Below are 50,837 nucleotides of genomic sequence, written 5' to 3' on the forward strand. Positions count from 1 at the left end.
ATTACATCCATTACTATAACCACGACCGAATCAAACTGAAGTTAAAAGGGCTGAGTCCTGTGCAATACAGAACCCAGCCCTTGAGCGCCTAGCTTTTATACTGTCCAACTAATTGGGGTCAGTTCAATTCGATTGAATAGCGGCTTTTTTAAATTTTTGGTTGCGGGGACAGGACTCGAACCTGTGACCTTCGGGTTATGAGCCCGACGAGCTGCCAACTGCTCCACCCCGCGACGGGTATTTGCTGCAAATGCATAACTGGTTGCGGGGATAGGACTCGAACCTATGACCTTCGGGTTATGAGCCCGACGAGCTGCCAACTGCTCCACCCCGCGACGGGTATTTGCCAGAGTGCTGCTGGTTGCGGGGACAGGACTCGAACCTGTGACCTTCGGGTTATGAGCCCGACGAGCTGCCAACTGCTCCACCCCGCGACGGGTGCGTTACTTCAAAAATAACTCTGACAATGCATTTCTGGTTGCGGGGACAGGACTCGAACCTGTGACCTTCGGGTTATGAGCCCGACGAGCTGCCAACTGCTCCACCCCGCGACAGAGGGGCGAACTATACAAGAGCTTGTCAGCTGTGTCAATACATAAGGAATACTAAAAACTAAAAACTAATAAATAAAATCTATTGAGCCCTGTAACACACAAATCACAGGGCCCTGTTAATCAATGACTTACTCAACCAAATCCTTATAGGCATACCAAGTGGCATGTCCAAGAAGAGGGAAAATCACCACCAGCCCTACTACCGTGATAAAGCCGACTGCCGTCAGCAAAACAATCAAGGCAGCCCATTGAATCATCACAACACGGTTTTCAGATGTGACCCGCAGGCTGGTCATCATTGCCGTAATGCTGTCGACTTCTCTGTCTGCCAGCATGGGGATAGAAACAGCGGTAAGACCAAATACCAAAAAAGCCAGCAGAAAACCAGCCAGAGTCCAAGCAAGTGTGAACGGTAAAAACTCACCCGTTAAAGAGCTGATATAGCTGACCAGGCTCACATCCTGTCCGCCGTAAAACACGGCAAATAAAATGGCCGAGAAGCGCTCCCAAGCAATAGCCACCATGGCCAGAGCCAGGCCAAGAAAGCCAAGCTGCCCCAAATTAGCCAGCAAATCGCGAATTGACTGCACAAAAGAAGTTGGCCTGCCCTCCTCACGCTCAGAGGTAAGCTCGTAAATGCCCGCCGCACCTAATGGGGCCAGCAATAAAAAGCCCGTAATCGAGGTAGTAAACAAATAAGGATGATTTACAGCAAGAGAGAGAACCAAAGCGCCAACAAGAGTAACAAGCACGCCATACATCAGGCTTGGCCCAGGATGGGCCCATAAATCCTGCCAGCCTTTTTGCAACCAGACTACCGGGCTGTTTGCTGCAACTTCGCGGGTTTTAGGGAGCGTGAAATGCTGATCCAGCACGTCCATATGAATACTCATGGTCTTCCTCCTGGGATGGTACAGATCTATTGTTAGGAGGAGGTTCGTATATTCGAACTTTGCTCCGTCCCTGTGGTGGCAAAAAAGCCGCTGATCACAAAAACCTGTGATCAGTCTGATTTTTAGTACACATACCAAAAGACACAGCAACGTCCAGACAGACGGCAAAAAATCAGGCGCATGTAAGAATTTAAATCTCGAAGCTGACTTGCATATATCAAAACACCTGCTAGCTTGTATTGATAAAGATTAAATTTGCGACCATCCCTGTCAGTCAAGAGGAAGGCGCTACACCCCGGGAGGTGAGTAATGCGAATACTTGCATTGGCTTTAGTGCTGCCTGCTGCCGCACAAGCAGGAAGCATGAACTTCCAGCCAGCTCAATCTGCAATCGCCCACGACATCACAAATCTGCATACCTTGCTTATGTGGGTCATTCTGGTGATTTTTGTGCTGGTGTTTGGAGTGATGTTTTACTCAATATTAAAACACCGCAAATCTCTGGGCCACGCTGCCAAACCCTTCCATGAAAACACCACGGTTGAGATTCTCTGGACCATTATTCCGGCACTTATTCTGGTTGCAATGGCTTGGCCTGCTGCACGGGTAGTTATTGCACAAAAAGACACACGGGATTCAGAAATCACCATTAAAGCCACGGGCTATCAATGGTTCTGGGGTTACAAATACCTGGATCATGGCGTGGATTTTAAAAGCCGCCTCACCACAGACCGTAAGCAAATTGATGAATACCAAGGCAAAGGCAGTGCAAAAGGCGAGCATTACCTTTTAGAAGTAGACGAGCCGCTGGTTGTGCCTGTAGGTAAAAAAGTACGCATCCTGACCACCAGCAACGATGTGATCCACTCCTGGGCGATGCCTGCATTTGGCGTAAAACAAGACGCTATTCCCGGCTTTATTCGCGACACATGGTTTAAAGCAGAGAACACCGGCACCTTTCGTGGCCAATGCTCCGAGCTTTGCGGCAAAGACCATGGTTTTATGCCCATCGTTGTAAAAGTAGTTACCGATAAAGAATTTCAGGATTGGGTAGGCAAGAAGCAAGCCGAAGCCAAAGCCGCTGCCGACGATCCTAATAAAAAATGGACCAAAGACGAGCTGATCGCGCGTGGCCGGACAGTTTATGAAGGCAATTGCGTGGCCTGTCATAAAGCAGACGGTAAAGGTGCAGGCCCTTACCCATCGCTGGCCGGATCCAAAATCGCCACTGGCCCGATTGCAGGTCACTTGGCCATTGTATTGGCTGGCAAAAACGCCATGCCTGCCTGGAATGCGCTTTCAAACACCGAAATTGCGGCAGTCATCACTTACGAGCGCAATAGTTTTGGCAACACCGCAGGCGATGCTCTCTTCCCCGCCGACGTTAAAGCCGCCAGAAAGTGAGGATAAACCCATGACTACTGCACACGACGCGCTCCATACCCCAGCCCACGATCACGCCCATGAGGAACATCATGTTTCCTTTGTGCAGCGCTGGTTTTACGCCACCAATCACAAAGACATCGGTACGCTTTATTTGTGGTTTGCCTTCAGCATGTTTATTACCGGCGGCATTATGGCGCTGTGTATCCGTGCCGAGCTTTTTCAGCCTGGACTGCAATTCTGGCAACCGGAGTTCTTTAATCAGCTGACCACCCTGCATGGCGTGATTATGGTGTTTGGCGCGATTATGCCTGCCTTTACCGGCCTTGCTAACTGGATGCTGCCGCTGATGATAGGCGCGCCGGATATGGCATTTGCCCGGATGAATAACTGGAGTTTCTGGCTATTGCCACCAGCGGCAGCGCTGCTCCTGATTTCATTCTTTGTGCCTGGTGGCGCAGCAGCGGGCGGCTGGACGCTTTATCCGCCGTTGTCGATTCAGGCGGGCATGGGGATGGATCTGGCGATTTTTGCCATCCACCTTTTAGGGCTGTCATCCATTATGGGTTCGATCAATATTGTCACCACGGTGCTGAATATGCGCGCGCCGGGAATGACGATGCTGAAAATGCCCCTGTTTGGCTGGACCATGCTAATCACGGCCTATCTATTGATTGCCGTGGCTCCGGTGCTGGCGGGTGCAGTCACCATGCTGCTCACTGACCGCCACTTTGATACGCACTTTTTCAAGGCAATTGGTGGTGGCGACCCGGTATTGTTCCAGCATATTTTCTGGTTCTTTGGCCACCCTGAGGTTTACATTATGGCGCTGCCAGCCTTTGGTATCGTCAGCCAGATCATCCCCACCTTTGCGCGTAAGCCACTATTTGGCTACGTATCCATGGTGTACGCCACCTGCTCGATCGCGATTCTGTCGTTTATGGTATGGGGCCACCACATGTTTGCCGTGGGTATGCCAGCAAGCACCCAGCTGTTTTTTATGTTTCTGACCATGCTGATTGCCGTGCCAACCGGGGTAAAAGTGTTTAACTGGATCGCCACCATGTGGCAGGGCAGCATGACTTTTGAAACGCCGATGTTGTTTTCCATTGGCTTTGTTTGCCTCTTTACCGTCGGCGGCTTTTCTGGGCTGATCCTTGCGATTGCTCCGGTCGATACGCAAATGCAAGACACCTATTATGTGGTGGCGCATTTCCACTATGTACTGGTGGCGGGCGCGTTATTCAGCCTGTTTGGTGCTACCTATTACTGGCTGCCTAAATGGACCGGCAATATGTATCACGAGGGCCGGGGCCAGTTTCACTTCTGGTGGTCTATGGTCTGGTTCAATGTGACCTTTTTCCCCATGCACTTTTTAGGCCTTGCCGGTATGCCACGCCGTATTCCGGATTACGCCCTGCAATTTACCGACTTTAATGCCATGGCTACGGTAGGCGCATTCTGCTTTGGTCTGGGGCAGATTTTCTTCTTATTTAATGTGATTCACACCATTCGTGGTGGCGTGGGCAAAGCCCCTGCCAAACCATGGGAAGGCGCTAACACACTAGAGTGGGAAGTGCCCTCACCAGCACCACACCACACATGGGAAACCCCGCCTTCTTTAGAGATTGTCGAAAAAGGCCTGAAAGCCCAGGGCCTGCTGGAGGATCATCATGAGTAAAAACCTGCGCACCGCACTGATCACCGCCAGCATCGCCTTCGCCTTTTTTGTGGGGATTATTATCCGGCGCTGGCTGATGGACGTGTAACTTTGTAAAGCGTCCGCAAGAAGCCCTTGCTGACTTTGAAACGGAACTAAATCTTGAACCACAGAGAAAAATGAGGACACAGAGGCCACAGAGAAAACATTAAATCTACGCTATGTTTTCTCAGTAAAACTCTGTGCTTTCTGTGGTTTAAGGTTTAAGGCTCATACAGATTTTCCAGCGCTCCCAAGGTAAACAATGCAAACCACCATCCAGCAAGCCAATCGCAAACTCGCTATACGGATGCTGGTGATTGCCTGCCTGATGTTTGGCTTTGGCTATGCGATGGTGCCGTTTTACGGCGCGCTTTGTAAGGCAATGGGGATAGACCGGGCGAACAGCAATTTTGCCGATGTAAATGCCGCAGTGATCCGGGTGGAATTTGATACCAATGTGGCCGATCAGTTGCCTGCCACGCTGATGGCGCTTGATCCGGTGATGGCAGCTAAGCCCGGTGGCTTAATCAAGGCCAGGTTTCGCTTAAGCAATTTATCAAATCAGCCGCTCAAAGTGCGCGCCATTCCCAGCTTTGCCCCTGCCAGAGCAGCGGGCTTGCTGCAAAAACTGGAATGCTTTTGCTTTGATGCGCTGACTTTAGCGCCCAATGAGCAGCGGGATGTCACCGTAGTGTTATTGGTCGCTAATGAATTACCCGCAGAGCTGGGTGCAGCCACGCTCTCTTACACGCTGCACCCGGAATTGAAATCATGATTGCAGCACTTAAAACGGTACTGGCCGCCTTTTTTGGCGTACGCAGCCGCAAAAATGCCGAGAGCGCCAAGCTGAAACCACAGCAGATCATTGCAGCGGGTTTGTTTTTAGCGCTGTGCCTGGCGCTGGGCGTATTTCTATTGGTGCGGGTATTGATTGCCAATACTTAGGGTGGGTTACGGCAAGAAACCGCCTCACCCACCCTACAATTGATGGAGCTGAAAATGAATGTAGAAAACGGAATTCACGACGCACACTACTATGTGCCAGCCCCGTCGCGCTGGCCCATCGTCGGCTCTGTCGCCTTATTCTGCATGGGGTTGGGCGCTGCTTTTGCCATGAATAGTGTGGCAGCCGGAGCCTGGATTTTGCTGCTGGGCTTTGCCATCTTAATCTGGATGATTTTTGGCTGGTTTGGTGATGTGGTTAAAGAATCGCAAAGCGGCAGCTATGGCCAGCAGGTCGATTACTCATTCCGCTGGGGAATGAGCTGGTTTATTTTCTCTGAAGTCATGTTCTTCGCCGCCTTTTTTGGCGCACTCTTTTACACCCGCACCATTTCTGTTCCTGAGCTGGGCTTTTTTTCTGATACCAATACCCTGCTTTGGTCAGGATTTCATGAAAGCTGGCCCGCCCTGACCGGCCCTAAAGCCGCTCCTTATACCCCCATGGCGGCAATTGGCCTGCCCGCCATCAATACCGCACTGCTCCTTACCTCGGGTGCAACCCTCACCTGGGCGCATTGGGGATTAATGGAAAACAAACGCGGCCAGCTCAAACTTGGCCTACTCTTTACCGTCCTGCTTGGCAGCTTATTTTTAACGCTACAAGCCATCGAATACCACCACGGCTGGACCGAGCTAGGCCTGAAAATGAGCTCCGGCGCTTACGGCGCCACCTTTTACATGCTCACCGGCTTTCACGGCATGCACGTACTGGTTGGCACCATCATGCTCTCTACCATGCTGGTGCGCTCCACAAAAGGCCACTTCAGCCCCGAACACCACTTCGGCTTCGAAGCCGCCGCCTGGTACTGGCACTTTGTGGACGTGGTGTGGCTGATTCTTTTTGTGTTTGTGTATTGGCTGTAAACAACACACTAGAAAACCCAAATCTTGAACCACGGAGAACACGGAGTTTCACGGAGGAAATCCTTAGTCTTTGAGTTTTGAGTTTTATCTAACTCAACAATCTCTGGTTCTTCTCGACTCGTAGCACGGGGCTTTTACCATCCCCTGAGTCCAGCCGAGCGAGGAACAAGCGGCATGGGGAAGTCGTCAATTCGTGTTTGAGCGAAGCGAGTTGAATTGACGCCATGCCGATTGTCCGCAGAGAGGGAACCACGCGAAGCGGGGCGCAGACGTTGGGGTCGCCTTCTTTTGGTTCTTTTCTTGGCGACGCAAGAAAAGAACGCCCCCACGGAGGCTACCGTTCCAAAATCAACGTGCCGAAGGCACTTAAATAAGATCTTTTTAGTTAGCACACAAAAACGGCAGGTTTCACCCGCCCTACAAAAGCAGTCCAAAAGAAAAACAAAAACACTCATGCATTGGGATGTATCCACCCCATCCCATAAGCAATCAATAACAAAACAAATAAAGCAATCGACAAGCCCACCCTCAGTGTCAGAGCACGCACTACCTGCGTGGATCGCCCGCCGCGAACCAGCTGTAAGAGTGCCCGCCCGAGGGCGATGATGATAACCAGGAGCAGGATGATGGCAACAATTTTCATGGAAAACCCTCCGTCTACTCCCATCTTAGCGCAACGTCGCCGATATGCGCTCGTCTGTTTGGCAACCCTCATCCTGATTACTTTTTGCATGGGCCTGTGGCAGCTCAGCCGCGCAAACAATAAACAATTATTGATTGAGCAACAGGCAAAACAAGAAGCACTTCCCCCTCTGCTGTGGGCCAGGGGCACTCCCCCCTTATTCCGCCCACTCAGACTGACCGGCCAATGGCTGCCACAAGCCCAGATTCTGCTTGATCACCGGATTGAAGCCGGGCAGATCGGCTATCACGTCATCACCCCTTTTCAGCTGAGTGATCACAGCATCGTACTGGTCAACCGTGGCTGGTGGCCGGATACACAGCCCCCCCAAGCCAGCCCCAGCCCCATCGTCAGCACTCAGGCATGGCCGCGTTATATCGAGCTGGCCCAAACCCTGCCAGCAGACCACATTTTTCAGAATATCAACCCGGAGCGCTTTGCCGCATGGAGCAAGCTGCCCCAGCCCATTGCCTATGCGCTGATGCAAGAAAGTAAAGATGGTTTGATTGTGCAACACAGCCAGCCCGCTATCCCGCCAGAACGGCACCTTGCCTATACCGCCACATGGTGGGGAATGTGCTTAGCAGGCATTTTTCTTTGGAGACGTTTTAAAAGGGAGACAGAACTATGAAAGGACGCACCGTACTCATCGCTTGCTTTATGTTATCCCTGCTACCTGTATTAGCTGCACAAGCCGTTTGGCAGTGGTGGAGACCAGTTGGCGGCAATAGCTTTGGCGAGCTGCTCGCCACGCCCATCGCAGCACCCGGCCCCTGGCGATTAGCCGCTGCCGATGCCGCTTGCAGCGAGGTGCACAGCAAGCTGCTCTTTGCCGCCGGGCAACTGCGGCTGGCTCAGGGCGAAGCCAGCCAGCGAATTGTGCGCGCCAGCTTTTGCCCCTCTGATAACGCCGATATCGCCTACCTGCCCAGCCACGCCCCCGATAACGGCCTTTACCTGATCGACCCCCACGGCAACGCCGTACTGCGCTACTCCAAAGAGCAACTATCTAACGACGACGGCAGACGCAAGGCACTGAAAGAAATTGGGCAGGTTTTGAAAAATAATAAAGCGATGGGTTAAAGCTGGAGGATAGATGTAGCTACAAAGGAGCAAAGAAAATAACTTTATTTATTTGCAAACAGCAAAAAAATCGAAATGACCGCGCTCTCTGCACGGGGCTTTAGAGTCCCCTTGAAACACGCCGAAGCGAGGAACAAGCGGGCGGGGTTTCGGCGAGGACTGTCTGAGCGAGCGAAGCGAGTGAGTTCCGCAGCCGCCGCTCGATTGTCCGCAGATGAGGGGCCTTCGTGTTTCGTGGGGCGGCCTTCTTTTGGTTCTTTTCTTGGCCGTTCAAGAAAAGAACGCCCCCGCGGTGGCTACCGCTCCTAAACCAACGTGCCGAAGGCACTGACTAGGAACCACTCAATGAAACCACTGCTCTGCCTTACCCTGATCTGGACTTTTTGTCTGGTGATGCTGGGTGCTTATGTGCGGCTTTCTGATGCGGGTTTGGGCTGCCCGGACTGGCCGGGCTGCTACGGGCAACTTGGCGCACCAGATGAAGCACATGAGATTGCCCGGGCCAGTGCAGACTTTGGCCGAGATATGAGTGGCGAAATAGAGCCTGCCAAAGGCTGGAAAGAAATGATCCACCGCTATTTTGCAGGTGGATTAGGGATATTGGTCTTAGCGGTTTGCTACTTGCTCTGGCAAAAACGCCCACAGCTCAGCCGCATCAGTATTCTTTTGCCACTGGCCGTGATTATTTTTCAGGCTCTGCTGGGAATGTGGACCGTTACCATGAAGCTGATGCCCGTCGTGGTCACGGCACACTTGCTGGGTGGCATGGCGCTGCTGGGCCTGCTGACCTGGCTTGCCTCTCGTGCCACTTTAGCGCCTCAGCTGCCCGGCCAGCTGCGCCCGCTCTTGATCATCAGCCTGATCACCATCGTGCTGCAAATTGCCCTCGGCGGCTGGGTATCAACTAATTATGCGGCGCTGGCCTGCAATGGTTTCCCCTTATGCCAGGGCAGCTTTGCCGCACCTCAAGGTTTAAGCGAAGCCATGCAGCCGATACGCCAGCTGGGGCAGACAGCAGCGGGTGAATCACTAACGATTCATCACTTAGCCGCTATCCACTGGCTGCACCGGCTGGGTGCTTTACTGCTGCTTATCTGTATCAGTGCGCTGATCTGGCAGCTGCGCAAAGCCAGCCCCAAGTGGGCAGGGCTGATTGCTGCGGCGCTGCTGCTGCAAATCTCGCTGGGCATCAGCAATGTCTGGCTGGATTTACCGCTGCCACTGGCTGTGGCGCATAACGGCGGAGCGGCGATTTTGCTGATGCTGGTGGTGGCTGCATTAGCACAGGTTTTTCCCGTTCATCAGCAAGCAACAAGCAGCGTCTTTAACACCGCTTCCCCTAAACACTCAGGAGCCTGACCATGCGTACTCTCGTCCTTACCCGCTCCCATGCCCAGCTGGCTGAGCTGCTGAAACTTGGCAAGCCGCGCGTCATTGCCTTGATTGTGTTCTGTGCCGTGGTTGGCATGTTGCTGGCCACGCCACAGCTGCCATCCATCACCCTGCTGCTTGCTGCCACAGCGGGAATTGGGCTGGTAGCCAGTGGCGCTGCTGCTTTTAACTGCCTGATCGAAGTAGAGCGCGATGGAAATATGCGCCGTACCCAGCAGCGCCCGCTGGTCAAAGGCTCGCTAAAACACAGCGACGCCCTGCTCTATGCCCTGATCACCACCGCAGTGGGGCTGTGGCTGTTGGCTGCGTTTGTAAATATGCTGACGATGTGGCTGACGCTGGCTACCTTCTTTGGCTATGCAGTGATTTACACCCGCTTACTGAAAGCCGCCACGCCGCAAAACATTGTGATTGGTGGTGCATCAGGCGCTATGCCACCAATCTTGGGCTGGGCCGCCGTCACCGGCAGCGTGCCGCCCGAAGCGATGATTTTATTTTTGATTATTTACACATGGACGCCGCCGCATTTCTGGGCGCTGGCGCTCTACCGCCGCGATGAATATGCAAAGGCAGGCCTGCCGATGTTGCCCATCACCCATGGGCTGGCCTTTACCAGATTATCTATTCTGCTCTACGCCGCCATCCTGGCCGCAGTCACCGCCCTGCCTGTGGCATTAGGCATGAGCAGCTGGTTGTATGGAATCAGCGTGGCCGTGCTGAATACAGGGTTTTTATCGCGGGCTTTTAAACTATGGCAGGAAGAGGATGAAGCGAAAGGTGATGTGATTGCGCGGGAATTATTCAGATATTCGATTAAATATCTGGCGTATTTATTTGCGGCTTTGTTACTGGATCATTGGGTGATTTAAGAATGGGGAGTGGGGAATTTGAAGTGCTACTCCCTACTCCCTACTCCCTACTCCCCAAAAATTAAACCGTCCAGCTCACCAGGCCACTGTAAGCCGTTGCCAGTACGATCAGGCCAAAGGCAATCCGGTAATAGGCAAAGCCTACAAAGGTATGGGTAGAAACAAACTTAATCAGCGCGCGAATAGCAATAAAAGCAAAGATAAACGAGGCAATAAAGCCCACTGCAAAGACGCCGCTGTCGCCAATATCTAATTCATGGCGGTGTTTAAGCAGGCTGTAAATCGAAGCCGCACCCAGCGTTGGAATCCCTAAAAAGAAAGAGAACTCAGTTGCGGCCTTGCGGGAAATGCCGAGGAACATGCCGCCAATAATGGTAGCGCCAGAACGGCTGGTGCCGGGAATCAGGGCTAAACACTGGCAAAGCCCCACTTTTAAGGCATCTTTCAGGCTGAGATCATCCACCGTTTCAATGACCGGGGTTTTATTAACCTGGCGTTTTTCCGCCCAAAGAATAATCAAACCACCCACAATAAACGCCATCGCCACCGGCACTGGCTGGAATAAATGCGCCTTAATCGCTTTGCTGAACAGCAGGCCTAAAATAGCCGCAGGAATAAACGCAATCACAACCGCCAGCAATAAATTACGCTCGCCACCTGGCTTAACCGCGCCGGTTAAGGTGCTCACCAGCTTGGCACGGTATTCCCACACAACCGCCAGCATAGCGCCCAGCTGAATAAAGATTTCATAAACGTCGCGCTTTTCCTTGCTCATAAAATTGAGCAAATCACCGGTTAAAATCAAATGACCCGTGCTGGAAATCGGCAAAAACTCAGTAATACCCTCAACCATGCCCATAATGAGCGACTTAAACAGCAATACGATATCCATTGATAATCTGCCAATAGCCTGAAAAGAGAAGCGCATTATATCTGCGCAATCTTATTCACTGATTAAGATCTGATGTTTATTGCAAGGATTTACATTGGAGCCTGTTGGCTTATTTTTTGCAGGGCGGGTAAAACCAATCGTGCTCTATGTGTGCCCGCTGTCTGCAAACCTTTTAAAACACCAAATCAAACCGGTAAATGCGCACGCAATCTGCTGGGCAGCCATGCCAGCAGAGGCTCAAAATCAGTCGCATCCATCAGGTTTTTTAGCGTAAGGCCCAGCTCGGTATCGCCCTCAATGCTTAAACGCCGCTGAAAAAACAGCGTGTCCGGGTCTTCCAGGCGGCGGGCCAGTACCAGGTAATCAGCAAGGCTGGCGCTGAAAGTGACATCCGCTGCACCGGTCCCTCGCTTAAAGCAGCCATTCTGAAAAGAAAGCGTCAGGCCACGGCCAATATCCAGCACTTCTAAGCGGATATTTCGCCCGGCCAGCCATGCAAAATCTTCCTCCGGCCACAGCTTGTTTTTAACCAGATTTAAACTGCTGGCCAGGGCGATAGCCACTGGGGCATCGGGAAGTTTTAATAAAACAAATTGACGTAAGTGCTTCATACACATTCCTTTATGCCCGCTTCGCCATGCCAATAACCATTCACAAGCCCCTGTGGATAAGCTGTTGAAAAGTCGTGGATAGCGTCGGGATAAGTACTTTTTTCAGCATACGCAGCAACCAGCTCAGCCGTGCAGGCGGATTGCGGACTAATGCGCAGATAATCAATGCCCATCTGCGCCATTTGTGGCAATTCGCTGTAGAGCGACTGGCAGGCGGAAGACTGAGTCTGAATGCCGTTCAGGCGCAAAAATCCTTGGCCTTCACGGGTAGAAACCAACTGCCCGTCGGCATGGTCCAGGCAGCGAAACTCACAGGCATCTTTGCTCAGGCCGTAATAACGCGCGGTAAAGCAGCGGGCCGAAAACGCCAGTGGTAAATGGCCGTGCACAAAGACTTCGGTTTCGATAGCGCTGGTTTTTTCGGCCAGAATAGCGGCGATATCGGCCTGGCTGCTTTCCAAAGAAGGCACCCAGCGCATCGCGCCCTGAGCCGCAAACCAATCCAAAGCCGCGCCGTTATAAATATTAAGATGCGGCCCGGCCACAAAGCGCATTCCCAAATCCCGCGCCACTTTAACCGCGCCTAAATCATTGGCCTCAATACAGCCCCCCGCCTCGGCCAACCTTTTTAAGCTGGAAAGATCACTGGCGGATTCCAACAACGCCTGCGATGAAATCACCACCTCTTTACCCGCAGCACGCAGCTGCTCCGCCACTTCCAGCCAATCCGCACTGCGCAACTCGTGGCGGCGCGAGCAAACCACCTCGCCCAGATAGATCACATCCACCGGCCAAGTTGCTGCCCCGGCATAAAAATCCAGCACCTGCTGCTTAGGCCAGTAATAAAGAATGGGGCCAAGAGAGAGTTTCATTGTTATTCCTGTATAAAGCGTCGGGGCTCACCCCATATGCGCTAACTGCCTTGATTTTAAAATTCAAATGAAGCAAAAACTAAGCTATGGCTACGTTATCTGCATAGGGCTTTTACCTCCCCTGAAAACGCGCCGAGCGAGGAACAAGCGGGGCGGGGTTTCGGCGAGGATGTTTGAGTGAGCCTGCGAGCGAGTCCCGCAGCCGCCGACTCGATTGTCCGCAGCGAAGGAGTTTCGCGTTTGTGGGGTCGCCTTCTTTGCTTACTTTCTTGGCGAAGCAAGAAAGTGAGTCCCACGCGGGGGACTCCCGCACCCAAATACCGTGCCGAAGGCACTTAAAAACGTATCAAAACCCCATGGGCAAAACCTATCCTCATCGCCACGGCCTGCTATAAGCCCCCAGCGTTTGCTGATGCCCTTCGGACACTTTATCCAGCGTGGCTTGCCATGCAGGTTTAACTGAATAACGCGGGTCGGCGCAGGCATCGATCGCCATGCGTAAAGTTTTAGTCACCTCGGCCACATAAGAAGGGCTGCGCTGGCGGCCTTCTACCTTGATGGCAGCCACGCCGATGCGCATCAGCTCGGGCAAAATCGACAGCGTATTCAGGCTAGTCGGCTCTTCCATGGCGTAATAGGTATCGCCATCGACTTCAAAACGGCCCTTGCACAGCGTGGGATAACCAGCAGGCTCGCCTGCCTCAAAACGATCGATCAGTACGCCATTTAGGCGCGCATCCATACGCTCGCCCTGTTTATCCCAGCGTACAAACTGCGCTGGGGAACATACGCCGTGGGTATTGGGCGACTGGCCAGTTACATAGCTGGATAAAATGCAGCGCCCTTCCGCCATCACACAGAGGCTGCCGAAACCGAATACCTCGATTTCTACCTTGGTGTTTTTAATCACGTACTCCACCTGCGGCAGAGTCAGCACGCGCGGCAATACGGCCCGGCGCACGCCAAAGCTCTCAAAGGCTAAATTGATGGCTTCAAAATTAGTCGCCGAGCCTTGCACCGATAAATGCAGATGCAAATGGGGATGAGTGCGATGGGCATAATCCAGCAGACCAAGATCAGCCAGAATCACCGCATCCGCGCCCAGATCGGCCGCTTTGTCCACCGAAGCACGCCAGTCGGCAATGCGCCCCGGCTGGGCGTAGGTATTAATCGCGATTAATATTTCACGGTTTTTAGCATGAGCGTAGCGCACGCCCTCGCTGAGCTGCGCATCGCTAAAATTGAGGCCAGCAAAATTTCTGGCATTGGTGGCATTTTTAAAACCGAGGTAAACCGCGTCGGCGCCTTGGTCAACGGCGGTTTTTAAGGCAGGCAGGCTGCCCGCTGGGCAAACAAGTTGGGGCAGGGCCATAAGCACCCCCGAAGTATAAACAGAGGCAGCTTACAGGCAGGTGACAACATGCTTTTTAAGCTAAATCAAACTAAGCCTAGAATAGCGCGCAGAAAAAAGCGTGCGTCTGCAAAAATGCAGCTACGCACGCCCCAAACACCCACACACAGAGAGTCTTTTCACAAAGCCCACACGCTTTGCGACGACTTTTTAATCATAGTGCACTGCAATATATTTTGCCTTAATCGAGATCAATTTTGCTGAAATAAGCAAAAAATTCTTAGAAAACAACGAAAAACACCGTTTACTGCGTTTTGTAGGCATTTGCTTCGCACTACGCACCGAGCATAGTGCCATAATTCCCAATTGGCAGACACTGGACTAAGGTTCATGCTGCACGCTATTCCCGCCGGGGCACAACCCCGGCAACGAAAACCAACAAACAAGGATGCTCAAAATGCAAATTGCAATGATTGGCCTCGGTAAAATGGGCAGTAATATGGCACGCCGTTTGGCTGCTGGCGGAGCCACCGTATTTGGCTTTGACGTAAGCGCCGAAACACGTAACCAACTTGCCGCAGACCACGCCAATATCCGCAGTTTTGACTCCGTAGCCAGCCTGATTGCAGAATTACCAAGCCCGCGCGTGGTATGGATGATGCTGCCAGCCGGTGAAATAAGCGAAACCATGTTTGGTGAGCTGACAGCACTGATGGCACCAGGTGATTTAATTATTGATGGCGCAAACGCCATGTATAAAGACTCACAACGCCATGCAACAGAACTGAACGCCAAAGGCTTTAAGTTTATGGATGCGGGCGTATCTGGCGGCGTATGGGGCTTAGCTAACGGCTACACCATCATGATTGGCGGCGAAAAAGACGCATTCGCGATGGCAGAGCCATTCGTTAAAATCCTGGCTCCGGCATCGGATCGCGGCTGGATTCACGCTGGCCCGGCAGGCAGCGGCCACTACGTGAAGATGGTTCACAACGGTATTGAATACGGCATGATGCAAGCTTTTGCCGAAGGCTTTGCCCTCTTGGAAGCCAAAAAAGAGCTGAATCTTGATCTGGCTGAAGTGGCTGAAACATGGCGTCATGGCTCGGTCATCCGCTCATGGCTGCTCGACTTAACTGCCGACACGCTGAAAAACGATACCAAGCTCGATGATATCAAGCCATTTGTTCCAGATTCTGGCGAAGGCCGCTGGACAGTACTGGAAGCCGTTGAGCTGGGCGTTCCTGCTCCGGTTATCGCAGCGTCGTTATTCCAGCGCTACACCACCCAGGGTAAAGGCGATTACGTCGCTAAATTGCTTTCCATGATGCGCAATGCCTTTGGCGGCCATCATGTGGCAAAGAAGTAAGTGACTTACTCAAAAAAAACCCGTCTTTTTTAAGACGGGTTTTTTTATAGATCGAGCAGCATAAAGATTTCACAAGAGTGATGACCCGTTGCCCCCATGGGCTCTGCAATTTGCCTGAAACCCATTTTTTTATAGAGCGCCAGTGCAGCAGGAAGGCAGGCTGTTGTTTCTAAATAGCACTGCCGGTATCCCGCCTGCCGCGCAAAATCACACGCCATGATCAGCAAACGCTTTCCCAGCCCCAAGCCCCTGCAATCATCCAATAGATACATCTTTTGCAATTCACACACCGATGCATCTGCCCCGGCCAGCGGCGCAATTCCTGCCCCGCCTGATAAAGCCCCCGACTCTTTTTGAATCACCCAATAAGCCGCCCCAGCCTCTTGATAACATGGGTAAAGCTGATCCAGATGGGGATCTGCCACACCATAGCCACGCTCTTCACTCAGGCCATGCTCGGCAGAAACCTGCCTGATCACCGCAGCAACTGCAGCATTATCCGTTTCTGCCATCAGCCGAATTTCATAGCCCTTTTGCGAACGGGCTGCGTTTAAAGCCTGCCGGTATAAATCCAAGCCCGCCTGCAGGCGCTGCTGCTCAGCCGAATCCAGTTGCTGTAAAACGCATTCAATTTCTGCATCATATTCAGCATGCACAGCACGTAAAACGTCCCGCCCGGCCAAGGATAAAACAGCCTGCTTGCTGCGCTTATCGCTGGCATGAGCCTGCCATTGAATCAGCCCCTCTTCTGCTAATTTTTGCAGTGTGCGGCTGATATTGGATTTATCGATACGCAAACGCTCAGCTAACTGTAAATTAGTCTGCATGGCCTGCTCCAGCTCGATCAGAATATGCGCCTCAACAGGGCTGAGATCGACCTTGCCGCATTTTTTTGAAAACACGCCCAGCTCGCGGACAATATCCCGTGATACGGCTCTTAATGATCTGGCATTCATAGCGGCTCAAATATAGTTGCGATTTACAACTATATTTCATTCTTTCAAAAAACACCACAAGCAGCTGATATTTTGCATCTCGCTTACCCCAATATATTTAAACAGCATAGCCACGTAAATTCATCACTCACCTCTCAATCAATAAGACCTCCGCCCAATGCCTAATTCAATTCGCACCGCCATTGCTGCGCTATTTATTGCAGGCTCGGCATTCAGCCATGCCAATAATCTGGTTTTAGAAGCCGGTGCGATGGACAGATCGGCCGATCCTTGCAGTAATTTTTATCAATATGCCAATGGCAACTGGCTGGCGAATCATCCTGTGCCTGCGGATCGTGCCCGCTATGGGGCTTATGATGAAGTTTTTGAGCGCAATCTCACGGCGCTTAAAAATATTATTGAAACTGCAGCTAAATCAAACAGTGCCAACCCTTCCGTACAAAAAGTAGGCGCATTTTATTTAAGCGGGATGGATGAGGCGCGTTTAGAGGCAGAAGGCGCTAAACCACTGGCAGAGCAATTAGCCCGGATCAGCGCAATTAAAACGCAGGCAGACCTTATTCAGGTATTAGCACAGCTGCATAAAGAAGGCATTAATTCGCTGTTTGATTTTAATGTAAGCCAGGATGCAAAAAATTCACTGCGCTATATTATGGATTTATCTCAGGGCGGCTTAGGTTTGCCCGATAGAGATTACTATTTAAAAACCGACAGCAAGCACCAAAAACTACGCCGGCAATATAAGGCACATTTGGTGCAAATATTTGGCCTGCTAGGCGATAGCCCGCAGGCCGCAGAAAAAAATGCCATTCGTGTGATTCGTTTAGAAACAGGCCTTGCCCGTGCATCAATGACAAAAGTTGAGCAACGTAATCCTGAAGCCACTTACCATTTGCTTAATTTAAATGGCCTGCAAAAAATCAGCCCGCACTTTGCATGGCAAGCTTATTTTGAAGCGATTGGTGTCAGCAAGCCCTCTGATATCAATGTTTCACAGCCAAAATTTTTTAGCCATATCAGTCAGGCAATGGGCTCAGTACCATCAGATGATTTAAAAACCTATTTGCGCTGGCACTTGGCGCATGCGCAGGCCAAATATCTTTCTTCTGATTTTGTAAACGCCGATTTTGCTTTTTACAGCCAGACACTGACTGGCGCAAAAGAATTAAGGCCTCGCTGGAAGCGGGTATTAAAAAGCCTGGACCAAAATCTGGGCGAAGCACTGGGTGAGCTCTATGTTGCAGAATACTTTAGCCCCGCAGCCAAAACCGAAGCGCTGGAAATGGTGGCAAACATTAAGCTGGCCATGGCAGAGCGTATTAAAAGTTCAGATTGGATGAGTGCAGTAACTAAAGAGCAGGCATTAAAAAAACTGGATAAGGTTGTGGTCAAAATTGGCTACCCGGATATCTGGCGCGATTACAGCAACCTGCAAATTACTAAAGAATCGTATGCGGCGAATATCCGCCGTGGCCATGAGTTTGAATTTAAACGGCAGCTGGCTAAACTGGGCAAAGAAATTGACAGAAATGAATGGGGAATGACACCTTCTACAGTGAATGCCTATTACAACCCAGGCATGAATGAAATGGTTTTCCCTGCGGGTATATTGCAAGCGCCACTATTTCACGTTAATGCCGACAGTGCCAGTAATTATGGCAATACCGGCGCCACTATCGGCCACGAACTCATTCATGCTTTTGACGATGAAGGCAGCCAGTTTGATGGTGATGGCAATTTAAAAAGCTGGTGGACTAAGGAAGACAGAAAGAACTTTACCCGGCGGGTTACACGAATAGAAAAATAATTTGATGAATTTAATCCGCTTGATAAGCTGCATATCAATGGCAAGCTCACTGCGGGTGAAAATATTGCCGATCTGGGTGGATTAACCATTGCCTTTCAGGCCTTAAAGAAATCTTTGGCCACCAAGCCACAGGCAGAGAAAATAGATGGCCTTAGCCAGGAGCAACGCTTCTTTATTGCCAATGCACAAAGCTTCAGAAGTAATACCCGGCCGGAAGAATTACGCCTGCAAATACTCACCGACCCGCATGCGCCAGAAAAATACCGGGTGATTGCGCCAATTGCCAATATGCCAGAATTTGCGGCGGCTTTTTCATGCGATAAATCAGCATTAAGAAGTGAAGATAAGCGGGTTAATATTTGGTAGATTAATTTCAGGATGGGCATAAAATGTGCCCATCCTGAGAAGATCCTCTAAGCTTTTAAGTTTTGCGCTACAAATCCATTCAGGCTGTTTAATTCACTTTTATTTAAAGATGGCAATTGAGAAATAATATGCGCCAGTGCAGAGTGATCATTCAGGCCAAATTCTGAAGATTGAATCAGCACCGTGCCCTGCCCACTGAAATCAATCTGCTTTTCTTCTCCTGATAAAGTAATGCTGGTCATGGCACCCACCGCCGACAATACATTAGTTACATGCTCGTAATCATAGCGATATGAAGGGCTGGGGCAATCTGCCCAGCCTAAAATGGCCTGCTCATCCACGCGGCATGGCAAATCTAAAAAATGTACCGGGCCATTACTTGAGGCGATTAACTTACCATTGCCCATCAAGGTCAGAAAACCTGGCATGGTGGATTCCTGGCAAATAATATTTTTGCTGAAACCCAGCAAATGGCTGGCTTTAATGGTCATATTGGCGTCTTCAAGATCATAGCAGGCAATATCATTGCCATTATCTCCAAGAATCAATTGCCCCTGCCCTTTTGCAACGACAAAATGATTAATATAAAGCGGGGAATTAAATGATTGCTTAACCAGGATATCCAGCAGGCTTGAGCCCAGCGCATTAAATTGCAGCTGCCCATAAAATGCAATCATTTTACCCTTACGGATAAATATCTCATCGGCCACATCCACCACAAAGGCAAAGCGATTCAGATTATCGTTTTTGGGTAAATTACCGGGATTATAAATAGTCATTATCTTTCACTCGCCTGAATATAAACCGTGCCCTGCCCCATAAACTTCACCTGATAGGATTCGCCCGAAGCCTGCCCGACAAAAGTTTTCCAATTTAAATCGGTCACAATGGCAGAAGTCAGATTTCCTTTGTGGCCGATATAGGCATTAGGATCAACAAACACCGGCTGCTCGGCAGTAACTGGCAAGGCAATCGCATTACCATCCGATAAAATCGCCATTTCGCCTGTGCCTTGCAAGGTGGTGGTAAACAACCCCTGCCCGCTCACAGCGCCACGCACCATGCTCTGCACGCCGCCCTGATTGCCCAAAAACATCGTGCCAACGGTAAGCCGTGCATCGTAGGCGAGCAGTGTTTCGCTCTCTACATACACCATCTCATTATTGACCTGAATAATGCTGACAAATAATCCATTGTGCCCGTAATAAACTTTTCCCGATCCTTTTGCCACCATCACAGCATTGCTTTCGCTCGTTACCGTGCGCATCGCCAGGTCTTGCACTCCGCCACCGGCCAGAAAAGAGCGGGCGAAATTCACCTTACCCTGATAGGCAATCATTGAGCCTTTTTTGGCAAAGACTTCTTCGTTACTCAGGGTGATTTCAATCAGTTTTTCATTGATTTGCGTGTAAGAAGGCATGGCTTAATCCTTAAATGGCAGGCTAGTTTTAACGCTCAGCAGGCTGGATATACACCACGCCCTGGCCGGTAAACTTAAATTGATAAGATTCACCCGATGCCTCGCCCACCATCGTCCGCCAGTTCACATCAAACACAAACTCTTGCGAGATATTACCCTTGTAGCCAATAAAGGCATCCGGATCCACAAACAAGGGGTAATTTGGCCCTACTTCCAGCGTAATCAGATTGCCACGCGAAATCACCGCGATATTGCCGCTGCCTTCTACCGTGGTAGTAAATAAGCCCTGGCCCGATGCTGCCCCGCGCAGGCCAGCAAATGTGGTATTGGTTTTAAGGCCCATGTCGTAAGCCAGCAGGCTGCTGCTTTCAATAAACAGCTTTTCATTTGCCAAAGGAATCACGGCAATTTCGGCCGCATTATGGGCAAAAAACACTTTGCCCGTGCCACTGGTTTGCATCAGCGACATACCTTCGTTAGTGACCTTGCGCTTAAGTGCACCAAACAAACCTTCACCGCCCAGAATGGCTTTTTCAAACTTAACCGAGCCGGTGTAAGCCACCATTGCACCGGCAATCGCCAGTACTTTTTCATTCTGCAAATCCACCTCTAACAGGCGATCCGAATTGATTCTGAAACTGCTCACTACGCCTCTCCTCATAATGCAGATGACTGGCAGATGGATACCAGCGGCTATTTATCTGACATAATACTGGATAAAAGCAGTGAATTTAGCAAGGATAATGCAGGCAGATAAACATAATATATTTTGTGTTTCTTACATAACATCCCTGCATAACCAGGCTTACAGTGTTCTCTAATTATTTGAGGCAAAAAAAAACCTGCCTGAGCAGGTTTCAATACAATCATCATTAATTTAAACCAAACTCTGCTTCGTTCAGCGCCAGCTCATGGCAAATGGCAATCACCATTTTCTTCTCGCTTGCATCAAAATCACCATCGGCAATACCAATAGCACAACAAACTCGAACCATTAATTTGCCTGCATCAGTATTGCTTTTAATTTTAGCGATTGTTTTAAGCGCTTCTGCCTTGCCAATTTCATAATCAAAATCAAATTTCAGCGCTACTTTATTAAATGAATCGATCACATCAGCCTGATCAAATACTTTTAATTCATCCGAATTATTAATATAGCCCAGTATTTTCTGCTTTTCATCTGCACTAATCTTACCGTCACTACTTGCAACTAAAGCACAGCCTGCAATCACTGCATTTAAAAAATCTTTATTTTTAAATTTAGTTACTTCATTAGCCAGCATTGTGCTGGCATCCTGACCCATCTTTTTGATCGAATCTAATAAAGCCATGGTCTGTCTCCTGCTGAGTTTAAGCAAACGATGAGGATCTAAAATAGATGATACTCATGTTTAGGTCTGCGGCAGAAGAAATAGTTCATTTATACCCAATAATGATACAAATCTGATTGGGTATAAATAATTATTCAGAAATTTAAATCAATTCAATAAAGTTGCAATGCAACAAATACATTGGCATTCTTTTATTGATTTTCTTGTTCTGCGCGTGCAGCCGCAGCACGTAATTTATCTTTTTTACTCATGCGCACACCCTTCACCCCGCCTGTATTTACTACAGCAGGCATGCTGGTCAGCCTGGCTTCAAAACCAGCCAGCACTTCGCGGTTCAGGCGGATATTCAGGCGATTTTCAATCAGACGAAAATGCGCTTCGGTGGCGGCACTGATCAGGCTGATCGCCGTGCCACTCGCGCCATTTCGGCCGGTGCGGCCAATACGGTGGGTGTAATCAACCGGTGAGCGCGGCAAATCATAATTCACTACAAACGGCAGACCATCGATATCGATACCACGGCCAGCCAGATCGGTCGCTACCACCACTTGCAGGCTGCCCGATTTAAATTCCGCCAGGACCTGATTGCGGCGGCCCTGGCTAAATTCGCCATGAAAAGGCGCAGCGTTAATACCCTTGGCGTACAGCGTATTGGCAAGCTGCTCGCTGCCATGCTTGCTGGCCACAAACACCAGCATCCGCTGGCCTGCATTTTCTTTGATCAGATGCGCGAGTACATCAGCACGGCGCCCGGCATCCACAAAAACAGCCCGCTGCAGGATATCCGGCTGCGTGGTTTCGGTGGAAGCAATCATCACCCGTGTTGGATTATTTAATATGCCTGTCGCCAGCGCGTTCACATCGTCTGGAAAAGTAGCCGAGAAAAACAGGCTTTGGCGCTTAGCCGGCAGCAGCGCCAGGATGCGGTTAATTTCGGCAGCAAAGCCCATATCCAGCAAGCGATCGGCTTCGTCCAGCACGAGAGTATTAAAAAACTCCGGCCGAACCGCGTTCTTGTCGATTAAATCCAGCAAACGGCCAGGCGTTGCCACCAGCACATCAGCACCACCGCGCAGCTGCATCATCTGCGGGTTAATCGCCACGCCACCAAATACCGTCCCCAGCTTGATAGGCCGAGTCATTTTGCCTAAAGCCGCCAGCAAGCCCTTGATCTCGTTCCCCACCTGCACTGCCAGCTCACGCGTTGGCACCAAAATCAGCGCCTTGCTGCTGTCCGTCGTCATCAGATGCAGCAGTGGCAAAACATAAGCAGCCGTTTTGCCCGAGCCGGTCTGAGCCTGCGCCAGAATATCCTCCCCCCACAGCACAGCAGGAATCACCTCCGCCTGAACCGGCGTAGGAGTGATATAGGATTTTTTGCTGGCAGCAAGTAAAACGGCGGGTGACAGACCCAGAGCGGAAAAGGACATGATGGGCCTTAGATAATATTTCTGACGGGAGCGAAGTATAAGCGAGAAGGAGGGTGCTGTCCCTGTACATGGGACTGGATGGCATATTAGCGCCAACCGCGCACAGCGTACAAGGGCCAGGGTTTGCATCCGCTTCAGTGCCTTTTATAGCACTTGCCCAAGCAGTACCAGCCTGCCTCAGCTAAAACAAAGTGAACACACTACTGGAGATTGCAGGGTGAAAATGCAAAATCTGCTGGCGATGCTTTTTGTCAGCTGGCTACTGCCTGCCACCGCAGCGGATCTAAAACTATGCCACCAGGATGTTGATGTTTATCCGTGGACATACGGTAAGAACCAAGGTTTAGATCGCTATGTTATCCAAACCGTCGCCAGCCGGCTGAAAATCACCATTGAATATCGCGCTCGTCCTTGGAAGCGCTGCCAGTATGAAGTCCGTAATGGCACTAGCGACGGCATGTTTCCAGCTTCGTTTACTCCCGAACGGCAACAATACGCGGTGTATCCTAGCCTCGCCACTGGAGAGCCAGACCCAAACTACCGCCTATCCCGTGATGAGTACCGCATTTACCGGCGCATGGGCTCAAGCCTCAACACGCAAAATCTCCGCTCAAACCTTAGCAGGTTGATCGGTATCCAAGCCGGTTTTAGCATCTATGCAGAGCTACATAATGCAGGTTATGCATTGGAAGACAGCTCAAAAGATGTGGGTGATCTGATGCGCAAACTAGATACGGGGCTTGTTGATAGTGTCATCACAGTGCAAGGCCAAGTTCAATACGCTCTGAAAAATTTGCCTGACTTGGCTAGCCGCATCGAAGTCGATCCCGTTCCCTACAAAGTGATCAATCTGTATCTCCCCTTCAGCAAAGCTTACTGCCAGAAACAAGCAGAACGCTGTCAGGCTATCTGGCAGGAAATCCGCAATGTCCGCGAAACGACGGAATACCAGAATATGCTGAAGGCTCATGGCTTCTGAGCTGAAGACATGGGGGGATATGATTCGGTACTTCAAAAACAATACGCCGCCATTAAGGCGGCGTATATCCAAGCGTCAGGCTTTTATTAAATCTGAATCTCTTCCACACGGTGGCAGGCCACCAAACGCCCTTCTACTGGCCGTAGTTGCGGTACTTCCTTGCGGCAATGGTCGGTAGCAAAGGGGCAGCGGGTGTTGAAGGCGCAGCCAGTTGGTGGATTGAGCGGAGACGGCAGCTCACCCAGCAGCTTCACTTTTGCACCACGATCTTCGGCGCGGATGGCGGGCGTGGCCGACATCAGTGCGCGGGTATAGGGGTGCAGAGGGCGATCAAACAGAACGTCTTTGCTGCCGTGCTCTACCGCGCGGCCAAAGTACATCACCATCACATCGTCGGCTACATGCTCAACCACCGACAGATTGTGGCTGATGAATACGTAGGCGATGCCCAGCTCGTCCTGCAGATCCATAAACAGATTCAGAATCTGCGCTTGGATCGATACATCCAGCGCCGAAGTCGGCTCGTCTGCCACCACCACGCTTGGGTTCAGCATCATGGCGCGCGCTACGGCAATACGCTGGCGCTGACCGCCGGAAAACATATGCGGATAGCGGTGATAATGCTCAGGCCGCAGGCCCACACGCGCCATCATGGCGCGTACTTTTTCTTCGCGCTCTGCGGCGCTTAAAGACGTATTCAGCAGCAGTGGCTCGGCCAGCATGGTGCCGATTTGTTTACGCGGGTTTAATGAGGCGTAGGGGTTCTGAAACACCATCTGCACTTTAGGGCGCAGCGCTTTCAGATCCGCCACGCTCGCGCCTACCGTATCGATACCGGCAATCTGCAGCTGCCCGCTGCTCAGATCTTCGATCAGAGTCAGCTGTCGGGCCAGGGTTGATTTACCACAGCCCGATTCACCCACCACCGCCAGCGTTTTCTTCGCTTCAAGGCTAAAGCTCACGCCATTCAAAGCTTTTACTGTGGCAGCAGGCTTCATAAAACCGCGTGAAACATGGTAGTGCCGTGCTATTTCGCTGGCGACCAGAATTGGATTATTGCTCATGCTTGTGGTCTCCCGGCTTCATCCAGTGGTGTAATGCAGCGCACCGTGCTTGTGCCAATATTCATCAGTACCGGACGATTTGTTTTACAGGATTCTTGTACATAGGGGCAGCGTGGGGAAAGCAAACATCCCACCGGCCTGTCGTACTGGCCTGGCACCACGCCAGGTAAAGTGGCCAGACGGTGCGCGCCCTTGCTGTGCTCGGGAATCGAGCTCAGCAGTGCCTGGGTATAAGGGTGGCGCGGGGTATCAAAAATAGCCGGCACAGGGCTGGTTTCAGCCACTTGCCCTGCATACATCACCACCACACGCTGCGCCACTTCGGCAATCACGGCCAGATCGTGAGTAATCAGGATCAGCGCCATATCATGCTGTTTTTGCAGGCTGACCAAGAGCTCCATAATCTGCGCCTGCACGGTAACATCAAGCGCAGTGGTTGGCTCGTCGGCAATCAGCAAGCGTGGCTTGCAGGCAATGGCCATGGCAATCATCACCCGCTGGCTCATCCCGCCGGATAATTGATGCGGATAGGCATCCAGGCGTGATTTGGCGTCAGGAATCTCTACCATTTCCAGCAGCGCAATCGCCCGCGCTTTTGCCGCAGCACCACGCAAGCCTTCATGCTCGCGCAGTGTTTCCATCAGCTGATAGCCCACGGTATAGGCCGGGTTCAGGCTGGAGAGTGCGTCCTGGAAAATCATGGCGATATCTTTGCCGATAATCTTACGTTTCTCGCCATCTTTCATATTCAGCAGGTCTTTGCCTTCAAAAGACAATTCATCTGCAGTAACGCGGCCAGGGGCGTCGATCAGGCCCATCAGGGCCAGCATGGTCACGCTTTTACCCGAGCCCGATTCGCCCACAATGCCAACGATCTCGCCACGGTTAATCGAAAAATCGACGCTTTCTACCGCCCGAAATGGCTTATCAACCGAACCAAACGCTACGGAGAGGTTTTTTATATCTAATAAACTCATCGTTTTCTCTTTATTAGAATCATTACACAAGCCAGCTGCCTGCAATCCCAGGCACACCCAAATCTTGAACCCCGGAGGACACTGAGAACACGGAGTTTCACTGAGAAAACCAAGGGAGATTTTCTCCGTGTTCTCGGTTTTGTCCTTCTCCGTGTACTCTGTGCCGAAGATTTATGGTTTTTTTTAAGCCAGCTTTTTCAGTTTTGGATCCAGCGCGTCGCGCAGGCCGTCGCCCATCAGGTTGAGTGCCAGTACGGTGATCAGAATCGTTACCCCCGGCATGGTCACTACCCACCATGCGCGCTCGATATAGTCGCGGGCGGAAGCCAGCATGGTGCCCCATTCAGGCAAAGGTGGCTGAGCACCAAGGCCCAAGAAGCCCAGTGCCGCTGCGTCCAGAATAGCGGCAGAAAAACCCATTGTGGCTTGTACGATCAGCGGGGCCATGCAATTTGGCAGCACTGTGTTAAACATCAGACGCAGCTGGCCTGCACCGGATAATCTGGAGGCGATCACATAGTCTTTAGATAATTCGCCCATGGCGGACGCCCGTGCAAGGCGCACATAAGAGGGCAGGCTCACCACGGCAATCGCCAGAATGGTATTGAGTAAGCCAGGCCCCAGTACCGCAACAATGGCTACAGCCAGCAGCAATGAAGGCAGCGCCATCATTACATCCATCGCCCGCATAATCGAAGTGCCGATAAAGTTGGGGTAAAACGCAGCGATCATGCCCAGCACAATACCCGGCAGCAGCGACATCAGCACCGAGATCAGGCCAATCATCAGGCTTAAGCGTGCGCCATGCAGGAGGCGGCTTAAGATATCCCGGCCTACCTCATCGGTGCCCAAAATAAACTGCATCGATCCGCCAGTTTGCCAGGAAGGAGGCGCCAGGAAAAACTCGCGAAACTGCTCGGTTGGCGAATGCGGTGCCAGCCATGGGGCAAGCAGTGCAGCAAGCACCAGAAGCAAAAAGAAAATAAATGAAACCAGAGCCCCTCGATTGCTGCTAAAACTTTGCCAGAATTCTTTAAGAGGGGATGGATAGCTGTAAAGCGGCTCTGCAGCGGCCAGGGTTGTAGCGTTTGTCATACTTACCTCGCGTGGCGAATACGTGGATTGATAACGCCGTACAGCACATCAACCAGCAGGTTCACAATAATAATCAGTGTGGCGATCAATAAAATACCGCCCTGCACCACCGGATAATCACGACGCGAAATCGAATCGATCAGCCATTTACCAATACCTGGCCATGAAAAAATACTCTCGGTCAGCACGGCACCGGCCAGCATGGTGCCTACTTGCAAGCCAATTACGGTCACCACGGTCATCAAGGCATTACGCAGGGCATGCACCAGCACGATGCGGGTTTTAGACAGGCCTTTGGCGCGGGCAGTACGGATATATTCTTCACGCAGTACTTCCAGCATGGATGAGCGCGTCATCCGTGCAATCACCGCCATCGGGATGGTACCCAGCACAATGGTCGGTAAAATCAGGTGCATAAAGGCCGATTTAAACGCGCCTGCTTCGCCAGAAATTAGCGTATCAATCAGCATCAGCCCTGTAACACGGGTGATGTCGAATTCCAGATCAATCCGGCCAGAAACAGGTGTCCAGCCCAGCTGCACTGAAAACAGCATAATCAGCTGCAAACCCAGCCAGAAAACCGGCATGGAATAACCGGTAAGGGCCGCGCCCATCAAGGTGTGATCAATCCAGCTGCCACGGCGGATTGCGGCAATCATGCCGATAATCAATCCAAACACCGAGGCCAGCAGCATGGCACAGATCGAAAGCTCTAATGTGGCTGGAAACAAGGCCCAAAAGTCTTTAATCACCGGCTCATGCGAGACCAGCGACTGCCCCAAATCACCTTGCAATACCTTCAGCAGATAATTCCAGTACTGCATATAAAGCGGCTGATCCAGCCCCAGACGAACGAGCGCCTGGCGATAAAATTCAGGGTCTAAACGGCGCTCACCCACCATCACCAGTACCGGGTCGCCCGGAATCATATGGATCAGGGCGAACGCTAAAACAGTGATGCCTAAGAATGTAGGAATCGTGACGCTTAAGCGGCGCAAAATAAAACTAAACATGGATATTTCCCCATACGGCTACTGCCGTTTGCATATCAACACCGCACAGAGCAAGAAACACACCCTGCAAATGCAATTTTCATAAGTTCACTACAAAACGCTTACGCAAAAACGGCCGCCCGAATCGCAGCGGCCGCTCTTCTCAGACCAGGAAAATTACTTCAGGCTCACACCCACAAAAGAGTTCAGACCAAACGGGCTGATCTTGTAGCCCAGAACTTCTTTACGCATCGGCTGATACACAGTCGAGTGAGCAATCGTTGTCCATGGCAGCTCACGCTTAAAAATATCCTGTGCTTTTTCGTACAGCTTGGTGCGCTCGCCCTGATTATTTAATGAACGTGCTTTTACAACCAGGCCATCAAACTCTTTATCGCACCACTTAGCGTAGTTATTCCCTTCAACAGAGCCGCAAGCCAGATTCACACCCAGCCAGTTATCAGGATCACCATTGTCGCCTGTCCAGCCCACCAGCATGGCATCGTGCTCACCTGCTTTACCACGCTTCAGGTATTCGCCCCACTCGTAAGTGGTGATCTTGCCCTTGATGCCGATTTTTTCCCAATCAGACTGAATCATTTCAGCCATCAGTTTTGCATTCGGGTTGTACGGGCGTTGTACTGGCATCGCCCACAGGGTGATCTCTGTACCTTCGGCAATACCGGCTTTTTTCAGCAGAGCCTTGGCTTTAACCGGATCGTATGTTTGGTCTTTCAGCTTTTTATTGTAAGACCACTGCGTTGGTGGCATTGGGTTAGTGGCAGACTGGCCGGCACCCTGGTAAACCGCTTCGATAATGGCTTTTTTGTTAATCGCCATATCCAGAGCCTGACGCACTTCCCGCTTATCCAGTGGCTTATGCTGTACGTTGTAAGCCAGATAGCCCAAGTTGAAACCGGCTTGCGATGGCACAGTCAGCTCGGCATTTGCACTCATCGCTTTCAAATCAGCCGGACGCGGGTAAACCATCACATGGCATTCACCCTTTTGCAGTTTCTGGTAACGCACAGAAGCATCTGGCGTAATTGCAAAAATCAGCTTGCTCAGTTTTACATCGCCTTTCTTCCAATATTGCTCATTGGCATCAAAGCGGATATTGCTGTCTTTTTGATAGCTTTTGAAAATAAACGGGCCAGTACCAATTGGCATGGTATTCAATTGCGAAGTCTTGCCGCTCTTTAGCAGGCTGTCGGCGTATTCAGCCGAATAGATCGAGGCAAAAGACATGGCGATATTTTGCAGGAAGGCTGCATCAACCGTTTTAAGCTTTAAACGGATGGTATAAGCATCTACTTTTTCGATACCCACGATATTGGTATCAAGGCCCATATCGGCAACGTATGGGAAATCAGATGGTGCGGCCTTATTAAATGGCAGGTTTTTATCTGTCATACGCTGAAAAGTGAATGCCACATCATCGGCATTAAAATCACGCGTTGGCTTAAAAAATGGAGTGGTGTGGAATTTAACGCCTTTACGCAGATTAAAAGTGTAAGTCAGGCCGTCTGCTGACACTTCCCATTTTTCTGCAAGACCAGGCTCAATCTGGGTAGAGCCTTGTTTGAATTGAACCAAACGATTAAAAACAGTTTCGGCAGAAGCATCGAAATCAGTACCAGAGGTATAGCGTACCGGGTCAAAACCGGCGGGGCTGCCTTCAGAGCAGAAAATCAGAGTTTTGCCTGCGGCCATCGCCGTACCAGCATTCAGTGCACACGCCGTAGCGAGAATATATCCGAGCTGTTTTAATCGCATTAGTGATTCCCCACCTTACTAAGTTAATAGAGAAAACTCATAAGAGCCTTAAAAGTGCTGTGTATCAGTAAACCTCACGTTAGGGCCAAGTCCTACTAGAGATATCCCCAACACTTTGCCGGCCTGCTTCTTTATTTTTGCGCCCACTCCGGCAGCCCTGACAGCCTGTGCCTTAGCAAAAAAACGATATAAATCATACATCAAAGCAATTAAACCCCGACCTCACCTTCAACAGGGCGATTCACATACACCATAAGCTCAGGAGAAATAATTATTTAGCATAAAATGCTTAAATTTTTAAAAACAGCGCATTTACCGCAAAGCTTGTCAGTTTAGCCGAAAGAATAAATAAGCATTTATTCTTAAAATTGAAGACAAAATAAGTGCTTCATACTGAGTTAACACAATATTTACTTACAAAAACATACAAAATATCAAAAATATTCATTTCATTTTTACAACACGCACGTAAACAATCGGCTTCACAAGCAAAAAAAAGCGATCCCGGCAGGGATCGCTTTAGATCAGGCTAATTTATTTAAACAGCATATACACGTTTACGACGCAAAGCCAAACCTAATACCCCCAGCCCCATCAATGCATAGGTTTCTGGCTCCGGCACTGGTGTAACCGTTGCCAGGACAGTATTCCTTGTAAAATTTAGCGCAGCCCCAGGGATAAAATCAGCTTGAGCAACAACGCCATACGGATCATTGCCCAAGATGCCAGCGTAGTTTTTATCCAGCACAGCAAAAGTAAAGCTGGTACCTGAGCCCAACTCATCCCGGCTATCCGTAAACTCCACATCAAACTGCAGCTGTTTGCCAAAAATCAGCCCCTGAGTAAACTGATTTAGCGAGCGGTTATCAAACTTGAGCGATGTATTTAAATCGCCCTGCACATTAAAAGTATTATCCGCATCAATCAGCCCTAGGCTGCTGCCGCGATACTGGCTGAGCAAAGCACCCACAAATGGAGAATCGCTCAGGCCATTTAAGCCAAATGCAATAAAACCATCTTTCCCGTCAATGCTGCTGGTATCCAGATTAATGTGGTACGCAGCGGCTGACGCCATACTGCTGCAAGCAAGGAAAAGCCCGGCCAGAGCCAATTTAAGAGTGTTTTTCATTATTTGAAGTCCTTAGTCGCCAGAATCTGTGCGTTAAAACGAATCGCCACGCGTGCGGGATTATTGAATTTAAGCGGCAAGACCAGTGCCGCGCCTGTGGTGATATTGGCCGTGATGACGCCATCTTCAGCACCTGCCAGGCTCACACCAGGAGGCAGGTCTTTGATTTGCACCCGAACAGGGCCACTCACCACGTTTTGCGCGGCCAGAGTCAGGCTGCCATTAAAGGTTTTGCTGGCAGCGCTATACACCAAACCCGATTTTTGCTGGGTAAAGCGATCGCTCACATCAAACCATGGCTGTGGCAGTTTGATTCTTGCGACTTCCGGCTCATGATCAGAAGCCTGATCTGCAAACTCGGCATTCACATGCACCACGTCATATTCTGTGCGGGCGGCCAAAGCCGGGGACGCCAAAATATGATCCAGCACCTGGCTGTTGCCTTCAAACACATAGGTATAACGCTCGTTTTCTGGCAGGGCCTCTACCAGATCAACCAAACCAACAGCCTTCAACCTGGCCACCGTGGTGGAGAACTGGTAATCATTGATATCACCCAGCACCACGACATTGGCATTACGATCCAGCGCATTAATCTGCCCTACAAAATCAGCCACGATTTGCGCCTGCTTATTGCGCTGAACTTCTGAAGTACGGTTTGCAGGCTGGAAGCGGCCACTTAATGGCTGATCGCCCCCTTTAGAATTAAAGTGGTTTGCAATCACAAACAGCTTCTGGCCATTAAAGGAAAACTCACCGGCCAGTGGTTTACGGCTGGCATTAAAAGCCGGATCAAGCGGCAGAATGCGGCCCGGGCTGGCTGTCAGGCATGCTTGTTCCGGGCATGCCACCACATCAACGGCCTTGGTGGATGTGCCGCCAGCGCGGTCAATAAAGCTGACGCGGGCGGGGTTAAATAAGAACACCTGACGAATATTGCCGCCTGGCTCGCCACCATCCTGGCCATCAACCGGATTAATCTGGCGATACTGATAAGCCGGGCCGCCCGCACTTTGGATGGCCGCGATCAGCTTTGCCAGTGTCTGGGATGGATCAACCGTGCCATCACTGCTTGCACCGTTATTGTCCTGAATTTCCATCAGGCCAAGAATATCGGGCGATTGCAGGTTTTGCACAATCTGAGCCGCAAGACGGGCAAACTTGGCATCCCCCTCTTTGGCATCCAGGTTTTCTACATTGAACGATGCAATGGCCAGCTCGTCGGCAGCCTGTTTGCGCGTTACTTCTGGCTGCAGATTACTGCTTACCACGGCAGCTAACTCACTAAGCACGACCGTGTAATTGGCGAAGTTATAATCAACCACGCCCACAGCCTTAGAGAACCAATCACCCACATTGACCGCAGGCACAGTTGCCGATCCCGGCACCAGTTTGATACGCTCCGGGTTGAAGTCTGTTTCTGTAACGACCACTCCGCCACGCGGCGTCCGGCCACTTGCATCTCGCCCATAGTTTGCGACTACAAATACCTCGCCACGATTAGTTGGCCCGGTAGCAATTGCACCATCAATCTGTACGCGCATCCCTTCCAGGCTTTCATAAAAATCAAGGCCATTGGCCAAATCCAGCGAAGCCGCCAGCTCTGCATCGCTGACATTCCCCTGCCACAAGCGCTGATTAGGTACATTTGCCGCTAAGATCACCGGCTCTGGCAAAGCATTGCCCGATGACACTTTGCTCACGCCACCTGCGGCCACTTTGATTTGCGTGGTTGTCAGATTATTCGTGCCACCCGTACCGCCAGGACGGAACTCACTGACCACACCCGAAACCAGTACCGCGTCGCCCACTACAACACTGGGCGCGCTGCCAACAAATACAAAGATACCTTCAGACGTCAAAGGATCATTATCAGGCTGGGTATCCTGGATATAAAAACCATTACTACGCACAAGAGTGACCACGCCTGGCACACTGCTTACCTGACGGTTTTCCATCGCAGAGCGATGAGCACGGCCTTGAATATCATGGATGCGCTGTGCGCTTGGTGTTGGTGTTGGTGTTGGTGTTGGCGTTGGCGTTGGTGAAACACCACCGCAAGTCTTAATCAGCGTTGCCGTATTGCGCGGCGCAGGCGTTGTAACAATAAAGTCAGCGCTATTATTATTGCTGTCAGTACAACCATCTTGTTTACGTAATGCTGCCGTTGTGTTGCTTAATACCGCGGTCGGGCTGGTTTCTGCATTGTTTGCCGCACCAAAGCCCACATAATCAACCACATCGGCAAAACTGCTGCACTCCGTACCACAACCCAATAAGGAATTATTTTTAACCAGAGCCACTTTGCCTGAGCTGCCACTCATGGCGAGTGTGCCAATCGCATCAGGCGTTGGTAAACTTACGCTGCCCCCCGTACCTGCAGCTTGCTGAATCAGATAGTACTGACCTGCAAGCAATACGCCATTGATGGGCGTTTTTTGCCATGTGCCGCCCGCGGCAGAAGTGTATTGCACACTCCATCCGGACAAATCTGCAGGCTGATCGCCTGCATTAAAAAGCTCAATAAAATCATTTTTTAAAGTGGCTCCACTATTACCGCCACCGCCGTACACTTGGCTAATCACCACCGCAGAATGGGCGGGAGCAGCCATGCCCCAGGCCATCAGGCACAGTGCCATCAATTTTTTCAGCTTGCAGCTTTCTTTAAGCTTATTGTTCATTGCAACCCCTGCTTATAAATATGGTTTAGCCGGTGTTTCCGGCGTGGGATCAGACCATATAGATAAACAGTGAATGCATAGTGTCAGTTAAATGACAGATTTAATACAGTAGATAACGCTAATACTCGAAAGAAAACAACGAATCCTGTTCGTTTTCCCCGCTAAACATTTCATACATGCAAAAAAAAAGCGCAAGCCATGGCCTGCGCTGATCCGAACAGACGCTATTCATCAATTACGCCTCATCCGTTACCGTCCCGGCATTAAACCGCGGGCATCGCAAAACCAAATGCAGCTTCAAAACGAGCGGCCAGCTCTTCACGACTGATGGCATGATTCTGCCCGCCCTTAGTGGCGATCTTAATAGTGCCTAATAATGAAGCAAGCCGCCCCGTAGCGGGCCAATCCCAGCCCTGGCTGATTCCATACAAAAGCCCTGCGCGATAAGCATCACCGCACCCTGTTGGATCTAAGACTTCTTTGGTGGCAACGGCAGGAATATCATGGCAAACGCCATCGGCGTAGATTCTGGAGCCATCCCCTCCCAGCGTAACAATCAAAACTTTCACTGCCATTTGCAGAGCCTCCAGGCTCAGCCCCGTGGTGTTGAGTACCATTTCCAGCTCGTAATCATTCAGCGTCAGAAAGTCTGCCAGCGAAATCATGCGTAATAGCTCATCCCTGCTAAACATCGGCAGGCCCTGGCCCGGGTCAAAAATAAAGGGGATGCCCGCCTCTGCCAATTGCTCGCAATGCTCCTGCATACCCTGCTTGCCATCAGGCGAGATAATGGCCAGGCTGACCGGCACTTGCGCATCGCTCACCCGGTTTAAGTGTGAAAAACTCATTGCACCAGGATGAAATGCATTGATCTGATTATCATCCAGATCCGTGGTTAAAAAACACTGGCCGGTAAAGGTGTTTTCAACTTCGCGAATATTGCTGCGGCGAATGCCCAGCGTATCGAGGCGCTCCGCATAGGGTGCAAAATCGCAGCCAGCGGTGGCCATAATCTGCGGGTCGCCCCCAAGCATTTTCAGGCTATAGGCGATATTGCCCGCGCACCCGCCGAATTCACGGCGCATGTCCGGCACCATAAAGGACACCGAAAGCATATGAATTTTTTCTGGAAGGATATGATTTTTAAAACGATCAGGAAAAACCATGATGGTGTCGTAAGCCATAGAACCGCAGATCAATACAGACATCGTTTCATACCTCGCCCAAGGTTAAGCTGGCAATTATAGATTGAAGAAAGTCATTAAAAAGACCATGCATTATGAATACAACATATTTATATAAAAAAATGAATATATTGAGCATAGGAAATATCCGGCCTGCAGAAACAACACCATGATATGACTGGCAGCAGGCTTATATTGTTATGACAGGCGTCTACACCCTTACAACAAAAGATGTAAGGCATTTTCATACACAAATAATCTATATTTATTCACACTGTAAAAATGGGCCAAAGTTTCACAATATCAGCATTGGTCAGCCGTCCAGACCCTTATTTGGAGAAATAGCGATGAAAAAGAAACTGATTGCCAGTGCAATGATGGTAGCTGGAGTATTAAGCGCTTCGCCCGTTTTTGCTGCAGAGAAAGTAAAACTGGAATTTTGGACGATGAATATGGCTCCAAAATTCAACCGCTATTTTACGGACCTTACCACTCAATTTAATCAGAAGAATCCAAATCTGGAGGCGGTCTGGGTTGATATGAACTGGGATCAGATCCAGCCCAAACTGATCGCGGCCATTGCAGCAGGCAACCCGCCCGCCTTAGTTAATTTTAATGTGCCATGGGTACACGATTTTGCCCGCCAGGGTAATATCCTTGCGCTGGATGAATATCTGGGCGCAGATAAAAATCTATATCAGGCCAATGCACTGAATGATGTCACTTATAAAGGGAAAATCTACGCTTTCCCTTGGTATAACTCTGTTTCTGTAATTGCATACAATAAAGAGTTATTCAGCAAAGCGGGCATTAAAGCACCACCAAAAAACTTTGATGAATTGCTGGCCCAGGCAAAAACAATTAGTGAAAAAACAAAAACACCTGCTTTTGCACCAAAATTATCAGCAGAAAGTGGCGGCAGTTTTATTAACTGGTTTTACTATGCGGGCCTGCCTGTGATTGAAAATGGCAAAGCTGTTTTCAATTCGCCAAAACACATTGCTTTATTACAAAAATTTGCTGATTTATATAAAGCAGGCGCAATGCCTAAAGATGTGTTCAAAATGGAATTCGAGCAGGAAATTGCTTCGTATAATACGCAAAGAATTGCCATGATGACCACGGCGCCGCAGGCATTAAAACGCACCCAAACCGATAGCAAGGCCATATACGCCAAAACGGACATTGCGCCCTTCCCGATTGCCGAAGGCAAAATGGCTTTTGGCGGCTGGATGATGGATTACGTGATTCCAACAGGAACAAAATCACCAGCCGACGCAGCCAAATTGGGTAAATTTGTAACCAGCGATGCAGCACAGCTGGCTTTCTCTAAAGAAACCGGCACAACATTCCCATCCACTAAGCTAGCAGCAACAGATGGCTATTTTATGTCGGGAGCGAAGAGTAGCGACCCCGTAGAAAAATCACGCGCTATTGCAGCACAATCCATCGGCAACGCTAAAACGCTAACGCTGGAACCCGGCATTTTGCCAGATGAAACCACCATGCAGCGTACATTGCAAAATGAAATACAAGCCGCTATTACCGGCCGCAAATCAGCCAAAGACGCGCTGGATACTGCGGTTAAAAAATGGAATGAGCGGCTGACAAAATAAGCACCTTAAGGCAGCGCTTTATCTGAGGCGGGATTGGGTTTACGCCCCGCTAAGGCTTCTAAAATCGCCAGTTCGTCATCACTATGATTACGAAGTGGCGATTTTTCTACGCCGCCTTTAGCATCCAGCGTCTGCGCTTTATGGTGGCTGGCCTTTACCCGAAAGCGTTTGGCCTGCTGGTGCATCGGGCTTAAATCAACTTCGCCATAGCAGAGGCAAAAGTAGGTGCTCTGCTCGCTGGCCTCAGCATAAAGCCCCGTACCACGTATCCCCGCCGTTACCGTTGGGGTAATAATCTGCTTATGCCCTTTAGAAAACACGGCCAGTAAAGCGCCGCTCAACAGGCGTAATCCACTCAGCACCGTCCCTTTTTGCTCCAGCTGCAAGGTAGTATTAGCGCGCAGCAAATACACATCGCCCTCTGCCCTCACCACCAGCTTTGAATCTGCACCGGTACGTAAATGATCCCCTGCGGCAATCGGGTCGCCCACTTTCAATGGCTGATCATTTCGCCACGCCTGCCCTTCAAGCAGCTTCACTTCTCCTAGAGCCCCCGCAGCCCACGCAGGTATAGCCGCTGTGGCAAGTAAGCTGCTCACCAACATTAAAAACTGCCTGCGCTGTATACAGATATGTTTCATTCACTTACCCCTTGAGTATGGCTTTAACCATAGTCAACCAGCCTGAATGTGATAACGTGTTTTTTTGCGCGCAAGAAAAAAGCCGCAGCTTCTTCCTGATTCAGGAAAAAGACTGCGGCCTGATGCATTACGGCTTAGCGCCGTAAGCCATGACTTAATTCAATACACTGATCCGCTCTGCATTAGGCACGGCAAGCAAAGGATTTTTCTTCAGGTAGTTTTCCAGGGCATCCACATCTTGCGGGCCGCCCAGCACGTTTTTACCATTTACAAATTCCAGGTAGCCATCACCGCCCGTAGCCATAAAGTTATTCACAGTCACGCGGTAGCTGGCTTTAGGATCGATAACCACGCCATTGAGCTTAATGCTGGCAATGTCAATCTTGCTACCATCAGGCTTGCTCTTATCCCATGTGTAGCTAAAGCCTGCTGACACCTGCATGATTTTGACTGCAGCACCATTCCATTGCTGCTCCAGCACTTTATCTATTTGCTCACCCGTCAGCGTCATCGTTACCAAGGTATTACCAAAGGGCTGCACGGTAAACAGCTGGCCGTAAGTCACCTTGCCAGCCACGTCTGGTGTTAAATCGGCACGCACGCCACCCGGGTTCATAAAGGAGATTTGCGAAGCGCCATTACTCTTATCTGCCGTTGCATCAAGCTGGGCATCGGCAATCACACGGCCCAGTGACATCTCGCCAGCTTTTGTCGCCGTTTTAGTCAGCGCACCGGCGATGGTTCCGGCAACACGATCTTTAAGCGGGGAAACCAGCTTCTGGAATTTTTCGATCAGAGAGGTTTGGGTTGCGTCTTTTGGCACATCGCGCGTTACCGCCAGATTATTGGCGCTCATCTTCGTGACATTGCGGGTTTTTGGATCAATCGTCAGATCGATATCTGTCACCATGCCGCCGTATTGGTAGGCGCTGGTCACCAGCTTATCGTTGATTTTGCAATTGTAGGGCTGATGGGTGTGGCCAGAAATCACCACATCGATGGCTTTATCCAGCTTGTTCACGATATCGACAATCGGGCCGGAAATGCCATTACATTCATTGTATTTTTTATCAGTGGTAATACCACCTTCGTGCAGCAAGACCACGATGGTTTCAACGCCCTGTTTTTGCAGCTCAGGCACCAGCTTATTGGCGGTTTCTACTTCGTCTTTAAAATCTAAACCCGCAATGCCAGACGGCGTAACAATGCCTGGCGTGCCTTTTAAAGTCATGCCGATAAAACCAACTTTTACGCCATTAAATTCTTTGATTTGGTAAGCGGGGAAGAGTGTTTTACCTGTTTTACTGTCTTGCACATTGGCGGCCAGAAACTTAAATTTAGCACCTTCAAACTTACCACCAGCACAGCTGGTGCTTGCATCTGCATGGCAGCCACCATTTTGCATGCGCAGTAATTCTGCGCTGCCATCGTCAAATTCGTGATTTCCTACCGCATTGAATTCCAGACCCAGCGCATTCATCGATTCAATGGTTGGCTCGTCGTGGTAGAGAGCAGAAATCATCGGGCTGGCACCGATCAAATCACCGGCAGAAACCACCACATTATTTGGATTTTTAGCCTTAAGGTTTTTAACCCAGGTTGCCAGATATTCAGCCCCCCCCACCGGCACCTTAGTGGTTTTGCTTGGGTCGGTGGCATCGGGAACTGTCAGGGTGATCGCTCCTGCTTCGATATTGCCGTGAAAATCGTTAATCGCAATCAGCTTAACGTCAACCGGAGCAGCTACGGCTTCAGGAGCCGCCACATCAGAGTCATTACATGCAGTAAGCGCCAGCGCAATGCTGGCCACAAGCAGGCCATTACGTAAATTCATGGGAATACCCTTAGGCAGGAAGCAAAAAGTCAGCAAGGCTAAAGATGTTTAGTGACAAAGCCATAACAGATATATGACTAAGCCATGACACAAGCAGCCTTACTATACTCTTTCTCCAAGGGTTTTACTGCGCAGGCACCAACAGCGCCATTTGCGCCTCAGTTAGATAACACCACTCGCCTTCTGGCAAATCCATTTCAGCCAGTTTTAAGCCGCCAATCTCAGAGCGTCTTAGTCCCGCGCAATGATTGCCTGCTGCGGCCAGCATGCGTTTTACTTGGTGATATTTGCCCTGCTCCAGCACGATTTCTAGCTCATTCTCACCTAGCTTTTTGCAATGCACGGCAGCCAAAGGCGCTGGCTCATCGTTAAGCTGCACACCGGCGATTAACAGCGCGACCAATTCATCGCTCACCGGCTCGGCGGTAATGGCGACATAAACCTTAGGTACATGGCGCTTAGGGGATGATTGCGCATGGATAAACGAGCCATCGTCCGACATCAGCAATAGGCCAGTGGTATCGTGATCTAAACGCCCAACGGGCTGCACTTCACGCCAATTAAATTGCTCTGGCAGAAGCGTCAGCACACCGGGGTGGTGGCTAGGTTTACGTGAGCATTCAAAATTGGCCGGTTTATTCAGCGCAATATACACATGCTCACGATAGGGCCAGCTTTCACCAAAGATGGCGAGCTCTAGCCCTGTAGTTTCAAAAGCGAGCTTAAAGTTGCTAACGATTTCACCGTTTACGGCTACTTCACCGTCGGTAATCATCTCGCGACAACCCTTGCGCGTACCAAAACCCTGCGATTGCAGGATGCGATCTAATGTTAATTTGCTCATGGGCGAATTTTACCGGATACCTCGGCGAGGACCAATAAAAAAACCGCGTTAAGCTCGAGGCTGAACGCGGCTTTTAAATCAAAGACGATTACTTAACGAAGCCAGACGCCATCGCCGTAGCCGCTGCAGTCTTACCCCAAATCCCATGAACTGTAATTGTTGGATGAATTCCATCTGCAAACAGGTAATTACCATCGGCCCCCACTGCAGCTAGCGTTTTACCGGTACATATTAGTGCCGAGACTTTTTTAGGATCTGTAGTAGGCGGCAAAGGTGTGGCAGAAGGGGTGGTATCGTTAGTGCACGCCATATTATTTACATTAACCAAGCCATAACTTACAGGACTTGTGGTCACTTTAGTAAACAGACCCGCCAAGTCAAAAAGAACTACTTTCTTGGCCGCTATTTCACCAGCCAAACCCGCCGCAACCGCCTTGTTGTATTCAGTAGAAAGCGTTGTAGCCAAACCTTTAAATGAGTCTGGGGCGGCAGCAAATAAAGGAGTCTTACCCAAATCAGGTAGATTGGCGTACACCACCTTAGTAGCCCCCATTGCAATCAGTGTTTTTACTTGAGTAACCATCGCAGTTGCATTTTTGCCAATTTCATTAGGCGCTGTAGCCGGATCAATTATTTTTTCCCCTACCCCTGTTAAGAAAGCAAGGAAGTCATTGCCGCCACCTTCAATCAAGACCAATTGATCGGCATTAAAACTTGTACGTGCCGCTTGATACTTAGCAATCTGCCCTTTCACTGAAAGTGAGGTTAAATACTGATAACTTGCCCCATTCGGCAGAGTGACCAAGCCATCTTTAACTGGCAAACCCTTGTCATTTATAGTTAGTTCTGTCGCAATTCTTGCGCCACCTTCTGCGTAAGAACCTCCACCAAGATTATAAATTTTGCCCATCGTGGCAGGTGTGCCAACAGGAGCACCGGTGGCAGGATTAAGACCACTAAAATTTACCAAACGATTTGGAGTGATATTTAAGCCATATTCGGCAGCAAGAATTTCTGTCCACACCGCACCAGTTGGGGCTGTAGCAGGCTTGGTAGTAAAACGTAAACCAACCGGAATATCATTCGTTAAATCAGCATCCGCCGTGGTCGGGTTATACGTGCCCACATCGCTCAGGCTATCACCAAAAGAAACAACTTCTTTGATATTGCGGGTATCCGCCGGGGTGCTTGCATCTCCGCCACCGCCGCACGCGGCGAGCAAGGAGGTCAGTAGCAGAACAGCAAAGGGGCGGCTTGCCCGTGGCAGTGAAGAATTCATGTAAATCTCCCGTCTTGTTTTGATTAGCACAAGCCAAAGCCCGATGCTTTTTGTAGTAAACCCACTTGATGCTACGAATCAAACATGTGTTTGACAAGCCAAACTAGCCTAGGACTATCCCTAAGTCAGACCAAGCCTGTTCAAATTACTGCATAACCAGGGGCAATTGTAAGAAAATAGCAATATCATTGTGCATCAGCACAATATTCACAGAATGGGCTCCGGCAGCCACTTTATGCTGAATAAAAAGACTTATTCTTCTCCTTGATTATTTACTGACCCGGCTTAAAAACTTGCGTATCCTGACAAAAATCTACAAAAAGATTCAGCTCTCCTCTGTCCCTGCCTGGCGGTATTGATGTTTTTAAACGACAAACAAGCAAAACTCGTCTACTCAAAGTAGCCGCAGATTAAATAAATACAATTTTTATGCTGATATAAATCGATATACGCCCACCAGCCTAAGTAAACGCCAATGATTGAATTGCTCGCCTTATTTATTGTTTCTTTAATCGCCAATACGCTTTCTGCGCTGGCAGGTGGTGGCGCGGGGCTGCTGCAACTGCCTATTCTGTTGTTCTTAGGCCTGGCGTTTCCTGTGGCACTGGCAACGCATAAAGTAGCTAGTGTGGCGCTGGGGCTGGGGGCCACTTTCAAACATTTAAAAGCAGGCACACTAAACTGGCGTTTTTCTTCCTTAGTGCTAGCCAGTGGCTTACCTGGCGTGCTTGTTGGCACCCTGCTGGTCTTGCATATTCCCGAACAATTAACGCTATTTATCCTGGCTATTCTGACCAGTGGCTTAGGCCTGTATTCACTGTTTTCTCCGGCTCTTGGCCAGCAGCAGCAAAGCCGCCATCGCAGCGGCTCAAAGCTCTGGCTGGGTGTGGCAGGTTTATTTTTTATTGGCGTACTGAATGGCTCTTTTACCTCAGGCACCGGCCTGTTTGTCACGCTGTGGTTGGTGCACTGGTTTGGTATGGATTACAAACAGGCAGTGGCTTACACCATGGTTTTGGTAGGGCTGTTCTGGAACAGCGCCGGAGCTATTTCGCTGGCACTGCAAGCTGGCGTTTACTGGCCGTGGATTCCCGTCTTGCTGCTGGCCTCTGCCATGGGCGGCTATCTGGGCGCACACTGGGGATTAAAGCAGGGTAATCAGATGATTAAACGCTGCTTTGAAAGTGTCACTATTCTGACAGGAATATCACTACTGATTAAAGCTCTGCATTAAGATACTGGCATTGCACAACCGCCTGACTCACTTTAAAGAATTGGCCATGCTTCCCACCGCGTTTATTCCTGAATACAAACATCTGCCAGCCAGCGCAAACAGTCTTTGCCTGGCTTTTATCGGCGATCAGCTTCTGGTGTTTCCCGACGGCCGCCTGCCAGAGCACCACAATTTGCCTGCCCACGATGGCGCTGAAATTTCAGTACAAATTGGCAGTGTGGCGGGCCAGTCATGTGTGCTGATGGCCTGGCATAAAGACACACCCTATGCAACAGATCTGCAAGCCATTGGCCTGCGAGCGGCTTGGGGCTTAATTGAAGACAGCCATTATTGGATTGCGGCAAGGGCACAGCAATTGCTAACCTTCGACAGGCAGCATCGCTTTTGTGGCTGCTGCGGCACAGCAACCACCAGGATGAATAAAGAAACCGCCAGAGAGTGTCCGGCCTGCCTGCACCGTGCTTATCCCAGAGTCTCACCTGCAATTATGGTACTGATTAAGAAAGACCGGCAGCTGCTGCTGGCCCGCTCTCCCCATTTTCGCCCAGGCGTTTACAGCGCGCTGGCCGGCTTTGTAGAGGCCGGTGAAAGCTGCGAAGAGGCTGTTTTTCGCGAAATTTATGAAGAGGTAGGGGTAAAAGTCTCCAACCTGAGCTGGTTTGGCAGCCAAAGTCATCCTTTTCCGCACTCTTTAATGCTGGCTTTTATCGCAGATTACGTTTCGGGGGAGATCACACCGCAGGAAGGAGAGATCGAAGATGCGCAGTGGTTTGGCCTAGAAAACCTGCCCGAGCTGCCTGGAAAATCCAGTATTGCTTATCACCTGATCCAGGCGGGTTTAGCAAAAATAGCCCATGAATAACAAGCCAGGCTCAGGCAGATTCAAATCTTAAACCACAGCACAGGATAAAGTGTTTCAAGGCAGAAAGCTGTTTTCATAAGCACAAACAGGCAGAAGGCAATCTCAGAATGCATAGTAGCGCAAGCAGCTCCTCATTTCGCCTTGGCGTTATTCTGGCCATTTTTGCCGCGACTGGCTTTTCGTGCAAAGCCATTTTTGCCAAGCTGGCTTACCGCCACGGCACAGACGCCATTACGCTTGTCTGCTTACGTATGTTGTTTGTGCTGCTGATTTTGGCCAGCTACAGCCTGTGGCGCAGCAAAGCACGCCTCGCCGGGCGCGATTATCTGGCGCTGATTGGTTTAGGGCTTTTAGGCTATTACCTCTCCAGCGTGCTCGATTTTATTGGCTTAATGACAGTCAGTGCCAGCTTAGAGCGGCTGATTCTCGGCCTTTATCCCACACTCACCGTATTGTTTTCGGTTGTACTCACCGGCACGGTGATGACCCGGCGGATGAAGCAAGCATTGCCACTCACCTACCTAGGCATCGCGCTTGTGATTGCGCCTGGCTTAGCTCAGGCCAATGCAGACTGGGTGGGCATCGGTTTTATTATGGCCAGCACCACCTGCTATGCCTTATATATGAGCCTGAGCCCGGCGATGATTTCCCGGATAGGCGCAATGCGTTTTACCGAGCTGGGGCTTACCGTTTCAAGCATTGCCGTGCTCTGCCATTTTTTAATCACTCATCCGCTTAATGCGCTTATTCAGCCCCTGCCGGTTTATGGCCTTGCTGCCGCAATGGCCGTTTTTGCAACCGTACTGCCGATTTATGCCACAGCCGCTGCCATGAGCCGCATCGGGGCCAGCCGCACCGCCATCATCGGCAGCCTTGGCCCCATGCTGTCTATTTTAATGAGTATTGGTATTCTGGATGAGCGCCTCACGGCCATTCAATGGCTGGGTGCAGCCCTTGTCATGCTGGGGGTGTGGGTTGTAAGCAAAAAGTCTTAAACACAAACAAGCGAGGGGAAGCCTGCTATGCCTGAAACGATTTACTATCATTTTAGCGACTTAGAAAACACCGACCCGGCCCCATTTATTGCTGAACAAATACATCTTAAGCAATTTAACAACAGCACGCCTGATGAGCGCCGTGAGCTGATCCCGGCGCTTTTTGCAAAAGCAAAAGATGTGAATATATATCCGCCGCTGTATTTATCACGCGGCTGGGAAGTTGAACTAGGCCGCAAAGTAATGATCAATCTGGGGGTCAGTATTTTAGGTGGCGCCCCCATTACGATAGGGGAGCACAGCTTAATCGGCCCTCATGTTCAGATTATCAGCGTTAACCACCCAGTCGATCCCACCGAACGCCAAAGATATGCCTTTACAGCAAAGCCCGTCAGCATTGGCGCTAATGTCTGGATAGGCGCAGGGGCTATTATTTGCCCCGGTGTCAGCATTGGTGATCACAGCGTGGTGGGGGCAGGAGCCGTAGTAACTCGTGATGTGCCACGCTGCACTTTTGTAGCCGGGAACCCTGCCCGTGAAATCCGCAAGCTGGAAGAGCCCGACCTCAGTACACTTTATTTGGATAGCCCATGAAACTCTGGAATGCGCTCCGCGCTGTTTTTACCCGTGAACCCGCTGCGCCTGCCTGTGATCCGGCCCTGCTGACGGCATTAGCAGACAGCGCCAATCCGCGCATTAAACTCGCCAGCCGTTATCTGGCACGCCTGCAAAATGCCTATGCAATTGCCCACTCATGGAGCGGGCGCATCGTGATGCAATTGCCCGCGCCGGTAGAGCTGTCCAGCCACAGCTGGAACCAGGAAGCGCATACCCATGCGGCTTTTGGTACAGCAGAAAGCGTGCAGGAAACCATCAGCCATTCCGAAGAAGTCAGAAACTGGTTTGCGCAAAACCCGCTGGCCGATCACGCTTACGCTGTTCTGATTATGCAAAGCCAGTTACAGCAACGCTATGGCATGGAAGTCTGCGGCGACAACATCAGGCAGGATGTGGCCCAGCAAGTACTTGTTTGCCGTGGCCAGCAAATCAGCCAGGTAGCGGGCAGCATGACGGATTTACAAGAAAAACTCATCAGCCGCCTGCTCAGGCTGCTGGCCAGCCACGCAGCATGGCATATCGAAGCCAGAGAGCAATTTAAACGCCAGCTGGAAACCGAGCTGAATGAAGTACGCATGAGCTGGCGTTATTGCAAACCCACCGAGCCGCGCTATGCCGCACTCACACAAGAAGTAGAAAAACTATCTGCAGAATTTAACGCCTGCCGCAGCGCACTGGAGCCAGATGCCCTGCTCGCCCTGCTGGAAACTTCGCTGACCGATGCCAGCAGCCATCTTAAGCTGGAAATCCAGTCCTTAAAGCTCGATAAAATGGGCGTACAAAGCCAGGCAGAAGATGCCGCAGAAATCACACTCTGCCATGTATTGGCAGAGCGCGGCCAGTGGCTGGACCGCTGCATCCTGCCGGTTAAAATCTTACGCAGCGATGTAATCCAGCCCAAAGACTTCAGCCAGCGGCTGGATGAGGTGCTGTTTTAAGCAGCAGCCTCTAAAGCCAAATCTGAACACAGAGCAAAACAACAGACCTTGCGCTTTGCCGCTCAATGCGTTGCCTGCTTATTGTTTGCAAACCAATCAGTGAGAAAATCGATCAGCACCCGCAGCTTGGCGGGCTGGGGCAGGCGTTGTGGGTAAACCAGATACAGTGATTGGGTGGGCAGGCTAAATTCGGGCAGCAACTGCTGCAACTGCCCGCTGGCTAAATCACCGGCGATTAAGTAATAAGGCAAGCACACTGCCCCCGCGCCATCTAAAGCCAGATTTCTGAGCAAGCCATAATCGCTGATTCTTAACTCCGCCCTGATATCCACCGCGTGTAATTCCTTGCCCCGGTTAAATACCCAGTGGCAAGGATCGCGAAAATGGCAGTTAGCAAGGCAGGGCCAGGCCAGCAAATCAGCCGGTGACGCCAGCGCTGGCGAGCGGGCAATACAAGCCGGGGAGGCAACAAGGCAAAGCTGCGCCGATACCAGGGGCTTAGACACCAGCCGCTCATGGCCCAAATAGCCGGATCGCACCGCCAGATCATAGCCATCGGCCTCTAAATCCCGCGGCTCGCGGCTGACATCCAGCTCGACTTCCAGCATCGGATATTGCTCGCGCAGCGCCATTAAAATCTGCGACATAAACACCCCGCCAAAACTGGTTGGCACGGTGATACGCAATAAGCCTGCCACCTCTTCACGTAAAACCTGCACGGCCTGCTGAGCGGCCGAAACCTGCGCTTGCCACGATTGGCAATGTGCCAGATAAACCTTGCCCGCCTCGGTGAGATTGAGTTTGCGGGTAGTGCGAAAGAATAGCGCTACTTTCAGCAGATTTTCCAGTTGCGATACCTGCTTGCTGGCATAGGATTTAGAACAGCCCAAAATTTCTGCCGCCAGCGTAAAGCTGCCTTGCTCTGCCACACAGGCAAAGGTATTGGCCCAAATGACTTGCTGACTGATTGTTTCCATCATGGCAACACTCGTTTGATTATTGGGCTAATTATCATCGAAAAAAGATTGTTTATGCTAGTCGTTGTACACAATCAACGCTAATCAAAGGCACAGGGCCTGTTTAGCAAACCCAACTTCAGAGAGAGAAAACTATGAAAATCCTCGTTATCGGTGCCAATGGCACAATCGGCAAAGCTGTTGTTGCAGAACTGGCAGCACGCCATGAAATCATCACCGCCGGCAGAAGCAGCGGCGAATACAGAGTTGATCTGAAAGACGCAGCCAGCATTACGGCTCTGTTTAAAGAAGTTGGTAAGGTAGATGCGGTGATCTCCGCAGCAGGGAATGTACATTTTGCCCCGCTGGCCGAATTTAGCGCCGACCATTACGCAATCGGCATCAACGATAAACTGATGGGGCAAGTGAACTTGGCGCTGGCCGCGCAAAGCGCATTAAATGACGGTGGCTCGATCACCTTAACCAGCGGTATTTTAAGCAGCGATCCGATTCGCTTTGGCAGCAGCGCCAGCATGGTCAACGCCGCCATCGACGGCTTTGTCCGCGCCGCCGCCATCGAATTACCACGCGGCCTGCGCATCAACAGCATCAGCCCAACAGTATTACAAGAAGCCCTTGAAAGCTACGGGCCCTACTTCCGCGGCTTTGACGCCGTACCCGCCGCAAAAGTAGCGCTGGCCTACAGCAAAAGCGTAGAAGGCGCACAGACCGGGCAGGTTTATTCGGTGAATAACTGACAAAAGTTGTAGGGTGGGCACACCGCTGTGCCCACACCACCAATTGCGTATGGCGGGTGAAGTATGGTCTTTATTAGTTTTTGAGGCATCAATCTGGCGTGGTTCACCCCATGTTCGCTAACTAAAATACAAAAAGATCTTTTTAGTGCCTTCGGCACGTTGATTTAGGTGCGGGCGTCCCGCTGGACCTTCCTTTCTTGTGTGGCCAAGAAAGGAAGCGAAGCCACAACCCCAAAAGCACGAAGGCCCCTGCTGCGGTCCAATCGAGTCGGCGGCGGGCGGGATTGGCTCGCTGCCTCGCTGCCTCGCTCCCAAGCGATCCCCCGCCCCGCTTGTTCCTCACTCCGGCGTGTTTCAAGGGGAGATTTAAGCCCCGTGCTACCAGCTGCGATACGAACTCTGATTGTTGGGTTTTGAAATACTAAAAACCTACAAAACAACTAAATACAAACCTTGTTTTTCTCCGTGAAACTCCGTGTTCTCTGCGTCCTCCGTGGTCCAAGATTTGGGTTTCCGTTCCCATTCACACCTCTTCCACACTATATCGCTCGCCGCCCTGAATCTCAGAAGCCACCAGCCTTGCAACAGCCGCGGCCACATCTTCTGGCTGGCGTAATAAGCCCTGCTCTTTGCGGGCAATAAAGCGGTCTACATCGGGAAATTCCTCTGTGGTGCGCGAGCGTATTTCGGCTTGCATGGCGGTATCCATCACGCCGGGGTCAAAATTAATACAGAGCACCGGGTGCGCCGCCGTGCTCTGCTCTGCCGCCAGCGCACGGATAAAGTGCTCTAGCCCTGCTTTGCTGGCGCAATATAAAGACCAGCTGCCATAGCCACGAATCGCTGCACCAGATGAAACCTGCAGCACGGTTTTACGTGCAGGCAGATCGCCAAAATGGCGGATAAACGCAGCAATAATGCGGATCGCTGCATTGAAATTCACACTCAGATTAGTGGCAATCGCCTCATCACTGAGCGTGGCAACCGGGGCCAACGGGCTGAGCATGCCGGCATTATTGATCAGCAGCACTTCTTCCCAATCCTGGCTGGCCAGCTGAGCAAAATGCCCGTCAACCAGACTGGCCGCATTGCCTGCCGCCAGATCAACACTGATATGCCCTGCCAGCTGGCCACTGCGCGAAAACTCACACACCTGCCAGCCCTTAGCCTGATACAAGCGGACCAGCGCAGCGCCCAAGCCAGCAGATCCGCCGGTGATACAGAGTAATTTCATGTTTGTCCTTTGGGTCTGTTGAAAATAATGCAGCCCCGCACTTCATGCAGTACGGGTGAAACCCGCGTATTTATTGAATATTGCTGGAGGGTTTCTCCCGCCAGTCAGGGCGGGATGTTTGAAATAATTCATCACTTACCCTTCTGCATTCAAGCGGGCCAATTTCCTGCCCGGCCTGAACAATCAGCGGTGCTTTTACACTGACTGCCGTATAGATTCCTTTGGCGGCTTGTCTGGCTTCAATCACCGTTTCACCTGCTTTTAGCATCGTAACCCAGCCGGTTTTTTCATCCACAGAGGCAACATCTGGCGTGCTGCTGTAATAGCTAATCACCCCTTTGCTATTGCTGGCAGGCGCTGGGATATAAAACGGCTCGTCATCCAGGGTTTTGTTTGTCATCGTCAGCGCAGCCAGATCTGGCATAGGCAAAACGGCCTGTTGCTGAGGGCTGAACACAACATCATCTGCATTTAAAGCATCAAGCTGGGGCCGTGACAGCGAGCCCAGCTGCTCAGGGCTCATGGCGATCAGGCGCTGGGGTGGCAGAGCGGCCAGTTGTGGCGGGCTCAATACCGGCAGTAATTTTAATGCCGCCAGCTGGGCTTCTGTCATTGCCGCAATCACTGCAGGGGGTAAAGAGAGCAGTTGCTCCGCATTAAACAGCGCCAGCTCGGCCACGGGCATACGGGCAAACTGTGCTGGCGATACATTCTGCAGGCCTAAAAGCGTAGGGAAATTTAAACGTTTCACCGAAACCAGCTTAGCATCCCCTCCCAGCTCGGCGGCGGCTTTGCTTATTTCCACCTCAATTTGCAGTATCGCGCCATCACTTTGCTGCACATCCAGAATATAGCTGCCTGCTTGCTGAAAGCGTGTCAGCATCGCCCTGATTGTGCCTGCCTCGAGCACAAATAACTCCGCGCCACGCTCGCGAATCACGGCTTTGTCTGCGCTTTGCAGTGCAATAATCGCCTTTACGGGCTGCAGCAGCAAAATAGTCTGGCGGTTGCTGATATCAATGCTCACCCCACCGTTATCCGCGTTTTTCTCAGGCACAACGCCGCTCAGGCCACTGTAAACCAGTGCCGATTTGGGGGATGGCCGCTGAATGGCCTCGCTTAAAACAGGAGTATAGGATTTGGAAGCAAGCAGATACTGCGCGCAACTCCGGCTTTTCATACCGCCCCCATACAGGGGAATCGCGTAGCGCAGCACAACATTGCCCTGGGCGTAATCCTGCTCCAGAGTACGGGTAGCCGTCAGGCTCCATTCATCCTTGGCAATCCCCAAGTTATACAGACGGCTGGATTCGCTGCCGTTATAGCCCCCGCTGAGGCGCATGCAGTTGGCAAAATACTGGCTGTATTGCACTAATGATTGCCGCTCTTTTTCCCCCCACTGCGCCCCTGCTACATCCTGAGCACGCTGATAGCCCAGGCCAAAATCAAGCTTGGAAAAATAACTGGGTGCAAGGCTGATATTGTAAACAGCACCCTGACGCCGGGTGCTGGACATACGCGGATCAAAATACAGCTCGCTGCTGCTCTCCTGTGCAAGGCCTTTGTTTTTCAGGCTTGGGTCGGCGGCATAAACCGTGACCCCCAGCTCCGATAAAACACGGCCCCTGTCCCAGCTCTTTTTTAGATTTAACAGATAATTATTCTGCCGCATCTCCAGCTCATCACTGCCATATGTAAACTGAAATTGCTTCTGTGCCTGCTGCTGCCCTGCAGAAAGCCTTAAACGCAAATGATCCGGCGTGCTGAAAACACCGGTGAGCAGTGCCTCCTGAAAGCCCTCACTCACCGCCAGATTAGCGCCCAAAGCAAAATAATCGCTCAGCGCAAATCCCGCATCCAGATTCAAAGCCGTTTGATTCGATTCCGAATAAGCAATGCTTGCAGTAAGACGCTCAGTTGCCGTCTTAAATCCCAGGCTTGCCCCATCCGTTCCCCAATTAATTTTGCCCAAGCCACTATCCTGAGCGTCGGGTAAATCAGGCAAATTTGCGGCGTGCAAAGCCGTACAGCTTAGAAAATTAAGGAGAATTATTTTTTTATACGATAAGAACGAAGTCACATGCTTCCAGAATCAGTCTGCAGAAAGACAATCTATGAATCTAATGAAAGCCTTCCTCAATGTCTTGGTAAAAATACGGTCATCTTGCCCCTCTTCAATAAAAAAGCCCCCGTAAAATGAACTGACCCCAATTAGTTGGACAGTATAAAAGCTAGGCGCTCAAGGGCTGGGTTCTGTATTGCACAGGACTCAGCCCTTTTAACTTCAGTTTGATTCGGTCGTGGTTATAGTAATGGATGTAA

The 50,837-nt window shown here is 50.7% G+C and carries 47 protein-coding genes, 4 tRNA genes and 2 pseudogenes; 21 read left to right on the top strand and 32 right to left on the bottom strand.

Annotation, left to right across the window (positions count from 1 at the left end; genetic code table 11):
* Window positions 1-92: IS3 family transposase (locus tag CSQ88_RS12350; protein WP_143449393.1), on the top strand; the 92-nt coding region annotated here is incomplete at its 5' end.
* A gap of 65 nt (window positions 93-157) precedes the next feature.
* Here CSQ88_RS12350 and CSQ88_RS12355 read toward each other — a convergent pair.
* The 5 genes from CSQ88_RS12355 to CSQ88_RS12375 all read right to left on the bottom strand — a co-directional run bounded on the left by CSQ88_RS12355 (window position 158) and on the right by CSQ88_RS12375 (window position 1,447).
* Window positions 158-233, bottom strand: a tRNA-Met gene (locus tag CSQ88_RS12355).
* Between the two features lie 26 nt (window positions 234-259).
* A tRNA-Met gene (locus CSQ88_RS12360) sits at window positions 260-335 on the bottom strand.
* 23 nt (window positions 336-358) lie between these two features.
* A tRNA-Met gene (locus CSQ88_RS12365) sits at window positions 359-434 on the bottom strand.
* Between the two features lie 41 nt (window positions 435-475).
* A tRNA-Met gene (locus CSQ88_RS12370) sits at window positions 476-551 on the bottom strand.
* 131 nt (window positions 552-682) lie between these two features.
* Window positions 683-1,447 (bottom strand): DUF2189 domain-containing protein, encoded by a 765-nt coding sequence (locus CSQ88_RS12375; protein ID WP_099398404.1) that lies wholly within the window; start codon window positions 1,445-1,447, stop codon window positions 683-685.
* A gap of 309 nt (window positions 1,448-1,756) precedes the next feature.
* Here CSQ88_RS12375 and coxB point away from each other — a divergent pair, with 309 nt between their 5' ends.
* The 6 genes from coxB to CSQ88_RS12400 all read left to right on the top strand — a co-directional run bounded on the left by coxB (window position 1,757) and on the right by CSQ88_RS12400 (window position 6,398).
* Window positions 1,757-2,851, top strand: coding sequence for a cytochrome c oxidase subunit II (coxB, locus tag CSQ88_RS12380; protein WP_218963076.1), 1,095 nt, complete (start codon window positions 1,757-1,759; stop codon window positions 2,849-2,851).
* Between the two features lie 10 nt (window positions 2,852-2,861).
* Window positions 2,862-4,511 (top strand): cytochrome c oxidase subunit I, encoded by a 1,650-nt coding sequence (gene ctaD / locus CSQ88_RS12385; protein WP_099398405.1) that lies wholly within the window; start codon window positions 2,862-2,864, stop codon window positions 4,509-4,511.
* The gene (locus CSQ88_RS23180; protein ID WP_218963077.1) at window positions 4,504-4,599 is read left to right on the top strand and encodes a cytochrome oxidase small assembly protein; all 96 of its coding nucleotides are present in this window, start codon (window positions 4,504-4,506) and stop codon (window positions 4,597-4,599) included. Before ctaD ends, CSQ88_RS23180 begins: the two co-directional genes overlap by 8 nt.
* Window positions 4,600-4,794: 195 nt before the next feature.
* Window positions 4,795-5,307, top strand: coding sequence for a cytochrome c oxidase assembly protein (locus CSQ88_RS12390; RefSeq protein ID WP_099398406.1), 513 nt, complete (start codon window positions 4,795-4,797; stop codon window positions 5,305-5,307).
* On the top strand, window positions 5,304-5,477 hold the full coding sequence (locus tag CSQ88_RS12395; protein ID WP_099398407.1) for a DUF2970 domain-containing protein: 174 nt from the start codon (window positions 5,304-5,306) through the stop codon (window positions 5,475-5,477). Before CSQ88_RS12390 ends, CSQ88_RS12395 begins: the two co-directional genes overlap by 4 nt.
* Before the next feature lie 54 nt (window positions 5,478-5,531).
* Window positions 5,532-6,398 (top strand): cytochrome c oxidase subunit 3, encoded by an 867-nt coding sequence (locus tag CSQ88_RS12400; protein ID WP_099398408.1) that lies wholly within the window; start codon window positions 5,532-5,534, stop codon window positions 6,396-6,398.
* A 451-nt stretch (window positions 6,399-6,849) separates the two neighbouring features.
* Here CSQ88_RS12400 and CSQ88_RS12405 read toward each other — a convergent pair whose 3' ends face one another.
* The gene (locus tag CSQ88_RS12405; RefSeq protein ID WP_099398448.1) at window positions 6,850-7,041 is read right to left on the bottom strand and encodes a twin transmembrane helix small protein; all 192 of its coding nucleotides are present in this window, start codon (window positions 7,039-7,041) and stop codon (window positions 6,850-6,852) included.
* A gap of 58 nt (window positions 7,042-7,099) precedes the next feature.
* Here CSQ88_RS12405 and CSQ88_RS12410 point away from each other — a divergent pair, with 58 nt between their 5' ends.
* The 4 genes from CSQ88_RS12410 (at window position 7,100) to cyoE (ending at window position 10,424) form a co-directional block, all read left to right on the top strand.
* On the top strand, window positions 7,100-7,711 hold the full coding sequence (locus CSQ88_RS12410) for an SURF1 family protein (RefSeq protein ID WP_180273646.1): 612 nt from the start codon (window positions 7,100-7,102) through the stop codon (window positions 7,709-7,711).
* Complete coding sequence (locus CSQ88_RS12415) at window positions 7,708-8,163, top strand: hypothetical protein (RefSeq protein ID WP_099398410.1); 456 nt, start codon at window positions 7,708-7,710, stop codon at window positions 8,161-8,163. Before CSQ88_RS12410 ends, CSQ88_RS12415 begins: the two co-directional genes overlap by 4 nt.
* A 345-nt stretch (window positions 8,164-8,508) precedes the next feature.
* Window positions 8,509-9,522, top strand: a complete 1,014-nt coding sequence (locus CSQ88_RS12420) for a heme A synthase (RefSeq protein WP_099398411.1) — start codon at window positions 8,509-8,511, stop codon at window positions 9,520-9,522.
* A 2-nt stretch (window positions 9,523-9,524) separates the two neighbouring features.
* Window positions 9,525-10,424 carry a heme o synthase gene (gene cyoE / locus CSQ88_RS12425; protein WP_099398412.1) on the top strand — a complete coding sequence of 300 codons (900 nt, stop codon included), beginning with the start codon at window positions 9,525-9,527 and terminating at the stop codon, window positions 10,422-10,424.
* Between the two features lie 61 nt (window positions 10,425-10,485).
* Here the strand turns inward: cyoE and CSQ88_RS12430 are convergent, their stop codons facing one another.
* The 4 genes from CSQ88_RS12430 to CSQ88_RS12445 form a co-directional block, all read right to left on the bottom strand.
* Complete coding sequence (locus CSQ88_RS12430; RefSeq protein WP_099398449.1) at window positions 10,486-11,316, bottom strand: undecaprenyl-diphosphate phosphatase; 831 nt, start codon at window positions 11,314-11,316, stop codon at window positions 10,486-10,488.
* 185 nt (window positions 11,317-11,501) lie between these two features.
* Entirely contained in the window at window positions 11,502-11,927 is a 426-nt protein-coding gene (locus CSQ88_RS12435; RefSeq protein ID WP_180273647.1) for an SCP2 domain-containing protein, read from the bottom strand.
* Window positions 11,924-12,799, bottom strand: a complete 876-nt coding sequence (locus CSQ88_RS12440) for a U32 family peptidase (RefSeq protein WP_099398414.1) — start codon at window positions 12,797-12,799, stop codon at window positions 11,924-11,926. The genes CSQ88_RS12435 and CSQ88_RS12440 overlap by 4 nt, the downstream gene beginning before the upstream one ends.
* A 373-nt stretch (window positions 12,800-13,172) precedes the next feature.
* Window positions 13,173-14,171, bottom strand: a complete 999-nt coding sequence (locus CSQ88_RS12445; protein ID WP_099398415.1) for a peptidase U32 family protein — start codon at window positions 14,169-14,171, stop codon at window positions 13,173-13,175.
* Window positions 14,172-14,595: 424 nt separating this feature from the next.
* Here CSQ88_RS12445 and gnd point away from each other — a divergent pair.
* Window positions 14,596-15,519 (top strand): annotated as a pseudogene (gene gnd / locus CSQ88_RS12450) (phosphogluconate dehydrogenase (NAD(+)-dependent, decarboxylating)); the annotation flags it as partial.
* Window positions 15,520-15,563: 44 nt separating this feature from the next.
* Here gnd and CSQ88_RS12455 read toward each other — a convergent pair.
* The gene (locus tag CSQ88_RS12455) at window positions 15,564-16,475 is read right to left on the bottom strand and encodes a bifunctional helix-turn-helix transcriptional regulator/GNAT family N-acetyltransferase (protein WP_099398417.1); all 912 of its coding nucleotides are present in this window, start codon (window positions 16,473-16,475) and stop codon (window positions 15,564-15,566) included.
* A gap of 250 nt (window positions 16,476-16,725) precedes the next feature.
* Between CSQ88_RS12455 and CSQ88_RS12460 the strand changes: the two are divergent.
* Window positions 16,726-18,648: pseudogene (locus tag CSQ88_RS12460) on the top strand (M13 family metallopeptidase).
* Window positions 18,649-18,695: 47 nt separating this feature from the next.
* Here CSQ88_RS12460 and CSQ88_RS12470 read toward each other — a convergent pair.
* The 5 genes from CSQ88_RS12470 to CSQ88_RS12495 all read right to left on the bottom strand — a co-directional run bounded on the left by CSQ88_RS12470 (window position 18,696) and on the right by CSQ88_RS12495 (window position 22,829).
* Window positions 18,696-19,427: an AIM24 family protein gene (locus tag CSQ88_RS12470; protein WP_099398420.1), complete on the bottom strand. Its 732-nt coding sequence runs from the start codon at window positions 19,425-19,427 to the stop codon at window positions 18,696-18,698.
* Window positions 19,427-20,068 (bottom strand): AIM24 family protein, encoded by a 642-nt coding sequence (locus tag CSQ88_RS12475; RefSeq protein WP_099398421.1) that lies wholly within the window; start codon window positions 20,066-20,068, stop codon window positions 19,427-19,429. The genes CSQ88_RS12470 and CSQ88_RS12475 overlap by 1 nt, the downstream gene beginning before the upstream one ends.
* A gap of 28 nt (window positions 20,069-20,096) precedes the next feature.
* Window positions 20,097-20,714 (bottom strand): AIM24 family protein, encoded by a 618-nt coding sequence (locus CSQ88_RS12480; protein WP_218963078.1) that lies wholly within the window; start codon window positions 20,712-20,714, stop codon window positions 20,097-20,099.
* Window positions 20,715-20,940: 226 nt separating this feature from the next.
* On the bottom strand, window positions 20,941-21,399 hold the full coding sequence (locus CSQ88_RS12490) for a tellurite resistance TerB family protein (protein ID WP_099398424.1): 459 nt from the start codon (window positions 21,397-21,399) through the stop codon (window positions 20,941-20,943).
* 191 nt (window positions 21,400-21,590) lie between these two features.
* Complete coding sequence (locus tag CSQ88_RS12495) at window positions 21,591-22,829, bottom strand: DEAD/DEAH box helicase (RefSeq protein WP_099398425.1); 1,239 nt, start codon at window positions 22,827-22,829, stop codon at window positions 21,591-21,593.
* Between the two features lie 223 nt (window positions 22,830-23,052).
* On the opposite strand from CSQ88_RS12495, the gene CSQ88_RS12500 reads away from it, so the two are divergent.
* On the top strand, window positions 23,053-23,808 hold the full coding sequence (locus CSQ88_RS12500) for an ABC transporter substrate-binding protein (RefSeq protein WP_143449476.1): 756 nt from the start codon (window positions 23,053-23,055) through the stop codon (window positions 23,806-23,808).
* A gap of 86 nt (window positions 23,809-23,894) precedes the next feature.
* On the opposite strand, the gene CSQ88_RS12505 is transcribed toward CSQ88_RS12500, so the two are convergent.
* The 8 genes from CSQ88_RS12505 to CSQ88_RS12540 all read right to left on the bottom strand — a co-directional run bounded on the left by CSQ88_RS12505 (window position 23,895) and on the right by CSQ88_RS12540 (window position 34,730).
* Entirely contained in the window at window positions 23,895-24,872 is a 978-nt protein-coding gene (locus tag CSQ88_RS12505) for a peptide ABC transporter ATP-binding protein (protein ID WP_099398427.1), read from the bottom strand.
* A complete protein-coding gene (locus CSQ88_RS12510; protein ID WP_099398428.1) occupies window positions 24,869-25,849 on the bottom strand; it encodes an oligopeptide/dipeptide ABC transporter ATP-binding protein in 981 nt (326 codons plus the stop codon). Before CSQ88_RS12510 ends, CSQ88_RS12505 begins: the two co-directional genes overlap by 4 nt.
* Window positions 25,850-26,032: 183 nt before the next feature.
* Window positions 26,033-26,944, bottom strand: a complete 912-nt coding sequence (locus CSQ88_RS12515) for an ABC transporter permease subunit (protein ID WP_099398429.1) — start codon at window positions 26,942-26,944, stop codon at window positions 26,033-26,035.
* 2 nt (window positions 26,945-26,946) lie between these two features.
* On the bottom strand, window positions 26,947-27,957 hold the full coding sequence (locus CSQ88_RS12520) for an ABC transporter permease subunit (protein ID WP_099398430.1): 1,011 nt from the start codon (window positions 27,955-27,957) through the stop codon (window positions 26,947-26,949).
* Window positions 27,958-28,113: 156 nt separating this feature from the next.
* Window positions 28,114-29,712, bottom strand: coding sequence for an ABC transporter substrate-binding protein (locus CSQ88_RS12525; RefSeq protein ID WP_099398431.1), 1,599 nt, complete (start codon window positions 29,710-29,712; stop codon window positions 28,114-28,116).
* Window positions 29,713-30,250: 538 nt separating this feature from the next.
* A complete protein-coding gene (locus tag CSQ88_RS12530; protein ID WP_099398432.1) occupies window positions 30,251-30,841 on the bottom strand; it encodes an NF038129 family PEP-CTERM protein in 591 nt (196 codons plus the stop codon).
* Window positions 30,841-33,522 carry a lamin tail domain-containing protein gene (locus CSQ88_RS12535; protein ID WP_218963079.1) on the bottom strand — a complete coding sequence of 894 codons (2,682 nt, stop codon included), beginning with the start codon at window positions 33,520-33,522 and terminating at the stop codon, window positions 30,841-30,843. The genes CSQ88_RS12530 and CSQ88_RS12535 overlap by 1 nt, the downstream gene beginning before the upstream one ends.
* 263 nt (window positions 33,523-33,785) lie before the next feature.
* On the bottom strand, window positions 33,786-34,730 hold the full coding sequence (locus CSQ88_RS12540) for a carbohydrate kinase family protein (RefSeq protein WP_099398433.1): 945 nt from the start codon (window positions 34,728-34,730) through the stop codon (window positions 33,786-33,788).
* Between the two features lie 323 nt (window positions 34,731-35,053).
* Here CSQ88_RS12540 and CSQ88_RS12545 point away from each other — a divergent pair, with 323 nt between their 5' ends.
* Window positions 35,054-36,322, top strand: a complete 1,269-nt coding sequence (locus CSQ88_RS12545; protein WP_257212584.1) for an ABC transporter substrate-binding protein — start codon at window positions 35,054-35,056, stop codon at window positions 36,320-36,322.
* Window positions 36,323-36,327: 5 nt separating this feature from the next.
* Here the strand turns inward: CSQ88_RS12545 and CSQ88_RS12550 are convergent, their stop codons facing one another.
* The 4 genes from CSQ88_RS12550 to CSQ88_RS12565 form a co-directional block, all read right to left on the bottom strand.
* On the bottom strand, window positions 36,328-36,963 hold the full coding sequence (locus CSQ88_RS12550) for a FecR domain-containing protein (RefSeq protein WP_099398434.1): 636 nt from the start codon (window positions 36,961-36,963) through the stop codon (window positions 36,328-36,330).
* 154 nt (window positions 36,964-37,117) lie between these two features.
* Window positions 37,118-38,797, bottom strand: coding sequence for a bifunctional UDP-sugar hydrolase/5'-nucleotidase (locus tag CSQ88_RS12555; protein WP_099398435.1), 1,680 nt, complete (start codon window positions 38,795-38,797; stop codon window positions 37,118-37,120).
* A gap of 124 nt (window positions 38,798-38,921) precedes the next feature.
* Window positions 38,922-39,641 carry a pseudouridine synthase gene (locus CSQ88_RS12560; protein WP_099398436.1) on the bottom strand — a complete coding sequence of 240 codons (720 nt, stop codon included), beginning with the start codon at window positions 39,639-39,641 and terminating at the stop codon, window positions 38,922-38,924.
* 88 nt (window positions 39,642-39,729) lie between these two features.
* Window positions 39,730-40,950, bottom strand: coding sequence for an SGNH/GDSL hydrolase family protein (locus CSQ88_RS12565; RefSeq protein ID WP_143449477.1), 1,221 nt, complete (start codon window positions 40,948-40,950; stop codon window positions 39,730-39,732).
* Window positions 40,951-41,395: 445 nt separating this feature from the next.
* Between CSQ88_RS12565 and CSQ88_RS12570 the strand changes: the two genes are divergently transcribed.
* From CSQ88_RS12570 to CSQ88_RS12590, 5 genes are all read left to right on the top strand, one after another.
* Window positions 41,396-42,154, top strand: a complete 759-nt coding sequence (locus CSQ88_RS12570) for a sulfite exporter TauE/SafE family protein (RefSeq protein WP_099398438.1) — start codon at window positions 41,396-41,398, stop codon at window positions 42,152-42,154.
* A gap of 46 nt (window positions 42,155-42,200) precedes the next feature.
* On the top strand, window positions 42,201-43,016 hold the full coding sequence (gene nudC, locus CSQ88_RS12575; RefSeq protein WP_099398439.1) for an NAD(+) diphosphatase: 816 nt from the start codon (window positions 42,201-42,203) through the stop codon (window positions 43,014-43,016).
* A gap of 107 nt (window positions 43,017-43,123) precedes the next feature.
* Window positions 43,124-44,011: a DMT family transporter gene (locus CSQ88_RS12580; RefSeq protein ID WP_099398440.1), complete on the top strand. Its 888-nt coding sequence runs from the start codon at window positions 43,124-43,126 to the stop codon at window positions 44,009-44,011.
* A gap of 27 nt (window positions 44,012-44,038) precedes the next feature.
* Window positions 44,039-44,605: a sugar O-acetyltransferase gene (locus CSQ88_RS23585; protein WP_099398441.1), complete on the top strand. Its 567-nt coding sequence runs from the start codon at window positions 44,039-44,041 to the stop codon at window positions 44,603-44,605.
* The gene (locus CSQ88_RS12590; protein ID WP_099398442.1) at window positions 44,602-45,567 is read left to right on the top strand and encodes a hypothetical protein; all 966 of its coding nucleotides are present in this window, start codon (window positions 44,602-44,604) and stop codon (window positions 45,565-45,567) included. The genes CSQ88_RS23585 and CSQ88_RS12590 overlap by 4 nt, the downstream gene beginning before the upstream one ends.
* A 62-nt stretch (window positions 45,568-45,629) precedes the next feature.
* Here CSQ88_RS12590 and CSQ88_RS12595 read toward each other — a convergent pair whose 3' ends face one another.
* Window positions 45,630-46,547 carry a LysR family transcriptional regulator gene (locus CSQ88_RS12595; protein ID WP_099398443.1) on the bottom strand — a complete coding sequence of 306 codons (918 nt, stop codon included), beginning with the start codon at window positions 46,545-46,547 and terminating at the stop codon, window positions 45,630-45,632.
* A gap of 131 nt (window positions 46,548-46,678) precedes the next feature.
* Here CSQ88_RS12595 and CSQ88_RS12600 point away from each other — a divergent pair, with 131 nt between their 5' ends.
* Window positions 46,679-47,281: a short chain dehydrogenase gene (locus tag CSQ88_RS12600; RefSeq protein WP_099398444.1), complete on the top strand. Its 603-nt coding sequence runs from the start codon at window positions 46,679-46,681 to the stop codon at window positions 47,279-47,281.
* A gap of 523 nt (window positions 47,282-47,804) precedes the next feature.
* Here the strand turns inward: CSQ88_RS12600 and CSQ88_RS12605 are convergent.
* From CSQ88_RS12605 to CSQ88_RS12615, 3 genes are all read right to left on the bottom strand, one after another.
* Window positions 47,805-48,515, bottom strand: a complete 711-nt coding sequence (locus tag CSQ88_RS12605; protein ID WP_099398445.1) for an SDR family NAD(P)-dependent oxidoreductase — start codon at window positions 48,513-48,515, stop codon at window positions 47,805-47,807.
* A gap of 70 nt (window positions 48,516-48,585) precedes the next feature.
* On the bottom strand, window positions 48,586-50,535 hold the full coding sequence (locus CSQ88_RS12610; RefSeq protein WP_099398446.1) for a hypothetical protein: 1,950 nt from the start codon (window positions 50,533-50,535) through the stop codon (window positions 48,586-48,588).
* 211 nt (window positions 50,536-50,746) lie between these two features.
* A partial coding sequence (locus CSQ88_RS12615) for an IS3 family transposase (protein WP_143449393.1) occupies window positions 50,747-50,837 on the bottom strand: 91 nt, incomplete at its 5' end.

It is taken from the genome of Iodobacter sp. BJB302 (genome assembly GCF_002735645.1).
In the GTDB taxonomy this organism is placed as follows: Bacteria; Pseudomonadota; Gammaproteobacteria; order Burkholderiales; family Chitinibacteraceae; genus Iodobacter.

Excerpts from the sequence above, each read along its gene's own strand:
- CSQ88_RS12375 (WP_099398404.1), bottom strand. The coding sequence starts at position 1,447 with ATGAGTATTCATATGGACGTGCTGGATCAGCATTTCACGCTCCCTAAA.
- coxB (WP_218963076.1), top strand. The coding sequence starts at position 1,757 with ATGCGAATACTTGCATTGGCTTTAGTGCTGCCTGCTGCCGCACAAGCA.
- ctaD (WP_099398405.1), top strand. The coding sequence starts at position 2,862 with ATGACTACTGCACACGACGCGCTCCATACCCCAGCCCACGATCACGCC.
- CSQ88_RS23180 (WP_218963077.1), top strand. The coding sequence starts at position 4,504 with ATGAGTAAAAACCTGCGCACCGCACTGATCACCGCCAGCATCGCCTTC.
- CSQ88_RS12390 (WP_099398406.1), top strand. The coding sequence starts at position 4,795 with ATGCAAACCACCATCCAGCAAGCCAATCGCAAACTCGCTATACGGATG.
- CSQ88_RS12395 (WP_099398407.1), top strand. The coding sequence starts at position 5,304 with ATGATTGCAGCACTTAAAACGGTACTGGCCGCCTTTTTTGGCGTACGC.
- CSQ88_RS12400 (WP_099398408.1), top strand. The coding sequence starts at position 5,532 with ATGAATGTAGAAAACGGAATTCACGACGCACACTACTATGTGCCAGCC.
- CSQ88_RS12405 (WP_099398448.1), bottom strand. The coding sequence starts at position 7,041 with ATGAAAATTGTTGCCATCATCCTGCTCCTGGTTATCATCATCGCCCTC.
- CSQ88_RS12415 (WP_099398410.1), top strand. The coding sequence starts at position 7,708 with ATGAAAGGACGCACCGTACTCATCGCTTGCTTTATGTTATCCCTGCTA.
- CSQ88_RS12420 (WP_099398411.1), top strand. The coding sequence starts at position 8,509 with ATGAAACCACTGCTCTGCCTTACCCTGATCTGGACTTTTTGTCTGGTG.
- cyoE (WP_099398412.1), top strand. The coding sequence starts at position 9,525 with ATGCGTACTCTCGTCCTTACCCGCTCCCATGCCCAGCTGGCTGAGCTG.
- CSQ88_RS12430 (WP_099398449.1), bottom strand. The coding sequence starts at position 11,316 with ATGGATATCGTATTGCTGTTTAAGTCGCTCATTATGGGCATGGTTGAG.
- CSQ88_RS12435 (WP_180273647.1), bottom strand. The coding sequence starts at position 11,927 with ATGAAGCACTTACGTCAATTTGTTTTATTAAAACTTCCCGATGCCCCA.
- CSQ88_RS12440 (WP_099398414.1), bottom strand. The coding sequence starts at position 12,799 with ATGAAACTCTCTCTTGGCCCCATTCTTTATTACTGGCCTAAGCAGCAG.
- CSQ88_RS12445 (WP_099398415.1), bottom strand. The coding sequence starts at position 14,171 with ATGGCCCTGCCCCAACTTGTTTGCCCAGCGGGCAGCCTGCCTGCCTTA.
- CSQ88_RS12455 (WP_099398417.1), bottom strand. The coding sequence starts at position 16,475 with ATGAATGCCAGATCATTAAGAGCCGTATCACGGGATATTGTCCGCGAG.
- CSQ88_RS12470 (WP_099398420.1), bottom strand. The coding sequence starts at position 19,427 with ATGACTATTTATAATCCCGGTAATTTACCCAAAAACGATAATCTGAAT.
- CSQ88_RS12475 (WP_099398421.1), bottom strand. The coding sequence starts at position 20,068 with ATGCCTTCTTACACGCAAATCAATGAAAAACTGATTGAAATCACCCTG.
- CSQ88_RS12490 (WP_099398424.1), bottom strand. The coding sequence starts at position 21,399 with ATGGCTTTATTAGATTCGATCAAAAAGATGGGTCAGGATGCCAGCACA.
- CSQ88_RS12495 (WP_099398425.1), bottom strand. The coding sequence starts at position 22,829 with ATGTCCTTTTCCGCTCTGGGTCTGTCACCCGCCGTTTTACTTGCTGCC.
- CSQ88_RS12500 (WP_143449476.1), top strand. The coding sequence starts at position 23,053 with ATGCAAAATCTGCTGGCGATGCTTTTTGTCAGCTGGCTACTGCCTGCC.
- CSQ88_RS12505 (WP_099398427.1), bottom strand. The coding sequence starts at position 24,872 with ATGAGCAATAATCCAATTCTGGTCGCCAGCGAAATAGCACGGCACTAC.
- CSQ88_RS12510 (WP_099398428.1), bottom strand. The coding sequence starts at position 25,849 with ATGAGTTTATTAGATATAAAAAACCTCTCCGTAGCGTTTGGTTCGGTT.
- CSQ88_RS12515 (WP_099398429.1), bottom strand. The coding sequence starts at position 26,944 with ATGACAAACGCTACAACCCTGGCCGCTGCAGAGCCGCTTTACAGCTAT.
- CSQ88_RS12520 (WP_099398430.1), bottom strand. The coding sequence starts at position 27,957 with ATGTTTAGTTTTATTTTGCGCCGCTTAAGCGTCACGATTCCTACATTC.
- CSQ88_RS12525 (WP_099398431.1), bottom strand. The coding sequence starts at position 29,712 with ATGCGATTAAAACAGCTCGGATATATTCTCGCTACGGCGTGTGCACTG.
- CSQ88_RS12530 (WP_099398432.1), bottom strand. The coding sequence starts at position 30,841 with ATGAAAAACACTCTTAAATTGGCTCTGGCCGGGCTTTTCCTTGCTTGC.
- CSQ88_RS12535 (WP_218963079.1), bottom strand. The coding sequence starts at position 33,522 with ATGAACAATAAGCTTAAAGAAAGCTGCAAGCTGAAAAAATTGATGGCA.
- CSQ88_RS12540 (WP_099398433.1), bottom strand. The coding sequence starts at position 34,730 with ATGTCTGTATTGATCTGCGGTTCTATGGCTTACGACACCATCATGGTT.
- CSQ88_RS12545 (WP_257212584.1), top strand. The coding sequence starts at position 35,054 with ATGAAAAAGAAACTGATTGCCAGTGCAATGATGGTAGCTGGAGTATTA.
- CSQ88_RS12550 (WP_099398434.1), bottom strand. The coding sequence starts at position 36,963 with ATGAAACATATCTGTATACAGCGCAGGCAGTTTTTAATGTTGGTGAGC.
- CSQ88_RS12555 (WP_099398435.1), bottom strand. The coding sequence starts at position 38,797 with ATGAATTTACGTAATGGCCTGCTTGTGGCCAGCATTGCGCTGGCGCTT.
- CSQ88_RS12560 (WP_099398436.1), bottom strand. The coding sequence starts at position 39,641 with ATGAGCAAATTAACATTAGATCGCATCCTGCAATCGCAGGGTTTTGGT.
- CSQ88_RS12570 (WP_099398438.1), top strand. The coding sequence starts at position 41,396 with ATGATTGAATTGCTCGCCTTATTTATTGTTTCTTTAATCGCCAATACG.
- nudC (WP_099398439.1), top strand. The coding sequence starts at position 42,201 with ATGCTTCCCACCGCGTTTATTCCTGAATACAAACATCTGCCAGCCAGC.
- CSQ88_RS12580 (WP_099398440.1), top strand. The coding sequence starts at position 43,124 with ATGCATAGTAGCGCAAGCAGCTCCTCATTTCGCCTTGGCGTTATTCTG.
- CSQ88_RS23585 (WP_099398441.1), top strand. The coding sequence starts at position 44,039 with ATGCCTGAAACGATTTACTATCATTTTAGCGACTTAGAAAACACCGAC.
- CSQ88_RS12590 (WP_099398442.1), top strand. The coding sequence starts at position 44,602 with ATGAAACTCTGGAATGCGCTCCGCGCTGTTTTTACCCGTGAACCCGCT.
- CSQ88_RS12595 (WP_099398443.1), bottom strand. The coding sequence starts at position 46,547 with ATGATGGAAACAATCAGTCAGCAAGTCATTTGGGCCAATACCTTTGCC.
- CSQ88_RS12600 (WP_099398444.1), top strand. The coding sequence starts at position 46,679 with ATGAAAATCCTCGTTATCGGTGCCAATGGCACAATCGGCAAAGCTGTT.
- CSQ88_RS12605 (WP_099398445.1), bottom strand. The coding sequence starts at position 48,515 with ATGAAATTACTCTGTATCACCGGCGGATCTGCTGGCTTGGGCGCTGCG.